This window comes from Pseudomonas syringae CC1557 (assembly GCF_000452705.1).
GTDB lineage: Bacteria > Pseudomonadota > Gammaproteobacteria > Pseudomonadales > Pseudomonadaceae > Aquipseudomonas > Aquipseudomonas syringae_F.
In genome coordinates, this window is record NZ_CP007014.1 from 516,009 (window position 1) to 573,679 (window position 57,671).

General features: G+C 58.5%; 48 protein-coding genes, 1 tRNA gene and 1 pseudogene (1 of these 50 only partly in view). 15 read left to right on the plus strand and 35 right to left on the minus strand.

The genetic code is table 11. The annotated features are described in order from the left end of the window. Positions 1 to 124: 124 nt before the first annotated feature. Entirely contained in the window at positions 125 to 1,903 is a 1,779-nt protein-coding gene (locus N018_RS02390) for an acyl-CoA dehydrogenase C-terminal domain-containing protein (protein ID WP_025388758.1), read from the plus strand. Between the two features lie 413 nt (positions 1,904 to 2,316). Then, entirely contained in the window at positions 2,317 to 2,478 is a 162-nt protein-coding gene (locus tag N018_RS02395; protein WP_002555565.1) for a YqaE/Pmp3 family membrane protein, read from the plus strand. 41 nt (positions 2,479 to 2,519) lie between these two features. Here N018_RS02395 and N018_RS02400 read toward each other — a convergent pair whose 3' ends face one another. The 11 genes from N018_RS02400 to N018_RS02445 all read right to left on the minus strand — a co-directional run bounded on the left by N018_RS02400 (position 2,520) and on the right by N018_RS02445 (position 14,518). Beyond that, complete coding sequence (locus N018_RS02400; protein ID WP_025388759.1) at positions 2,520 to 4,352, minus strand: S9 family peptidase; 1,833 nt, start codon at positions 4,350 to 4,352, stop codon at positions 2,520 to 2,522. Beyond that, positions 4,315 to 5,553 (minus strand): pyrroloquinoline quinone biosynthesis protein PqqE, encoded by a 1,239-nt coding sequence (gene pqqE / locus N018_RS02405; RefSeq protein ID WP_418903462.1) that lies wholly within the window; start codon positions 5,551 to 5,553, stop codon positions 4,315 to 4,317. Before pqqE ends, N018_RS02400 begins: the two co-directional genes overlap by 38 nt. Next, positions 5,477 to 5,761: a pyrroloquinoline quinone biosynthesis peptide chaperone PqqD gene (pqqD, locus tag N018_RS02410; RefSeq protein WP_024644688.1), complete on the minus strand. Its 285-nt coding sequence runs from the start codon at positions 5,759 to 5,761 to the stop codon at positions 5,477 to 5,479. The genes pqqE and pqqD overlap by 77 nt, the downstream gene beginning before the upstream one ends. Further along, entirely contained in the window at positions 5,758 to 6,513 is a 756-nt protein-coding gene (gene pqqC, locus N018_RS02415) for a pyrroloquinoline-quinone synthase PqqC (protein WP_024644689.1), read from the minus strand. The genes pqqD and pqqC overlap by 4 nt, the downstream gene beginning before the upstream one ends. Before the next feature lie 8 nt (positions 6,514 to 6,521). Beyond that, positions 6,522 to 7,433 (minus strand): pyrroloquinoline quinone biosynthesis protein PqqB, encoded by a 912-nt coding sequence (gene pqqB, locus N018_RS02420; protein WP_025388761.1) that lies wholly within the window; start codon positions 7,431 to 7,433, stop codon positions 6,522 to 6,524. Between the two features lie 108 nt (positions 7,434 to 7,541). After that, positions 7,542 to 7,616 carry a pyrroloquinoline quinone precursor peptide PqqA gene (gene pqqA, locus N018_RS25995; RefSeq protein ID WP_003422658.1) on the minus strand — a complete coding sequence of 25 codons (75 nt, stop codon included), beginning with the start codon at positions 7,614 to 7,616 and terminating at the stop codon, positions 7,542 to 7,544. 135 nt (positions 7,617 to 7,751) lie between these two features. Next, positions 7,752 to 10,088 carry a pyrroloquinoline quinone biosynthesis protein PqqF gene (pqqF, locus tag N018_RS02425; protein WP_025388762.1) on the minus strand — a complete coding sequence of 779 codons (2,337 nt, stop codon included), beginning with the start codon at positions 10,086 to 10,088 and terminating at the stop codon, positions 7,752 to 7,754. Positions 10,089 to 10,315: 227 nt separating this feature from the next. Next, a complete protein-coding gene (locus N018_RS02430; RefSeq protein WP_025388763.1) occupies positions 10,316 to 11,122 on the minus strand; it encodes a carbon-nitrogen hydrolase family protein in 807 nt (268 codons plus the stop codon). 15 nt (positions 11,123 to 11,137) lie between these two features. After that, the gene (locus tag N018_RS02435; protein WP_024644693.1) at positions 11,138 to 12,817 is read right to left on the minus strand and encodes a flavin monoamine oxidase family protein; all 1,680 of its coding nucleotides are present in this window, start codon (positions 12,815 to 12,817) and stop codon (positions 11,138 to 11,140) included. Between the two features lie 152 nt (positions 12,818 to 12,969). Beyond that, positions 12,970 to 13,431: an Lrp/AsnC family transcriptional regulator gene (locus N018_RS02440; RefSeq protein WP_024644694.1), complete on the minus strand. Its 462-nt coding sequence runs from the start codon at positions 13,429 to 13,431 to the stop codon at positions 12,970 to 12,972. A 10-nt stretch (positions 13,432 to 13,441) separates the two neighbouring features. Continuing rightward, a complete protein-coding gene (locus tag N018_RS02445) occupies positions 13,442 to 14,518 on the minus strand; it encodes an FUSC family protein (protein ID WP_024644695.1) in 1,077 nt (358 codons plus the stop codon). A gap of 302 nt (positions 14,519 to 14,820) precedes the next feature. Between N018_RS02445 and N018_RS02450 the strand changes: the two genes are divergently transcribed. Next, positions 14,821 to 15,144, plus strand: coding sequence for a helix-turn-helix domain-containing protein (locus N018_RS02450; protein ID WP_024644696.1), 324 nt, complete (start codon positions 14,821 to 14,823; stop codon positions 15,142 to 15,144). After that, entirely contained in the window at positions 15,144 to 16,370 is a 1,227-nt protein-coding gene (locus tag N018_RS02455; protein WP_025388764.1) for a type II toxin-antitoxin system HipA family toxin, read from the plus strand. The genes N018_RS02450 and N018_RS02455 overlap by 1 nt, the downstream gene beginning before the upstream one ends. A gap of 3 nt (positions 16,371 to 16,373) precedes the next feature. On the opposite strand, the gene N018_RS02460 is transcribed toward N018_RS02455, so the two are convergent. Together N018_RS02460 and N018_RS02465 are read right to left on the minus strand one after the other, a co-directional pair. Continuing rightward, a complete protein-coding gene (locus N018_RS02460; protein WP_025388765.1) occupies positions 16,374 to 17,009 on the minus strand; it encodes a nuclease-related domain-containing protein in 636 nt (211 codons plus the stop codon). A gap of 62 nt (positions 17,010 to 17,071) precedes the next feature. Next, positions 17,072 to 18,202, minus strand: a complete 1,131-nt coding sequence (locus N018_RS02465) for a Fic family protein (protein ID WP_025388766.1) — start codon at positions 18,200 to 18,202, stop codon at positions 17,072 to 17,074. A 186-nt stretch (positions 18,203 to 18,388) separates the two neighbouring features. Between N018_RS02465 and N018_RS02470 the strand changes: the two genes are divergently transcribed. The 3 genes and pseudogenes from N018_RS02470 to N018_RS02480 all read left to right on the plus strand — a co-directional run bounded on the left by N018_RS02470 (position 18,389) and on the right by N018_RS02480 (position 23,895). Continuing rightward, positions 18,389 to 18,892: a GNAT family N-acetyltransferase gene (locus N018_RS02470; RefSeq protein WP_025388767.1), complete on the plus strand. Its 504-nt coding sequence runs from the start codon at positions 18,389 to 18,391 to the stop codon at positions 18,890 to 18,892. 334 nt (positions 18,893 to 19,226) lie between these two features. After that, positions 19,227 to 23,267 (plus strand): Pls/PosA family non-ribosomal peptide synthetase, encoded by a 4,041-nt coding sequence (locus N018_RS02475; protein WP_025388768.1) that lies wholly within the window; start codon positions 19,227 to 19,229, stop codon positions 23,265 to 23,267. Beyond that, positions 23,264 to 23,895: pseudogene (locus tag N018_RS02480) on the plus strand (4'-phosphopantetheinyl transferase family protein). The gene N018_RS02475 and the pseudogene N018_RS02480 overlap by 4 nt, the downstream one beginning before the upstream one ends. Before the next feature lie 140 nt (positions 23,896 to 24,035). Here N018_RS02480 and N018_RS02485 read toward each other — a convergent pair. The 9 genes from N018_RS02485 to rpsU all read right to left on the minus strand — a co-directional run bounded on the left by N018_RS02485 (position 24,036) and on the right by rpsU (position 34,634). Beyond that, complete coding sequence (locus N018_RS02485; protein ID WP_025388769.1) at positions 24,036 to 24,851, minus strand: formate/nitrite transporter family protein; 816 nt, start codon at positions 24,849 to 24,851, stop codon at positions 24,036 to 24,038. A gap of 579 nt (positions 24,852 to 25,430) precedes the next feature. Continuing rightward, positions 25,431 to 25,856 (minus strand): DUF1493 family protein, encoded by a 426-nt coding sequence (locus tag N018_RS02490; protein WP_025388770.1) that lies wholly within the window; start codon positions 25,854 to 25,856, stop codon positions 25,431 to 25,433. After that, positions 25,857 to 26,288 carry an STM2901 family protein gene (locus N018_RS02495; protein WP_025388771.1) on the minus strand — a complete coding sequence of 144 codons (432 nt, stop codon included), beginning with the start codon at positions 26,286 to 26,288 and terminating at the stop codon, positions 25,857 to 25,859. A gap of 12 nt (positions 26,289 to 26,300) precedes the next feature. Beyond that, positions 26,301 to 26,804 carry an Hcp family type VI secretion system effector gene (locus N018_RS02500; RefSeq protein ID WP_025388772.1) on the minus strand — a complete coding sequence of 168 codons (504 nt, stop codon included), beginning with the start codon at positions 26,802 to 26,804 and terminating at the stop codon, positions 26,301 to 26,303. 423 nt (positions 26,805 to 27,227) lie between these two features. Further along, positions 27,228 to 27,304, minus strand: a tRNA-Ile gene (locus N018_RS02505). 15 nt (positions 27,305 to 27,319) lie between these two features. Beyond that, positions 27,320 to 29,809 carry a sensor domain-containing protein gene (locus tag N018_RS02510; protein ID WP_080274783.1) on the minus strand — a complete coding sequence of 830 codons (2,490 nt, stop codon included), beginning with the start codon at positions 29,807 to 29,809 and terminating at the stop codon, positions 27,320 to 27,322. Positions 29,810 to 30,065: 256 nt separating this feature from the next. Next, a complete protein-coding gene (gene rpoD / locus N018_RS02515) occupies positions 30,066 to 31,913 on the minus strand; it encodes an RNA polymerase sigma factor RpoD (RefSeq protein WP_024644713.1) in 1,848 nt (615 codons plus the stop codon). A 67-nt stretch (positions 31,914 to 31,980) separates the two neighbouring features. After that, complete coding sequence (gene dnaG / locus N018_RS02520) at positions 31,981 to 33,936, minus strand: DNA primase (RefSeq protein WP_025388774.1); 1,956 nt, start codon at positions 33,934 to 33,936, stop codon at positions 31,981 to 31,983. A 482-nt stretch (positions 33,937 to 34,418) separates the two neighbouring features. Next, a complete protein-coding gene (rpsU, locus tag N018_RS02525) occupies positions 34,419 to 34,634 on the minus strand; it encodes a 30S ribosomal protein S21 (protein ID WP_002551877.1) in 216 nt (71 codons plus the stop codon). A gap of 198 nt (positions 34,635 to 34,832) precedes the next feature. On the opposite strand from rpsU, the gene tsaD reads away from it, so the two are divergent. Then, on the plus strand, positions 34,833 to 35,858 hold the full coding sequence (tsaD, locus tag N018_RS02530) for a tRNA (adenosine(37)-N6)-threonylcarbamoyltransferase complex transferase subunit TsaD (RefSeq protein ID WP_024644715.1): 1,026 nt from the start codon (positions 34,833 to 34,835) through the stop codon (positions 35,856 to 35,858). A 65-nt stretch (positions 35,859 to 35,923) separates the two neighbouring features. Here tsaD and plsY read toward each other — a convergent pair whose 3' ends face one another. Then, on the minus strand, positions 35,924 to 36,493 hold the full coding sequence (gene plsY, locus N018_RS02535; protein WP_025388775.1) for a glycerol-3-phosphate 1-O-acyltransferase PlsY: 570 nt from the start codon (positions 36,491 to 36,493) through the stop codon (positions 35,924 to 35,926). Positions 36,494 to 36,566: 73 nt separating this feature from the next. Here plsY and folB point away from each other — a divergent pair, with 73 nt between their 5' ends. Together folB and folK are read left to right on the plus strand one after the other, a co-directional pair. Next, complete coding sequence (folB, locus tag N018_RS02540; protein WP_025388776.1) at positions 36,567 to 36,920, plus strand: dihydroneopterin aldolase; 354 nt, start codon at positions 36,567 to 36,569, stop codon at positions 36,918 to 36,920. Continuing rightward, positions 36,911 to 37,435 carry a 2-amino-4-hydroxy-6-hydroxymethyldihydropteridine diphosphokinase gene (gene folK / locus N018_RS02545; RefSeq protein WP_025388777.1) on the plus strand — a complete coding sequence of 175 codons (525 nt, stop codon included), beginning with the start codon at positions 36,911 to 36,913 and terminating at the stop codon, positions 37,433 to 37,435. Before folB ends, folK begins: the two co-directional genes overlap by 10 nt. A gap of 184 nt (positions 37,436 to 37,619) precedes the next feature. On the opposite strand, the gene N018_RS02550 is transcribed toward folK, so the two are convergent. From N018_RS02550 to N018_RS02600, 11 genes are all read right to left on the minus strand, one after another. Beyond that, entirely contained in the window at positions 37,620 to 38,849 is a 1,230-nt protein-coding gene (locus tag N018_RS02550; protein WP_025388778.1) for a multifunctional CCA addition/repair protein, read from the minus strand. Positions 38,850 to 38,946: 97 nt separating this feature from the next. Continuing rightward, entirely contained in the window at positions 38,947 to 40,509 is a 1,563-nt protein-coding gene (locus N018_RS02555) for a SpoVR family protein (protein ID WP_025388779.1), read from the minus strand. After that, the gene (locus N018_RS02560) at positions 40,506 to 41,777 is read right to left on the minus strand and encodes a YeaH/YhbH family protein (protein WP_024644721.1); all 1,272 of its coding nucleotides are present in this window, start codon (positions 41,775 to 41,777) and stop codon (positions 40,506 to 40,508) included. Before N018_RS02560 ends, N018_RS02555 begins: the two co-directional genes overlap by 4 nt. 121 nt (positions 41,778 to 41,898) lie before the next feature. Then, on the minus strand, positions 41,899 to 43,821 hold the full coding sequence (locus tag N018_RS02565; protein ID WP_024644722.1) for a PrkA family serine protein kinase: 1,923 nt from the start codon (positions 43,819 to 43,821) through the stop codon (positions 41,899 to 41,901). 287 nt (positions 43,822 to 44,108) lie between these two features. Then, entirely contained in the window at positions 44,109 to 44,429 is a 321-nt protein-coding gene (glpE, locus tag N018_RS02570; RefSeq protein ID WP_025388780.1) for a thiosulfate sulfurtransferase GlpE, read from the minus strand. Next, positions 44,426 to 45,331, minus strand: a complete 906-nt coding sequence (locus N018_RS02575) for a symmetrical bis(5'-nucleosyl)-tetraphosphatase (protein WP_025388781.1) — start codon at positions 45,329 to 45,331, stop codon at positions 44,426 to 44,428. Before N018_RS02575 ends, glpE begins: the two co-directional genes overlap by 4 nt. Continuing rightward, complete coding sequence (gene apaG / locus N018_RS02580) at positions 45,331 to 45,711, minus strand: Co2+/Mg2+ efflux protein ApaG (RefSeq protein WP_024644725.1); 381 nt, start codon at positions 45,709 to 45,711, stop codon at positions 45,331 to 45,333. Before apaG ends, N018_RS02575 begins: the two co-directional genes overlap by 1 nt. Before the next feature lie 112 nt (positions 45,712 to 45,823). After that, a complete protein-coding gene (rsmA, locus tag N018_RS02585; protein ID WP_024644726.1) occupies positions 45,824 to 46,630 on the minus strand; it encodes a 16S rRNA (adenine(1518)-N(6)/adenine(1519)-N(6))-dimethyltransferase RsmA in 807 nt (268 codons plus the stop codon). Beyond that, positions 46,627 to 47,616 (minus strand): 4-hydroxythreonine-4-phosphate dehydrogenase PdxA, encoded by a 990-nt coding sequence (gene pdxA, locus N018_RS02590; RefSeq protein WP_024644727.1) that lies wholly within the window; start codon positions 47,614 to 47,616, stop codon positions 46,627 to 46,629. Before pdxA ends, rsmA begins: the two co-directional genes overlap by 4 nt. After that, entirely contained in the window at positions 47,613 to 48,935 is a 1,323-nt protein-coding gene (locus N018_RS02595) for a peptidylprolyl isomerase (protein ID WP_025388782.1), read from the minus strand. Before N018_RS02595 ends, pdxA begins: the two co-directional genes overlap by 4 nt. Next, positions 48,916 to 51,696: an LPS-assembly protein LptD gene (locus N018_RS02600; protein ID WP_025388783.1), complete on the minus strand. Its 2,781-nt coding sequence runs from the start codon at positions 51,694 to 51,696 to the stop codon at positions 48,916 to 48,918. Before N018_RS02600 ends, N018_RS02595 begins: the two co-directional genes overlap by 20 nt. 129 nt (positions 51,697 to 51,825) lie before the next feature. Between N018_RS02600 and N018_RS02605 the strand changes: the two genes are divergently transcribed. From N018_RS02605 to N018_RS02615, 3 genes are read left to right on the plus strand one after another with little or no spacing between them, the layout of a single operon-like run. Next, the gene (locus N018_RS02605) at positions 51,826 to 52,851 is read left to right on the plus strand and encodes an aminoglycoside phosphotransferase family protein (protein ID WP_025388784.1); all 1,026 of its coding nucleotides are present in this window, start codon (positions 51,826 to 51,828) and stop codon (positions 52,849 to 52,851) included. Between the two features lie 51 nt (positions 52,852 to 52,902). Then, positions 52,903 to 53,574 carry an N-acetylmuramate alpha-1-phosphate uridylyltransferase MurU gene (gene murU / locus N018_RS02610; protein ID WP_024644731.1) on the plus strand — a complete coding sequence of 224 codons (672 nt, stop codon included), beginning with the start codon at positions 52,903 to 52,905 and terminating at the stop codon, positions 53,572 to 53,574. Continuing rightward, entirely contained in the window at positions 53,575 to 54,342 is a 768-nt protein-coding gene (locus N018_RS02615) for a TerB family tellurite resistance protein (protein ID WP_025388785.1), read from the plus strand. A 27-nt stretch (positions 54,343 to 54,369) separates the two neighbouring features. On the opposite strand, the gene N018_RS02620 is transcribed toward N018_RS02615, so the two are convergent. Continuing rightward, the gene (locus N018_RS02620; protein WP_025388786.1) at positions 54,370 to 55,383 is read right to left on the minus strand and encodes an alpha/beta hydrolase family protein; all 1,014 of its coding nucleotides are present in this window, start codon (positions 55,381 to 55,383) and stop codon (positions 54,370 to 54,372) included. A gap of 78 nt (positions 55,384 to 55,461) precedes the next feature. On the opposite strand from N018_RS02620, the gene N018_RS02625 reads away from it, so the two are divergent. Then, positions 55,462 to 57,510: a sensor histidine kinase gene (locus N018_RS02625; protein ID WP_025388787.1), complete on the plus strand. Its 2,049-nt coding sequence runs from the start codon at positions 55,462 to 55,464 to the stop codon at positions 57,508 to 57,510. After that, positions 57,507 to 57,671: the beginning of a response regulator gene (locus N018_RS02630; protein WP_024644735.1), read on the plus strand. 465 nt of this gene lie beyond the right edge of the window; only the first 165 of its 630 coding nucleotides appear in the window; its start codon is at positions 57,507 to 57,509; its stop codon lies off the right edge, out of view. The genes N018_RS02625 and N018_RS02630 overlap by 4 nt, the downstream gene beginning before the upstream one ends.

Sequence of the window (57,671 nt, forward strand, 5' to 3'; positions counted from 1 at the left end):
ATGACACGACCCTATGTGTCTGAAATGTTGTTCGGGTAGACTCGTGAAAACCGACCGCTGATCTTCGCCGCTGCATGCATCGATCAGCCCCCAAGTTTCTTGCTACGTGCTCACGAGGTTTGCCATGGCTGACTACAAAGCGCCGCTGCGCGATATGCGCTTCGTCCTCAATGAAGTGTTCGAGGTTTCCAGACTCTGGGCGCAACTGCCTGAGCTGGCTGAAACAGTCGACGCCGAAACGGTCGACGCCATTCTCGAAGAGGCCGGTAAAGTCACCAGCAAGACCATCGCCCCGCTGAGCCGTAATGGTGATGAGGAAGGCTGCCACTGGAAGGACACTGTGGTGACCACGCCAGCGGGCTTTCCGGAAGCCTATCGGACCTACGCCGAAGGTGGCTGGGTGGGCGTTGGCGGCAATCCGCAATTCGGCGGCATGGGCATGCCCAAAGTGGTCTCGGCTCAAGTCGAAGAGATGATCAACTCCGCCAGCCTCGCCTTTGGTCTGTACGCCATGCTGACGTCCGGTGCCTGCGTGTCGATCAACACCCACGCCACCGAAGCGCTCAAGGCGAAATTCCTGCCCAATATGTACTCGGGTGCCTGGGCCGGTTCGATGTGCCTGACCGAGGCGCATTGCGGTACTGACCTCGGCATGATCCGCACCAGGGCCGAGCCTCAGCCTGACGACACTTATACGATCACCGGCAGCAAGATTTTCATCACTGGCGGTGAACACGACCTGACTGAAAACATCATTCATCTGGTGCTCGCCAAACTGCCTGACGCACCGCCCGGGCCTAAAGGGATTTCGCTGTTTCTGGTGCCCAAATTCATGGTCTCTGACGATGGCAGCCTCGGTGAGCGCAATACCGTCAGCTGTGGCTCCATCGAGCACAAGATGGGTATTCAGGCGTCGGCGACCTGCGTCATGAACTTCGATGACGCTGTCGGCTACCTGATCGGCGAGCCGAACAAGGGCCTGGCAGCGATGTTCACGATGATGAATTACGAGCGCCTGGGTGTCGGCATTCAGGGCTTGGCGTCGGGTGTGCAGTCTTATCAGAACGCGGTGGAATACGCCCTTGATCGTCTGCAGAGTCGTGCCCCGACCGGTGTGCAGAACAAGGACAAGGCCGCTGACCCGATTATCGTCCACCCTGACGTGCGGCGCATGCTGCTGACCATGAAGGCCTTCAACGAAGGCGGTCGGGCGTTCTCCAGCTACGTTGCCCTGCAACTTGATATTGCCAAGTTCAGCGAGGATGACACCGCGCGTAAACATGCCGATGATCTGGTGGCGCTGTTGACGCCGGTCGCCAAGGCGTTCCTCAGCGATATCGGTCTGGAAACCACGGTTCATGGCCAGCAGGTGTTTGGTGGTCACGGCTACATTCGTGAGTGGGGCCAGGAGCAACTGGTGCGTGACGTGCGTATCACGCAGATCTACGAGGGCACCAACGGCATTCAGGCGCTGGATCTGGTCGGCCGCAAGATCGTCGGCTCCAACGGTGCGTTCTATCAGCTGTTCTCCGATGAAGTACGCCAGTTCATCAGCGCTTCCGACAGCTCGCTTGGCGAATTCACCCGGCCGTTGACGGCTGCGCTGAACATGCTGGACGAACTGACCGCGTGGGTGCTGGACCGCTCGCGCAATAACGCCAATGAAATCGGCGCGGCTTCGGTGGAGTATCTGCACCTGTTCGGTTACACCGCCTACGCCTATATGTGGGCAATGATGGCCAAAGCCGCCATGGGCAAGGAGCAGCAGGAAGACTTTTACGCCAGCAAGATGGGCACCGCGCGCTTCTACTTTGCCCGTTTGCTGCCGCGTATCCACTCGCTTGATGCGTCGGTACGCGCCGGCAGCGAGTCGCTTTTCCTGTTGGAGGCGTCACAATTCTGAGTTCGGAAAAGCTGTGTAAGCATTTGCTTACACTGCGTGGTGACATTTGGCCTCTTCCCAAAAAATGGATCCAAAGTTAATCTTGCTCCATGGACGTAGCGCAGGAAGCGCACTAAGACATAACAGGGACACGTAGGGAAGCCTGCCAGGATGGCGGGGTGAAAGGGAAATCAGGGAAACAGTCTGGAAAGCCCCGCTTCGGCGGGGTTTTCTTTGTCTGCGTTTCAGGAAATCAGACTTCATTGCACATGGATTCATGTGCGCAGCGAGTGTCAGGTTGCAGGTAAGGGTGATTTTCCGAGGAAAACATTTCCAGGAAAAGGCAGGCGCCGTGCCAGAGCCGTTGAACCCTCGTGAAGGCTCAGGGTCGATTAGCTGTATGGCCATTAGAGCCAATCACTCAGGAGCATCCCATGGACATCATTCGTATTATCTTCGCCATTCTGCTGCCGCCCGTGGGCGTGTTCATGCAAGTCGGTTTTGCTGGCGCTTTCTGGCTGAATATCCTGCTCACCCTGTTGGGTTACATCCCGGGCATCATCCACGCGATCTACATCATCGTTTCGCGTAAATAACGCCCCGGCGCATGGATTGATCGTTCTTTCAGCTGGAACGATCAATCGGCCGCATCAAGCACCTCCCGGTAAAACCTCCATTCCTTCTCCAGCGCATCTGCCAGGTTGTGTGCCTTGCGGAATCCATGGTGTTCGTCCGCGTAAAAGTGCGCTTCGGTCTTGATGCCCCTGTCCTGCAAGGCCTTGAGCATGGAACGAGTCTGTTCCGGCACTACGACGGCATCCAGTTCGCCCTGGAAAAAGATCACTGGCACATTGATGCTGTCCGCGTGCAGCAGCGGCGTTCTGGCTTCGTAACGCTCTATGTCCTTGAGCGGATCGCCAATCAGCCAGTCCAGATAATCACCCTCGAACTTATGCGTGGCCCTGGCCAGCGCGACCGGATCGCTGACTCCATACAGGCTGGCCCCGGCGCGAAACACGTTCTGGAAGGCCAGTGCGCATAACGTGGTGTAACCCCCCGCGCTGCCGCCGCGTATGAAGGCCTGTCGTTCATCAATCAAGCCACGTTCGGCCAGGTGGGTGACGACCGCGCAGGCATCCTCGACGTCCGCCACGCCCCAGGTCAGGTGCAGGCTCTGTCGATACTCGCGACCGTAGCCGCTGCTGCCGCGATAATTCAGGTCCGCCACGGCGAAGCCGCGATGCGTCCAGTATTGAATGCGCGGGTCGAGCACCGGGTAGCAGGCCGAAGTCGGGCCGCCGTGGATGAACACCACCAGCGGCGGCTTCTGCGCCCCAGTCATGGCCGGATAGAAATAACCGTACGCCTCGGCTCCGCCGCTCGGGTAGCGCAACGCTTGTGCAAGGCTGATCTGTTCGACAGGCAGCGGAGAGCCGCCACCGGCCAACACCTGCACACTGTGATCGACACGTGAAATGGCCAGCACGGCAGACGTGCTGAATGGCGAGGCCGCGATGCAATAGATAAAATCCTCGTCGACGGCGAGGCTGCGGAACCGGTTGTATCCGGCGCTGAAATCTTCGGCGGAGCCGTCGGCCTGACACAGCCCCAATACCCAGGAACCGTCCTGCGCCCAACTGGCCAGATAGCCCTCGTTGATCGGCAGCCAAGTGCAACTGCCCAATTGCCAGGGCGCAGATGCATGGTCAGCGGGCGCGGCCGGAAGCGACACAAACCCGGAAGCCGATTCGCCCCACGGCTGCCAGAAGCCGGCGCGATCAGTCAGGCAGTACAGTTGGCCCTGAGTATCGAAGCGCGGTTGTTGCAAGGATTCTTCAGTGTCATCACCTGCAACACATACAGCAGTGCCCCAGTTACCACTGTCCTGCCTGGTCGCACACATCAGGCGGGTACGGGTCCACGGCTGATGCGGGCGCTGCCATTCGATCCAGGCCAGACGTTTGCCGTCGGCGCTGATAATGGGCGACGCATAGAAGTCCGCACCTTCGGCCAACAGCTCGCGCTGGCCGTCAGCCAGGGCGATGGACACCAGCCGATGGGTGGTGTGGTCTTCTTCAACGGCGAGAATCCGGTCGTTGCTGAAAAACACACCACCGTAGCGTTTGTCACCCTGAGTCAGGGCAACCGGCTCGCTGGCGTCCAGCGCCTGTCGATAAAGCTGCTGATCACGCTCATTGACGAACACCACGGCGTCGTCGGCCAGGCAGAATGAGCCACCGCCGTATTCATAGACCCGGCTGCGCACGCTGAAACCCTGAGGCGTCAGGCAACGCTTGCTGTTCGCGTACCAGTGCCAGATGCGGCTGGCGCCATCTTCGGGCCGGTATTCATTCCAGAACAGGCCTGCGGAATTGACGTCCAGCTCGGCGAAGTCGACGCCCGCGGCAACCGCCTGCGCGGCGCTCAGGGGTTCAGGAAGATTTTGCGATGAGTCGTGAGTTTCGGTCATTGCGAAAGGCCAGCTCTTCAATGGTTTGAGTAGCAGTTTCGGACTCGTCGCGAGCCTGAGTGATGATCCCGTGGTGATAGGATTTACTGCACACCGGGTCAGCATTGGCTGCATCGCCGGTGAGCATGAAGGCCTGGCAGCGGCAGCCGCCGAAGTCTTTTTCTTTCTCGTCACACGAGCGGCAAGGCTCGGGCATCCAGTCGTAACCGCGAAAACGGTTGAAGCCGAACGAGTCGTACCAGATGTGCTGCATGCTGTGATCGCGCACATTCGGAAACTGGATCGGCATCTGTCGCGCGCCGTGACAGGGCAGTGCGGTGCCGTCCGGGGTTACGGTCAGGAAGATATTGCCCCAGCCATTCATGCAGGCCTTGGGACGCTCTTCGTAATAATCGGGGGTGACGAAGATCAGCTTGCACGGGTGATTTTCCGCCTCCAGCCGCTCGCGGTACTCATTGGTGACCGCTTCTGCACGCACCAGTTGATCCCGGGTTGGCAGCAGTCCGACACGATTCAAATGCGCCCAGCCATAGAACTGACAGGTCGCCAGTTCGACGAAATCCGCTTCCAGCGCCAGGCACAGCTCGATGATCTTGTCGATCCGGTCGATGTTGTGCCGGTGTGTGACGAAGTTCAGCACCATCGGATAGCCGTACTTTTTCACTGCACGGGCCATTTCCAGCTTTTGCGCAAAGGCTTTCTTCGAGCCTGCGAGCATGTTGTTGACCTGCTCGTCGCTGGCCTGAAAGCTGATCTGGATGTGGTCCAGCCCGGCTTCCTTGAAGGCGATGATCTTTTCTTCGGTCAGACCGATGCCCGAGGTGATCAGGTTGGTATAAAAGCCCAGTCGCCGAGCTTCGGCGATCAGCTCGGCAAGGTCCTGACGCACCAGTGGCTCGCCGCCGGAAAATCCGATCTGCGCCGCACCCATCTCCCGCGCTTCCTGCATAACCTTGAACCACTGTTCGGTGGTCAGCTCCTGGCCCTGTTTGGCGAAGTCCAATGGGTTGGAGCAGTAAGGGCACTGCAGCGGGCAGCGATAGGTCAGCTCGGCGAGCAGCCACAGCGGCAGGCCGACCTCGGGAGTGGGTGGGATGTAGGGGCTATTGGTCGCGAGCACGGTGTCAGACAAGATCGATCCAGTTTTTCTTTTTGGCGCCTTCCATGAACTCGTCGACGTCCATGCCCAGCTCGGGAACATTAGGGAACTGGCGATGAAGCTCGTCAATGATGGCGGCGATCGTGCGCTGCCCGTCGATCAGCCCGCCAATCAGGGCCGCGCTTTCATTGAGTTTGATCATGCCTTCAGGGTAAAGGACCACATGGGCCTTTTGCGCAGGCTCATACTGAAAGCGGTAGCCCTGATGCCACTTGGGCGTCAATGCCCGGAATGTCGGATCGTGCTTCATAGGGTAATCCCCTTATGCCAGACCTTCTGGTCTGTAACGCTGTGATACGGCGGGCGGTTCAGTTCGTAGGCCATGGACATCGCATCGAGCATGCTCCACAGAATGTCGAGTTTGAACTGCAGGATTTCCAGCATACGCTGCTGGCCTTCATAGGTAGTGTAGTGCTGTAACGTGATCGCGAGACCGTGTTCCACATCGCGCCGGGCCTGACCCAGGCGAGTGCGGAAATACTCATAGCCTGCCGGGTCGATCCACGGGTAATGCTGCGGCCAGCTGTCCAGTCGCGACTGATGGATCTGCGGCGCGAACAATTCGGTCAACGAGCTGCTGGCCGCCTCCTGCCAGTTGGCACGGCGAGCGAAGTTCACATAGGCGTCGACCGCGAAGCGTACGCCAGGCAATACCAGTTCCTGAGAGCGCAACTGATCCGGGTCCAGCCCGACGGCCTGACCGAGGCGCAACCAGGCTTCGATGCCGCCGTCTTCACCGGGCGCGCCGTCGTGGTCGAGCAGGCGCTGAATCCATTCGCGACGAATCTCGCGATCCGGGCAATTGGCCAGAATCGCGGCGTCCTTGAGCGGAATGTTCATCTGATAGTAGAAACGGTTGGCAACCCAGCCCTGAATCTGTTCGCGGGTCGCGCGGCCTTCGTACATCGCTACGTGAAACGGGTGATAGATGTGGTAATACGCGCCCTTGGCACGCAGGGCCTGCTCGAATTCTGCGGGGGACAACGCAGTCGCTTCGCTCATGTCAGCTCCTAAAGCTCAATGCTCATGCCGTCGTAGGCCACTTCGACGTGGCGACGAATCAGTTCGGCGCGCTCCGGGGAGTCTTCGTCGAGAATCGGGTTGGTGTTGTTGATGTGGATAAGCACCTTGCGCTGCTCCGGGAAGCCTTCCAGCACTTCGAGCATGCCGCCGGGGCCGTTCTGGGCGAGGTGGCCCATTTCCCGGCCGGTGCGGGTGCCCACGCCACGGCGCTGCATTTCGTCGTCGTCCCACATTGTGCCGTCGACCAGCAGGCAGTCGGCGTCGCGCATCTTTTCGGCCAGCGCTTCATCGACCTTGCCCAGCCCCGGCGCATAGAACAGCTTGCCGCCGGTGCGGGTGTCTTCGACCAGCAGGCCGATGTTATCGCCTGGGTGCGGGTCGAACCGGTGCGGCGAGTAGGGCGGTGCGGCGCTGCGCAGCGGGAACGGCGTGAAGCGCAGGTTGGGGCAGGCCGGAATCACGAAACTGCCTTGCAGCTCGATACGGTTCCAGCTCAGGCCGCCGTTCCAGTGTTTGAGCATTTCGAACAGCGGGAAGCCGGTGCTCAGGTCTTCATGGACCATGTCGGTACACCAGACCTGATGCGGGCAGCCCTCGCGCAAGCTGAGCAGGCCGGTGGTGTGGTCGATCTGGCTGTCCATCAGCACGATGGCGCTGATCCCGGTATCGCGTAATGCACGGCCCGGCTGCATGGGGGCGAAGCCTTGTAGTTGCGCGCGGATATCCGGAGACGCGTTGCACAGCACCCAGTTCACGCCATCGTCGGACAGTGCAATGGAAGACTGGGTGCGTGCTTGCGCCCGCAGGCTGCCATCGCGAAAACCTGCGCAATTGACGCAGTTGCAGTTCCACTGGGGGAATCCACCGCCAGCAGCGGAACCTAGAATCTGGATGTACATGTCAGCTCCCGGCACACAATCTGGAACAAAAAATAGCTCACAAGAATAAAAAACCATCACAACCATAAAAAAAGCCCCGGCGAACCGAGGCTTCACAGCGCACTGAAATCAACGGCTTGCGAAGTACATGGTGACTTCAAAACCGATACGCAAATCAGTGTAAGCAGGTTTAGTCCACGACATAAAAATCTCCTCGGATAAGTGCAGCGGTGGGTGACTACATCTTAGTGCATCGTTGAAGGCATACGTTCAGATGCTTAGGGAGCTATGTTACTCATTTTAACAATTCAGCAGGGCCAGAATCTGCATGAAAGACCGTTACCGTTCAGGTAAGGATAAGGCGCTGGCCGCAGGGCACGGGCGGTTGGCCACAATCAGCCAGCCGCCAGTGGCGTCGATCAACTGATCGCAGGCGGCCAGCAACGAGTGTGTATCCAGATTTGACAGAGCACTGCGCAGTGTTTGCGCATGATCGCCTTGATGCCCGGCAAGGCAGGCGTGCCACTGCAGGTCGGCGTGCTGCTGATCGGGCATGTTCATCGGGTCGAACTGTGCTGACAGCGCCTGGATCTGCTCGGGCAGATCAGCGCTGCGAACGAGATCCGGCAGTGCGACGAGGAAGGCTTCAATGTGCTGAAACAGTTGCTCGGTGGTACTGGTGGGCGACTGAACGCCAAACAGCAAGCCGGTCCGTCCGGCGATTTGCCTGATGCCGCTGAATACCGCGTAACCCAGCTGCAACTCGACCCGCAGCTTTTGGTAGAACGGTGTCTGTAGCAGGTGCGCCAGCATTCGCCACGCGGCCTGGTCTTCTGCAGATTCGCTGGGAGTGGGACAAAACACCAGCACCGCGTCTTCCGAAGAGGACGACTTCTCAGTCGCCCAGCGTTTACCGGGCTGAATGGCGGGCAGCGTCAACGGAGTTGTTTGTTGCGCTCCGGGTGTTGCGTCCAGTGCCGCGTTGATCAACGCCTGAGTTGCGGCGCAGAAGCCGTGGTTGAAGCTGATCCAGCGCGAGCTTGCCCAGTGGGTGTGCAGATCCTCGACCGTCTGCGTTCTCTCGGTGCTCAAATAGTGATCAGCAAGCCGCTTGAGCAACTGACGTATGGGAATCAACGCTGGCTCGGCCTCGTGCATAAGCGTTGCCGAAGATGGTTGGCGCAGCCGCCGCAAGCTGTAAGTGAGAATATCGGCCATGGGTGCTCGCAGACCGTTCAGTTGCAGTTGCCAGAACGGGCCATACGCGCTGAACGTGACGGTCACACCGGCTTGTCGGGCATCCTCGATCAAGTTTTTCAGGCTGGCATTGAGCGACTGCCAGAGCGCAGGTTGTGGTGATGACAGCTCCCAGCGCACACAAAGCGCTGCTTCAGCGCTGTCATCAGCGGTCGAACTCAAAAACGGATTGGGCGATGGCAGACGCCAGTCCACGTGTGCGTCGTCTGATTTATCTACAGCCGTTGGAGTGATCAGGCCGTCTGACGTGAGTTGTTCAAGCAAAACGCCGAGTGCCGTTGCGCCGTGTACGCTTAATTGTGCCGGCAGCGCATGGCAATGATGATGCGCCAGCGCCAAAGGCCCGCACAGGTGCAGACGCCGCTGTTGCAGACGCTGATATTCTTCGACCAGCGCAGGCCAACGGGGCTTGAAGAACTCAAGCCAGCTGAAGAGCAGGGTGCTTATGAGGCCAGCGTTCGCCAGGGCGCCTTTGCACTCGACATCCAGCAGTAGCTGCCCATCGAACTGATACAGCGACGAGGCCTTCAGCGATTCGGCCAGGCCCCTTTGGATCACTTCGGCGATCAGTCCGCCGGGCTGTGCGTTGTTCATCCAGTGACAGAGGAACGCTACCGCCTCGTCTGCCCGTTCCGGCAAACCTTCGCAGGCGAACAACAGATGTTTCTGGTCACCTGTTTGTCGAGGGCCAGTTGAGGGAGTGCCTGTTGATTGAGTGTGCAGCGGCGGAGGCTGCTGTTGTCTGAGCTTTTCTCCGCTGGTGAACAGCGCGCCGTGTTTCTTTGCCTGCATCTCCAGCTCAGCCAGGGATTGCGGCCCGGTCAGGCACAGGGTCATCTGTCCTGCTTGATAAAAACGGCTATGGAAGTCGTGCAATGCTCGCTGAAATGCCGGGTTGGGCACTGACAGGCTGTAGCGATTGCCTGCATGGAAACCGCGCAGCGGATGCTGTGGATTGATCGGCGCGAGCAAGCGCATGTGGTGCTGTGCTTCAACATCGCCCAGCCACGCGATGAACTCGGCGTGCAGCACTTCGCGTTCGCGCAATTGATCGGCAAGGGTCATGCGCGGCCGGGCGAGCATGTCGCACAGGCGCTCCAGCCCTTGGGCGAAGGCTGCTTGCGGCAGCTCGAAGAAAAAGTCGGTGGTGCGCTCTCGGGTGCTGGCATTCACCTGGCCGCCATGACGCTGCACGAACGTCATCAGGTTTTCTTTGGCCGGAAAACGCTCGGTGCCAAGGAAAAACAGATGCTCCAGAAAATGCGCCAGTCCGGGCCACGCCTGTGGCACGTCATGACTGCCCGCCGCGACCCGCAACGAGGCCGCGCTACGTTTGAGCCGCGAGTCGTGACACACAATCACACTCAGCCCGTTGGCCAGCGTGATGCGTCGGGTGTCAGCGGGTTGCGCGGCAGACATGAGTACGTCCGGAAAGGCTTGGGAATCTGAACGTCATGCTAGCGGATAAGCGGCCAGGTTCGCGAGCATCCCGCTCAAGCGCGCTGAAAAGCGGACGCAGAGCATCCAGAGCGGCAAGCCCACGCGGAGCATGGGCACGATGGGAACCGGTGGATTATCGTGCCGCCGCGCCGGAACGCATCTTGTGGCGCCCTGCGTCACCTCCATGCCGCGCTGTGCGTGCAGCGTCAGTTCTGGCTTTTGCTCAGTGACGCGTACAGCTCTGGCCGACGATCCAAAAAGTAGTCATTGGCGCTTCTGGCTTGCGCCAACAGTGCCTTGTCCAGCGTGCCGATCATCAGTGTCTCATCCTGGCCTGCCAGCGCCGGGCGGCTGCCGTCCGGGGCACAAAGGCTGCTGAGCCCGCAATAGTGAATCTCGCCCTCGCTGCCGCAGTAGTTGGCATACACCACGTAACAGTGATTCTCGAACGCCCGCGCCCGTACGGTGACGTCGCAGACAAAATCGTAGGGCACCATGTTCGCCGTCGGCACCAGAATCAGCTCGGCACCGGCCAAGGCCAGGCGGCGAGTGTTTTCGGGAAACTCGACGTCGTAACAAATCAGCAAGCCGAGTCGCCAGCCGTTCAGCTCGACTACCGGGAAATGATCCTCGCCTGCCGTGAACATTGACTTGTCCAACCCGCTAAACAGATGCGTCTTGCGGTAGTTGCACAGGCGTGTGCCCTGGCTGTCGATCAGTTGCACGGCGTTGTAGATCTGCTGATCGGCCCCGCGCTCCGGATAGCCGTACAGGACGGCAATGCCGTTGGCCTGGGCAATGGCGGCTATGCGAGTCGCCGCCGGGCCATCGTGCGCTTGTGCCAGTTCGCGGACTGCCTGCGCGCCGATGTTGTAGCCGGTCAGCAACATCTCCGGACAGATCAGCACCTGCACGCCTTGTGCGGCGGCTGCTATAGCCTGCTGTTCCAGTCGGGTCAGGTTGCCGCTTATATCCAGCGGCAAGGGTGGGCATTGATACAGCGCAACGCGCATCGGTTCTTCCTTCTGTCAGTCCGCCAGCGCAATCGGGCCGATTTCATGAAACACGTCGCCAGGGCCAGGGTTGTCAGCGTGGGTCTTGCCGCCGAAGTGATTCATGATGCCCCACACCGCGTTCAGTGAGGTCTGCACCGCACCTTCAACCCATGCCGGCGTCCACGATACATCGTCACCGGCAATGAACAGGCCGCGCTGTTCGCTGGGCATGTCCTGCTGCATGAAGTGCGCGTACATGCGCTGGTTATAACGGTAATGACCCGGCAATGCACCCTTGAATGCGCCGAGGAAGTGCGGGTCGGCTTCCCACGATACGGTAATCGGATCGCCGATGATGCGCGCTGCGATGTCCACTTTCGGGTAGATCTTCTTCAACGCATCCAGCGCCAGCTTCACGCGCTTTTCGACAGGCTGCGGCAGCATTTTCAGCGCGTCGCTCATCCACGAGTAGGACAGGCAAATCACCCCCGGCTTGTCGTCGCCGTTATCGAACAGATACGTGCCACGCGTCAGGCGGTCGGTGAGGGTCATGCTCATCAGATCGCGACCGGTTTCCGGGTCTTTGTCTTTCCAGAACGGACGGTCGACCATCACAAAGGTTTTTGATGACTGCATGTAACGTGTGCGGTCCAGCGCCATCCACATCTTCTGCGAGAACAGCGATTCCTCGCATTCGATCTGGGTGGTCAGCAGCCAGCTCTGACAAGTGGTCAGCACCGCCGCGTATTGCCGCGTGTCGCCCCAGTTATCGGTGACGCTGAAGTTGCCGTCCTCGGCCCGCGCAATACGCTTGACGCCGGTACGCGGTGCGCCGCGATGCAACGATGACAGGCTGGTGCCCTTGGGCCAGTGTGCGCAACGTTCCGGCACATGGTTCCACAGCCCAACCGGTACTTGCTGCACGCCGCCGACGATCAGATGTTGGTGTTCGTCGCAGTTGGTCATGACCACGCGGAAAATTTCCAGCATCGAATTGGGGAAGTCCGAATCCCAGCCACCCGTGCCGAAACCGACCTGGCCGAACACTTCGCGGTGGTAGAACGATAGCTTGGCGAAGGCGTCGGAGGTGGCGACGAAGTCATAGAACGTGCGGTCGTCCCACAGCGGCACCAGCCTGTTCCAAAGCTCCTTGAGGCGCGGCACATCGCGATCGCGGATCGCTTGCTGGATGTCGGCGAATTGCGAACCGCTCTCCAGTGCATCGGCCCAGGCGTCAGCGACTTCCTGAAACAGCGCAGGCAGGTCCGAGAGCATCTGGGCGTAATACGTGGTGCCTTCCAGATCGATAACAGTGCTACCGGACGCCGCCGTCAGCGGGTTGGGAAACGGCCTGGATTCCAGGCCCAGCTTGTCGACGTAATGGAAGAATGCGGTCGAGGACACGGGAAAACGCATACCGCCCAGTTCGGCGACGATGCCCTTGGCGCCTTCGAATTCTTGCGAGCGCAGACGGCCGCCCATTTTCGAGGCTTCGTATACGACCGGCTTGAGGCCCATCTTCATCAGTTCGTAAGCGGCCACCAGCCCGGCGATACCGGCGCCGACGATCGCTACTTCCGCGCCATGATGCTCCGCCGGAATACTGCCCAGACCTTTCGGATGCTCGATCCAGTCATCAAAGGCAAAGGGGAAATCCGGGCCGAACAGGGTGATCGGCTTTTTGCCGTTGGCGGGGTGACGGTTGGTTTTCATGACTGACCTTGAGGGGCAACGGCGAAAAACAACAGTCTAGAGAATGGCGCGCGTGTTAATAAGACGCAAAGTGTCGTCACTATGATGATTATTTGTGCGAAGTGACGATGCGGCGCTGCTATTTGTAGGGTTCGGCATTATTGCGTAGGCAGTCAGACCGGCTGCCCGCGATCAATCTTGCTGCTCAGGATAATCGACGTGGTGGTTTTCTCGACGCCATCCACGCTACCAATCAGGTCGAGCAGCTCATCCAGTTGTTCCGGGGATTCAGTACGCAGCCAGGCCACGTAATCGAACTCGCCACTGACCGCACACAATTGCTGAACCTGGGCCAGCGCACTCAGCCGGCGCAGCACTTCCTTGCCCGAACGGGGCTGCACGGTAATGCCGACATACGCTTGTAATCCGCCATCGACCACCCGCTGGCCAAGGCGCACGCCGTAGCCGGTAATCACCTTGCTGCTTTCCAACCGTGCCAGCCGCGAGGTGACGGTGGTGCGCGCGATGCCCAGTTGGCGAGCCAGCATGGCAACGCTTTCGCGTGCATTGATTTGCAAGGCGGCGATCAGTTTGCGATCAATTTCATCCAGTGCGGGTGGACGTGTGTCAGGCACAGGCATTCCCTTAAAACTTCCAGCGTTTGGCTGTCTTGGCAAGACGCGCCTGCAACCCGTCCAGGTTGTGCGCCAACTGTTGGGTCATCAAGTGGTAGCCCATCAACTCGGCAGGGATGACCGGTTGCACCGCCGGCGTTTCGGTAGCTTCCGTGGTGCGTGCCAGACGCTCGGTCGCACCGGTTTGCAGGGCACGGGCCATGCCGATCAGTTGGCGGCGAATCTGTCGGTAATCACCGTCCAGCGATGCCTGCAACGACTCGTCGGCTATCTGATTCAGGTTCGCGGGGCGAATGTTGGCGAGAATTTCCAGGGTGCTGAGGCACATTCGGAAATGCCCCTGAATGGCGTCCAGCTCGACCATGGACATCTTCACTTCCTTGGACACTGATGGCAGCAACGAGCGCAATTGCAGCATGGTCGCGTTGAGCCTTGCGGTGAGCTTCAAATGCTCATCGGCCGTAACCGGCTGGCCTTGCACGATGCGCCCATAAACCTTGGCGCAGTCACGCAGGCCGCTGGCCAGGTTGTAGCGCCAGGAAAACACAGCGTACAGCGGCAACGCGAACGAGAACGCCAGCGCCAACGCGATACCGATCAGGATGTCCACGGTGCGCCACAGCCCGTCGCTGATCGGGTTGTAACCGTGCCCGGCCACGATAAACAGGGTGATTGCCGACAGCAGCGCGGTATACCCGCCCTTGCCAATGGCGTGATAAGCGAAGAAGCCGCATAGGACCGACATCATCGCGTAGGTCAGCAGCGGCATTTCCAGATAGCCCTGCTGCACCACCACAATCAGGCCCAGCCCGGCCCCGATCAGCGTGCCGTAGGCCCGCTCGACCGATTTCTTGCCAATGTTGCCGTGGTGCTGCAAGCCGCCGATCACGATCAGCATGGTGACCGACGCCCACTCGCCATGCGGCAGGTTGAGGCCCGTGGTCAACAGGATGGTCACCAGCAGCCCGATTGCAATCCGCGCCGCATGGATCAGCCGCGCATGCCGGTAACGGCGATACGGGTCCAGCAAAGGACGCAGAACAGGGCGAAGCCAGGAGGGTATTAAAGCAGAGCGCGAATTCGTCATGCGTAAAGAGACCGCGAGGGTAGGGAAGAAATCCCTGATTGGATGATGGTATTTGTCAGTAAGCCACATCTGACAGGAGATGAGTGGAGATTGTTGCCGATCAGCACGAGTACTGTCGCCTGACTTATCGGGCAGCAATGGCACTCCTCCGATGGCTAAGGGGAGTTTAATAGCTGTTTAAGGTGCCTTTATATGATTTCTTATGCGATATAAGGTTTAATATCGTGACCTATTATCTCCACGTTTCTGATTGCGAATGTGCTACTTTGTGGGTCCACGCGTTTGCTCGCCGGTGGCTGCTGATGAAGGCTTTTTTCCCCGTTCAATGCACTGACACGCTTTTGCGGATTGCCCTGCTGGTGAAGCAAGCCAGGTTGCAACAAGGCCTCCGCCAGATTGACCTCGCTGAGCGGCTGGGTATTTCGCTGCGCACGTTTCGCCGTATCGAAGCCGGCAGCGCAGACGGCGTATCGCTACGCGACTTTATGTTGGTGGTCTGGGCCCTGGGTGTGTCGGAGCGTCTGTTTCAAGGGCTCAGGGAAGATGCATCGTTCAGTGTCGAACAGCTTGAGGCCGCTGAGCGTAAGCGGGTTCGTCTGCCCAGGAACAAGCCGGAGGACTTCTGATGGCTCAGGCTTACATCTACATGGAATGCCCTGTCAGTGGACAGACGCTTACGCTGGGCAAACTGACAATTCTGGCCGGGGTCGGAACGTTTCAGTATTCGCCTGACGCCGTACAGGAAAATATCTGGGTGCCGGATCCGTTCAGGTATCCATTGTCCACGCGTTCTTATTCTGTAACCAAAAATGGCGGCGTGCCCGGCTTCATTGATGACGCCATGCCCGATGGCTGGGGAGAGCGGTTGTTGCACCGCGTCGAAAGGGGCCCATTGGATTCCATTCAACTGCTGCTCAAATCCCCCAACGGCGACAGAGCGGGCAATATCATGGCTGGCGTCGCGCGCGAGCCGCAGCCCGGACTGGGTCAGACGCCTCCTAAAGCGTTGCACGCCAAAGGTCTTGATCAGTTCATCGACGCCTGCGAAGCAATCTATGACAGCCAGCTCAGTGTTGATCAACTGGACGCCCTGAAGGTCAGGGATCAACGATCTTCAGCGGGTGGCGCTCGTCCAAAGCGTACCTATCTGGGGGACAAAAAACTGATTCTGGCCAAGCCCAGGGATACATTCGATCACTATGATCTGCCCTCTGTGGAACATGCCTGCATGACGTTCGCAGGGCTTAAAGGGCTCCAGGCAGCCAACACCTCCCTGTACCATGGCGAAAGAATCAATACGCTTCTGGTCGAGCGCTTCGACCGGACGTTTGATGAGCAGACCGGCCGCTTCAGACGGCTGCCGATGCTCAGTGGGCTGACTCTTCTGGATGCCGAGTGGAAAGCGCGTAGCCATCCTGATTGGCAATACGCAGCGCTCGCTGATGAGCTCTATCGTCGTGGTGCCCCGGATCAGGACCGGCGAGAGTTGTATCGGCGCATGGCTTACAACGTGCTGGTCGGCAACGCCGATGACCATCCCCGCAACCACGCGGTTATCTGGAAAGACGGCACCTGGCGGCTTTCGCCCATGTACGACGTATTGCCGATACTGGACGAAGGGCCTGCTCAGGCACTCGCCATGTCCGTTGGCATCGAAGGGCCACGTCTCAATCGAGGCAACCTGTTGAGCCAATACAGTCACTTTGGGCTGAGCAGGTCAGAGGCCGAAGTCGCGCTGGATGAGATAGCGGGTTGGGAAACGGAATTGCATGACTACTACAGCCAATTCCTTGCTGGAGCAGAACTGGATGCTGCGGTCACTGCGACCAGCGGGACATGCTTGAAGCGTTAGTACTCATCCTCGACGCTTGAGGTTCCGCACATGCTCACGTTGGGTGGCTCGGTTGGGTGGTCGTCGACTGGCTTGCAGTTCGTTCACAAGGGCATCTACCTGCGCTTCATTGAAAACCGGCTGCTGGAATGAGCGGATATAGCGAATGAAGCCTGCTCCATGCGTCACGTTCACGGGCATTGGCGTCTTGAACGTGCTGTCTCCCATAAAACTTATCACCGAGTGCAGGCAGGCCATGTCTGCGCCGAGTGTGGCTTCCAGTGCCTTGAGGTGTTTGTAGTTCTGCCGTAACGGGTTCTGGAACCTGAATGTCTGTCGGTAGATTTTTTGCGTCCATTGCGCCTGCTGCTCGCTACCAAAAATCCAGCCACGCATGTTCTTGGTTTCCAGTACAAAGATGCCGAAGGGGGAGATGAACACATGGTCGATCTGCGTTGTGCCGTCTGCCGTGTCCAGGGTGACATTGTGCAGGCGGCGATAGACGGCCTTATCCAGTTTCCAGTGAGCAAGCAGGCGCACCCACAGCTCGCCGATATGACCTTTGGCCCATGATGATTTGAGTAGCGAGAGCACCAGCAAGGTGGGAAACAACCACATCATGATATTGATGGCCGGGGCGAAGATGGCGCTGTAGTTCATGGGATTCCTTTCCATGGCTTTCGAGTAGGTCTGACAGGTTTTCGGCGTCGTGCCGGAATTCGTTACAACGCAGGCCAAATGATTTGATAGCGCGTGCTGCGCCCGCCGCCCGGAAGGCGCGCCAGGCAGTTTTTGGCAAGCAGGTCACTGAGATGGCGGGTAGCTGTTGCTTTTGAAACCTTTGCCACGGCCTGATACTGCGCGGCACTTATTCCTTCTTCAAAACCGCGCTCGCCACCGTCAAGCAGGCGATTGAGCGCTTTGACCTGTTCGGCTGACAGGTCGTCGCCGCTGTGCAGCTGCCAGAAACGTGTCTTGGCCAGTACTCGTTCGATACGAGCCAGGGCATGCTCAATGCTGCGCAGCACTGTGCGCAGGAACCACTCCAGCCACTCGGTGACATCGGGCGTGCTTTTTTGGCTGGCTTCCAGGACCCGATAGTATCCGGCCCGATCTTCAAGGATGCTGGCTGACATCGCATACAGCTGAATGGCCTGCTGATCGCCTTGAGCCAATGCGAGGTCAGTCAGTGCTCGAGTCAGGCGACCATTACCGTCGTCGAACGGATGCAGCGTCACGAACCAGAAATGTGCAATGCCAGCGCGTATGAACGGGTCAAGGCGCTCATCATTCTGGCTGTTGGCGAACCAATCGAGAAAGTCATTCAACTGTCGCACAAGTACAGCGCGCGGTGGCGCTTCGAAATGCACCGTGGGTCGATCAAGTCTGCCCGAGACCACCTGCATAGGCTCCTCGCCACGCAATTGCCCCACCTGAATGCGGGCGGATACGAAACCTTCCTCCACCGGGAACAGCCAGCGATGCCAGTCATACAAGCGCTGCAGGTCGAGCGGCTGAGCATGCCTGCGCGTGGCATCCAGCATCAGTTCGGCCAGTCCTTCACTGCGAGGGCCGGTTTTGCCGTTATCTACAAGGCCCAGACGACGGGCCAACGAAGACCTGACAGAACCTATATTCAATTGCTCGCCTTCAATCGCGGACGACGTGACAATGTTTTGCAACAGGGTGTCCAGCGCTTCCCGCGCCTCGGCGTCTCCGCCCACTGTGCTGCTCATGCCCAGCAGACGTCCTTGCGCCTTGGTACATTCTCGCAACAGCGCTGCGAGACGTTCGCCATCCCAGCTGAAATGGGGCCAGTCTGGTTGTTGCCAGATCCAGAGATGTTCGGGCATTGGAGGTACCTGTGCGGTGAGCCGAATAAGAGGGCTAATCGGCTCATTAGATGAGCCGATTGTGCGAGCTATTCGGCTCATCGTCCAGCTGTGGCTGTGCGCTTCACGTCGCAGGCTGTTCAAAGGCATCGACTTCGGGCTTCGTACATTATTCACGCTAGCCGCAATGATCAGGAGAAAACGGTGATCGCATATGACCTGCGCCTGTCGAAAGACAGCGATCTACAAGAGTTGATGCGTATCTCGGCGCAGGCCCGGGATCGCTACAAGACAATTCCCTCACTGGCTCACGTTGCCGACCTTCCTCCGTTGAGCGCAGACCGATTCCAGGCCTGTCGGGTGGTTGTCGCTGTCGACCGGAACAGTCATGAAATCATCGGCTTCGCAGCTACGCGACTTCTCGATGGTTTGTTGTACCTGGATACCGTCTGCGTTGATCCCCGCGCTTCGGGCAATGGCATCGGGAAGGCTCTGCTGTCATACGTTGTAGCGTATGCGCGTGACATTCCAGTTCAGGCAGTGAGCCTGACGACTTTTCGTGAACCGCTGTGGAACGGGCCGTGGTTCAGGAAGCAGGGCTTCGGTCCCATGTCGGACGCTCGAATTGGCGAAGGGCTGAGGAGGGTCATGGACCGTCAATCGCTGACATTCATCCCTGCAACGCGTGAGACATTGTGGCGCCTGCTTTGACGCGCGCGTAATCGCCTCAGCCCTCTCTCGAATTCGACCGCCGTTGCTCTGCACCCTCGCCTGCCGGGACGGTGAGCGTATGCCTTGCTGGCAATCCGCTATCTTCGATTCGTTGTTCAACCTGTGTACAGCCAGCCTTTGCCATATTCGATTTGCCAGCCTGTTCTTTTGCCTCGGTGAGAGCTGCAGCGCTCCAGCCAAAATGTATCAAAACAGACACATTACGGACACGTAACCACTATAAAAAAGCATGCGACTCGCTGATGGACCGGCTCTGAACGCATAACCGGAAACTCTCAGGCCTCTCCTTTCAGACGAGCTAATACCTGCTGCCATGAATAACCTGAACCTGTCCCAGCCTCGCCAGAACGAATCACTGCCGGATGTTATTTACGGTCCGATTCAACCCGAACTGCTACGCGAAGAAGTGCTGGCCGATCTGCTGGAGGCCAGCGCACGACGTGATCCTCAACAGGTGGCATTGATCTTCGGCGAGCACCAGGTCAGTTATGGGGAGTTGGACCGACAGGCCGACAAGGTGGCGTCTGTGCTGATCAACGCGGGCGTGCGGCCCGGGCAGATAGTCGGCCTGTGGCTGCCGCGTGGCATCGACCTGCTGGTCATGCAGGCTGCTATCGCCAAGACCGGCGCGGCCTGGCTGCCGGTGGATCAGGACACACCGGTAGAGCGTCTGCAAATCTGCCTGGAGGATGCCAGCGCGGTAGGCGTGGTGTGCTGTGACGCGCTAAGGCCGATGCTGGCAGATACCGGCCTGACGGTGTGGACGGCCGAGGTGCTGCAAAGCCAGACCGAGGCAGTTGCGGTTCGCCGCAGCAGCGTGTCGCCGGATCATCCCGCTTACGTGATCTACACCTCGGGTTCGACCGGCAAGCCCAAGGGCATTGTGATTTCCCAGCGCAGCATCTGTCACTTTCTGCGCAGTGAAAACGCCGTACTGGGGATACGAGCCAGTGACCGGGTTTACCAGGGGTTCTCGGTATCGTTCGACATGTCGTTCGAAGAAATCTGGATTGCCTATCTGGTCGGCGCAACGTTGTGGATCGGTCCGAAAGAAACCAGCGGCGACCCGGAAACTCTGCCACGCCTGCTGAATGAGCAGCGCATCAGCGTGTTGCACGCCGTGCCAACCTTGCTGGCGCTGTTCAGCGAAGACGTGCCAAGCCTGCGCCTGATCAATCTGGGCGGTGAAATGTGCCCCGATTCTCTGGTCGAACGCTGGGCCACGCCAAACAGGCAGATGTTCAACACCTACGGGCCTACCGAAGCCACCGTATCGGCAAGCCTGGCGCGTCTGTCGCGTGGTCGCCCGGTGTCGATTGGTACACCGTTACCCAATTACGGGCTGTTGGTCATCGCCAATGACCCTGCGGTCGGAAGCACCCTGGCGCCCAGCCTGCTGCCGCGTGGCGAAGTCGGCGAGCTGTGCATCATCGGCCCCGGCCTGGCTGAGGGGTATCTTGGCCGGCCGGACCTGACCCAGGAAAAATTCCTGCCGAATCCATGGTCCACCGGTTATCACGATGCGCGCCTGTATCGAACCGGCGACCTTGCCCGGATCGACGATGAAGGCCAGGTGCAGTGCCTCGGGCGTGCCGACGATCAGGTAAAAATTCGTGGTTTTCGCGTCGAGCTGGGCGAGATTGAATCGCTGTTGGCGCAACAGCCTGGCGTGGGCACTGTTGCCGTCCTGTTGCGCAACGAGGGGGGCGTTGATCAACTGATTGCTTACCTTGTGAGCGACACATCAACGCCTTCCGCATTCACGAGCCAGTTGCGCAAAACCCTTCAGGCACAGTTGCCGCCGTACATGGTGCCGGGACACTTCGAACTGCTCGAGAGCATGCCGCGCCTCACGTCCGGCAAAATCGACCGTAAAACGCTCAAGGCTCGTCCGTTGACGGTTGATGCCAAGGCCGCCAGCGCAGAGTCCGATGTGGCGCAAACCGAAGGTGAGATCGCACTGTTTGCCGCGCTGAGCACTCTGTTCCCCGGCATGCCGATTCGCCGCGATGCGGACTTTTTCACCGATCTGGGTGGGCATTCCTTTTTTGCTGCGCGTCTGGCCTCGGCGCTGCGTGCCAACCCGCGCTTCGCTCAAGTCACGGTGCGCGACATTTACCAGCATCGGCGTATCGGTGCGATTGCCGAAGTGCTGGATCAGGCGCCGCAAGAGATGGACGCTCCAGTGGACTGGACGCCTCCTTCAGCCTGGCGTCGCTGGCGCTGCGGCGTTGCCCAGGCGCTGGCATTGCCGGTCATGATCAGCCTGCGCATGACCCAATGGCTCGCACCGTTCTTTACCTATCACTTGCTCACCGGCTCGCCCGGCGACTCTGTCGTGTTGGCGACGCTGGCGTCGATCCTGGTATTCCTGATTACAACTGTTCTGCAGTTTTTCATTGCACTGGCGGCCAAGTGGCTGATCGTCGGCCGCCTGAAGCCTGGGATCTATCCGCTGTGGGGCGTTACCTACTTTCGCTGGTGGGCCGCTGACCGCATGGTCGAGTCGGCGCCGACTTACCTGCTGAGCGGTTCTTCACTCTATCCCCTGTGGCTGCGCGCACTGGGCGCTAAGATCGGGCAGGACGTAATTATCGGCGGGGCTGCAGTACGGGCTCATGACCTGCTGGAAATCGGCGACGGGGTCAGCGTAGGCAACGGCGTCAGTTTCGAAAACGCTCGCGTCGAACGCGGCCAGTTGCATTTGGGGCGTATCGCCTTGCAGGACAATGCCTGTGTCGGCTCTTACGTGATCATGGAAGGCAATACTGCCGTAGGCCCGTGGGGACATCTGGAAGCCCAGTCGGCCATGGCCGACGGTCGGGAGGTTCCGGCTGGGCGCATCTGGCAGGGCTCGCCAGCGCGAGATGCCGGCGCGTTCGATACGCTCAGTCAACCTGCACGGCCCGTGACCAGCCCTGCGCGTTTGCGAGCAGAAAAGCTGTTCTTCGTCTTCGGCGTTCTGCTGGTCGCGACGCTGTTCTTCATCCCGGTCTTCCCGACCTTTTTCCTGATCGACTGGTTCGACACGCAGCATGTCTTGCCATGGTTCGAGGGCAGCGGGCCACTGGGACAACTGGCGCGCTATTTCCTGCTCGCGTTTCCGGCCAGTGCGGTGCTGATTGTTGCGACTGTCCTCGCGTCTGCGGCATTGCGCTGGATCGTCTTCCCACGGCTCAAACCGGGACGTTATGAGGTACACAGCAATACCTACTGCGCCAAGTGGCTGATCAGCCAGATCCAGGAAGCGAGCCTCAACGTGCTGTCCGGCATCTACGCCACGGTGTATTCGCCCTTCTGGTATCGGCTGCTGGGCGCAAAAGTAGGGCGCGACGCCGAGATTTCCAGCGCACAGGGCGTCATCCCGGACATGCTGACCCTGGGCGATGAAACCTTTATCGCCGACGCCGTCATGCTGGGCGACGAGCGTATAGATGGCGGCTGGATGACCATGCAGCCGACCGTTATCGCCCATCGCAGTTTTGTCGGTAATGGCAGTTACATCCCGGACGGCACCGTGCTGCCGGAAAACGTCCTGATCGGCGTTCATTCCTGCACACCCCACAACGACAAACTGGCCGATGGCGATACCTGGCTGGGCTCACCACCGATCCACCTGCCTGCCCGCGAGCAGGCGAGTGGCGCTCCCGAATCGCTGACGTTCAAGCCTTCCCGGCTGCGCCGCCTGGCTCGAGGCCTTGTCGAAGGCGTGCGCATCGTCACCCCGCACGCGGTGGTAATCGCCGTTGGCTACACGGTGATGCTTGACCTGATGCCTCTCGCCGACGACGAGCGCTGGGGTGCCGTGATGGCCTACCTCGCCGTCATCGGCATGGCGTACAGCGTGGGTAACTTTCTGCTGATCGCGGCCCTGAAATGGCTGGTGATGGGACGCTATCGCAAACGCGCTGACCCGATGTGGACGCCCTTCGTATGGTTTTCGGAGGGCATCACCAGCCTCTATGAAGGCATGGCCGCGCCGAACTTCATGCGCTACCTGCGCGGCACGCCGTGGTTGCCACTCGCGTTCAATGTGCTCGGTTGCAGGATTGGTCGCGGGGTTTACATGGACACGACCGACATCACTGAATTCGACTGCGTCAGCATCGGCGCAGACAGCGAACTGAATGCCGGCGCCTGCCCGCAGACCCATCTGTTCGAAGACCGAGTCATGAAAATCGACCACGTCAGCATCGGCGAACGCGTGTACATGGGGCCACGCAGCGCCGTGCTCTATAGCGCCGTCGTCGGCAACGATGCGCACCTTGGCGCACTGACCCTGGTGATGAAGGGCGAGCACATCCCTGCCGGCAGCCGCTGGGCCGGCTGCCCCGCGTCACCTGACAGGGCATGAAGCGCGGGGCGAACTGGGCATTCGATGAAGATGGCCGGCTTGCCCCGCCAAAGCCTTTCCCTCGTCAGGGTGTATTGCTGGTCAGCTGCGTCATCAGGCCGGGCTGCGCAAGAGAGGAAGCCAGAAAGCTCATTCGGACTTGCGTGCGTACCGCCGTAGAGCAGTGGCTCGAATTGCCATCGGGCGCGATCACGTTCATCAGCGTCCCAGGTGTCGCACCGCGACTGCTTATAGATGGGCTGCCGGAGCCTGGGTTTTCCATCAGCCACGAGGCTGGATTCTCTTTGGCTGCCGTCAATCTTCAAGGCGCAGTGGGCGTGGACTTGATGCAGGTTCAGGCTGTGCCGGACTGGCATGCTGTCGCGCTGGATTATCTGGGGGCTGATGTTGCAAGTTTGCTGTCATGCATGCCCGAGTTGATTCGCCCGACTGCGTTCGCCAAGGCATGGTGCAGGCGCGAAGCGTTTTTGAAGTTGCATGGATCGGCGCTTGAGGAATGGACGACAGTGGGAGGGTTGCAGGGTGTGGGGGTTGAGGTTGAATTGAGGGAGGGGGTGGTAGGTGTGGTGGCGTTGAGTCAGTTTTGATGGAACACATGAATCAGGCTGAGCGGCGTACGGCACCTTGATTGATTTCGTCGCTCAGGCGGTGCTCTCGGCTAGTAGGGTTTGCGGCCTGTTGAGTCGCATCGACGTTGACCCCGCAGAGCTTTTCACTCTGCGATCATCACCCATTATCACTGCAACGTTTGCATGGCGTTGGACCGAATTATTCCGGTGTTTGCGCGCCGCTGGTCCTGGACAGCTCAGTAGGCCGGGTTGCCGCATTGGAGAATGCCAAATGATAGGCCAGGCCGACGAATACCGCGCCGCCCACTGCGTTGCCCAAAAATACCGGAATGAAATTGTCGCCGAACTGCGCCCAGCTCAAGGCACCAGCAAAGATTGCTGCAGGTATGACGAACATATTGGCGACGATGTGCTGAAAGCCGATTGCGACGAATGCCATCACCGGAAACCACATGCCGACCACTTTACCGATTACGTCCTTGCTCGCGTAGCTGAGCCACACCGCCAGGCAAACCAGCCAATTGCAGCCAATGCCCGAGATGAATGCCTGTTCGAAGCTGGCCCCCACCTTGGCATTGGCGATGGCTACGGTCTTGGCCATGAAGGGGCCTTCAGTCAGGCCCACCAGATGGCCGAAACAATAGGCGACGAACAGCGCGCCGATCAGATTGGCCAGCGTCACCAGCAACCAGTTACGCACCAACTGACCCAGGCCGATACGCCCGGCGAACAGTGCCATTGGCAGGCTCATCATGTTGCCAGTCAGCAACTCTCCGCCAGCGAGCACCACCAGAATCAACCCGACCGGGAACACCACAGCGCCAAGCAGATTGCCCAGCGACGCCCACTCGTGGGGGATCATGGTGCTGACATGAATGTCGAGAAGAAACCCGAGAGCAATGAAAGCCCCTGCCAGAAAGCCCAGAATCATCAACGAGGACAGGCTCAAATGAGCCTTCTTGATGCCGCTTTCGACGGCGATTTCAGCGATTTGCTGCGGGGTGTTCAGAGACATGATGGGCTCGTGCGTGGTCGTGGGCTGAGCATGCGGACTAAAAGCTCAAGCGGTACGCGCATCTGTCGCACCGGGAAACGACGTTACGGAATGTTTCGGAAGATGGCTAATCGGATGTTTTGATCGGTTGATTGATAGGGTCAATGACTCAGGATGCTTCTGTCCGGGCTGTACTCATGATGGGGTTGGTGAGCAGGTTGTTGAGGCTCACGAGTCCGGTGGGCCTGGCGCTGGGGTAGGGGTGTTGAGCTCTGGCAGATTCTGTTTCGTGTGCTGCGACGGATTGCCTTTGGGGGAGGTGTTTACGAGTTTCTTTTGGTAGCTGCCAGATGAGTTGCAATTGAAGCGCCCAAAAAAACAAAAGCCTCGTAATGCGCGGCTTTCAAAGGTGGTGGGCCCACATGGACTCGAACCGTGGACCAAAGGATTATGAGTTGCTGGGCGACGTGCTATGCCTAGAGAAATCGTTCGTAGGTGAACGTAGGTTGGCATAGCTGGAGGCCCTGTCGTAACTGGTATTGAGCGTCAACCTGAGCAATTAATTAAGCCTGAAGTAAATAGTATCTTTGAAAGCAGATCCTATCTGCTATGTATCTCATAGCCTGGCAACGGAATTTCAGCAGTACTTGTGTACAGAGGCATGGAACTATAGTCGATCTGCTCCAATATCGCCGGATCCCAAGTCTTTGTTTTAGCGGCCCAATACAACATACCTAACTTGATCGGTATTTTCCCCTGCCGTTCCTTACCTCGCCGGAAAGAAAATAGGTCGTAACCTTCGGGTACGAAGTATCTGTATGGGTCATAGTTTTCGATGTTAACCGAAAATCGCTCGAAGAATTCAGGCATCAGCTCGTTTGCATCATCCCCTTCAATGCCGAGGTCACGATTGATATCTGTGGCTAGGCTTAAGTCTTCAAAAGCATTTGCACTGAACTCAAATGTTTCTTGAATGCACGCTACTATTTTCCCGAGTAGTTCGTAATCAACGTCGTCATTGTTCATTCAAAATACCTGATCTTCGGGGCGCACAATAGCGTTGTAGGTGACTACAGTCTTGTAGCCAATCAGGCCTAGCTCGGCGGCGGTATAAGCCCATCCGAATACCGGTATCGCACGCCCTACGAATGCGGCGATGTATGGGGTTCTTCTCAACTTTGGGGGCCGCATTCCGACTAGTGTTGGAGCTCGATATCCCCCGGGGAATTTTATTTTTCTAAGCATGCGCCGTGAAAGTATCGAGGCTACAGAGGTGTTTGGGATTGCGCCGCCAGGCTTTCCTCTAGTTGGAATTACATTAGCCCCGCTTACAATAGCCAAGGCAGACACTATATCGTCTATGCCAAATTCTTCCATCGTAGTCTCGGCTGCAATCACCCAGAGCAAATGATCCGCAGTGAGCCCACAGTCTCCGTCATAACAGTAAATGTTCGGCACTTATACCCTTCCTTATGCGTAAGTGTTGTTGCGGATCTGGTCCCAGCCAGCAGAGATTTTGCCCATAATCAGCCCCGTGGTGCGGCTTTGCTGGGAGTAAACAATGTTGACTTTAGCGTAATCAAACCACACGACGTCTTCTGGAAATGACGAGGCTGCAGGGTCGAATATGTTTCCGCTGTGGATGCCACTTATAATCACTTCTTCAAATACAACTTCCAGATACTTTTGTTTTTCTCCGCCAGCCCTATGCACGCTCATTATTATCTTTTTGAAGTGCTGCCCCGAACAACAGGCCTCAAGTATTTTAGGTGTTGCAATATCTACACGCTTCACAATGCTGAAGTGACTTAAGTAGACGCGGCCTACGGTGGCACCACCAGCCGAGCTGGCCGTTCTGGAGACCGCTTGAGTAGCAGCAAGGTTGTAGGCAGTTATCTCTATCCAGTTTTTATGCTCGGAGTCCGAGGAATCGCCATCAAGACCGTCTATCCATAAAAAAGTATCAAATGCCATTCCTGCTCCTTGGAACTGATTGTCCCTATTCTGATTGAGGTCAGGGTCCAAGCTTAACGTCGCCAGGAAATCTCGCCAACCCTCGCCGCAGCGCGGGGCGTTAACCCCCCCTTTCCCTCAACGTCACAGTCAGCTCGTCAGCACCGCATATTTGCCGAGGGCCGACCACTTGTCTGCTAATCCCGGCTCAGCGTTCTGTTGGCGCCCCGTTCGGCTCCAAGAAAAACCAGCTATTGCACTCAATCGGATGAGGCTTCCTGACTTTTCAGGAGAAGGGATAACCGAGGGTTAGGGCACACCGTGACCGAACTGCCAGGTAATCGCTGACTGTCCTAAAAAAGTATCTGGATGGAAGGGGGCTGCGAAATCATGTTCCGAAAAACAAACGGCCTACGGTTTTAAGACGTAAGCCATCGTTTTGTATGGTGGGCCCACACGGACTCGAACCGTGGACCAAAGGATTATGAGTCCTCTGCTCTAACCAACTGAGCTATGGGCCCTCAGTAGGTCGCGGATTATAACGGCGGTTTCGCGGCTGTGCTATCCGAAACGTCCGAAAGATTCATAAGAAGAAACCTCGCGCTGAATTCTTCGGGGAGGACGGGCAGGCTGCTGATGAAGCCTTGCATCTGTTCGCAGCCTTCGGAGGCGAGGAATTGCTGCTGTTCGCGGGTCTCGACGCCTTCGGCAATTACGGTCAATTGCAGGCTTCGGCCCAGTGCGATAATGGCGCGGACGATGGCGGCGTCGTGGGTGTCGTCGGGAAGGCCGCGGACGAAGGACTGGTCGATCTTGAGGATGTCCAGTGGCAGGCGTTTGAGGTAGCTCAGCGATGAGTAGCCGGTGCCGAAGTCGTCGATGGCCAATTGCACGCCGAGTTTCTTCAGTTTGTGCAGCACCTCCAGTGCTTCCTGCGTCTGGCTCATGATGAAGTTTTCGGTGATTTCCAGTTGCAGACAATCGGGCGACAGCCCGTTGTCTGCCAGCAGCTCTTCGATGTGTTCGACCAGGTTTGGCTGACGCAGCTGGGCGCCTGCCAGGTTGACCGATAGCGGGCCGAATGGCTGAAAGGCTTTGCGCCACTTGCCCATTTGACGGCAGGCTTGCTCCAGCACCCAGTCACCGATTTGCAGGATCATGCCGTTCTCTTCGGCCAGCGGGATGAAGCTTTCAGGGGGCACGTCGCCTAAGGTCGGGTGGCTCCAGCGAATCAGCGCTTCAGCACCCACCAGCGTCTCGGTCAGCAGGCTGATCTTGGGCTGGTAGGACAGGCTCAACTGGTTACGGTCGAGTGCGCGCCTCAACTCCTGCTCCAGCGCGATGCGTTCGCTGGCCTGAACCGTCAGATCACGGGTGTAGCTTTCGACGCGGTTGCGGCCTTTGGCCTTGGATTGGTACATGGCGGCGTCGGCATTTTTGACCAGCGTCGCGACGTCGCTGCCGTCTGTGGGGAATATGCAACTGCCGATGCTGGGGCTGATGAAGAGCTCGTGTTCACCCGCCTGGAAAGGCGCGCTAAAGCAGGCCAGCAGTTTATGGGCGATGGTCAGTGCGTCACCGGGTTGCAGCAGGCCGGGTAGCAGGACGATGAACTCGTCACCACCGAGCCGTGCAACGGTGTCGATGTCTCGCAGGCTCTCCTTGAGGCGATGAGCAATGCCCTTGAGGAGCAGATCGCCGACCGGATGGCCCAGGCTGTCGTTGATATGCTTGAAGCGGTCCAGATCCAGGAACAACACAGCACCAAGACCGCCTGACTCCTCGCTGTGCAGCAGCGCTGACTGCAGGCGGCTCTCGAATAGGGTTCGATTGGGCAGGCCGGTAAGGGGATCGTGATGTGCCTGATAGTCCAGTCTTGCCTGGGCGTGTTTAAGGCTGGAGATGTCGGCGAATACTGCGACGAAATGCGTCAAGAGGCCGCCTTTGTTGCACACGGCGCTGATGGTCAGCCAGCTTGGGTAAAGCTCGCCATTCTTGCGACGGTTGCTGATCTCGCCCTGCCAGTGACCTTCGGCGCTCAGTTGGTGCCACATCGCTGCGTAGAATGCGCTGTCATGCTGGCCTGAGGCGAGCAGGCGAGGTGTCTGGCCGAGCGCTTCGCTCTCGCTGTATCCGGTAATCGCACTGAATGCCCGGTTGACAGCTGTGATGCGCTGATCGGTGTCGGTGATCAGTACGCCCTCGGCAGTGCTTTCGAAGACCGTTGCCGCAAGATGCAGTTTTTCCTGCATTTGCTGGTTTTGGGTGATGTCCCGCGAGATCGTCAGCAGGCAGTCTTCACCTGCGATCACGAGCGGCTGCGATGACAACTCACAGATCCGGATGTTGCCACTGGCGTCGCGCAGGCGGACTCTCAGGTCACGCACGGAACCGTGGCTTTTAAGTCGTTCAATCATGGTGTGGCGATCATTCAGGTCAGCCCAGATGCCAAGATCGAACGTCGAGTGCGCAACGCATTGCTGTTCGCTGTACCCGGTAATGCGGCAAAACCCTTCATTGACCTCCAATACCATCCCGTCCTCCTGGCGGGTTAGCGCCAGTCCGTCAGGAGAGTCGTGGAAGGCGTTGGCGAACTTCTCTTCGGAGAATTGCAATTGCTGCTGGGCTTGTTTGAGCTGGGTAATGTCGCGGACGACTACCAGCACGGCTGGCGTTGAGCAGAAATCGAGAGGCTGGGCTGACATGAGGCCCGAAAAGGTCTGGCCGTTCTTGCACCGAAAAGGGACTTCCAGATTGTGGATAACGCCTTTTTGCAATTGCTCCAGAATGTTTGGACCCATGCCTGGAACTGCCCACAGATTCAGCTCGGTGGGGGTTCTGCCAATCGCCTCGTCAATCGCAATCCCCGTCTGCCTCGCGAACGCCGCGTTGGCATCCATGATGTGTCCATTGACAAGGCTGGCGATGATCATCGTATCTGGGCATTGAGCGAAAACAGAGGCGAACTTGCATTCCGACAAGCGCAACGCTTCCAGGACGCTGTTATCGATTATTACTCCACGCATAGGGGGCTCACGTCCGTCTCGGACTATCGCTGATGTGACATGACCCTTGCGGACAACGTTGAGCCAAGGATTACCCGAAGCAGTGTGTCTGTTGTATTACCTAGTTGTAGGTCAATTCGTCAGTGCCTGCAATTAGATTGAAGTCTGACAGTGCCAGGGTTTATCAGATGTGTGCTTGCCCGCACGTTTTGATGTCGAGGGGGCGAAAACGCAAAACCCCCGGCATGCCGGGGGTTTTGTTGACTCGCTGGTGCGATTACTCGTCGAGGAACGAGCGCAGGTGCTCGCTTCTGGTCGGGTGACGCAGTTTGCGCAGTGCTTTGGCCTCTATCTGACGAATCCGCTCGCGGGTTACGTCAAACTGCTTACCGACCTCTTCAAGCGTGTGGTCGGTATTCATGTCGATGCCGAAACGCATGCGCAGAACCTTGGCTTCACGGGCGGTGAGGCCCGACAGCACTTCGCGTGTCGCTTCTTTCAGGCTTTCAACGGTAGCGACATCGATTGGCGACTGCATGGTCGAGTCTTCGATGAAGTCACCCAAGTGCGAATCTTCGTCGTCGCCGATCGGTGTTTCCATGGAGATCGGCTCTTTGGCGATCTTCAATACCTTGCGGATCTTGTCCTCAGGCATTTCCATGCGCTCACCCAGCTCTTCCGGGGTCGGTTCGCGACCCATTTCCTGCAGCATCTGCCGGGAAATGCGGTTGAGCTTGTTGATCGTCTCGATCATGTGCACCGGAATACGGATGGTGCGTGCCTGGTCGGCAATCGAGCGAGTGATCGCCTGACGGATCCACCATGTGGCATAAGTCGAGAACTTGTAGCCGCGACGGTATTCGAACTTGTCCACAGCCTTCATCAAGCCGATGTTGCCTTCCTGGATCAGATCGAGGAATTGCAAGCCACGGTTGGTGTACTTCTTGGCAATGGAGATCACCAGACGCAAGTTCGCTTCAACCATCTCTTTCTTCGCGCGACGGGCCTTGGCCTCGCCGATCGACATTCGACGGTTAATGTCCTTGATCTCGGCGATTTTCAGGCCGGTCTCTTCTTCCAGTGCCGACAGCTTCTGCTGGCAACGCTGGATATCAGGCTGCAGACGCGCAATGGCTTCAGCGTATTTGCTTTTGCCTTTGGCCAGCGCATCGGTCCAGCTTTCGTCAACTTCGTTGCCCGGGAACTGGCGCAGGAAATCGGCGCGCGGCATACGTGCATCACGTACACACAGCTGCATGATGGCGCGTTCCTGAGCACGAAGACGCTCGAGGGCACCGCGCACACGCTCTACCAGACCTTCAAACTGCTTTGGAACCAGTTTGATCGGCATGAACAGCTCGGCGAGAGCAACCAGTTCAGCAATAGCGTGCTTGTCGCTGCGACCGAATTTCTTCAACGCCTTGCGGGTGATTTCCATTTGATCGGAAACGGCACCAAAGCGCTGCTGGGCAATGACCGGATCAGGGCCGCTTTCGACCTCTTCCTCGTCATCGGTGGCATCGGCCGTTTCTTCTTCCTCGTCATCGCCTTCAGCCTTGGCGGCTTTAGGGTCGACAGGCGGAGGAACTTCGGCAGGCGGCGCAATGCCGTCGTCCGGGTCGATGTAACCGCTCAGAACGTCGGAAAGACGACCGCCTTCGCTCGTGACACGTGTGTATTCGGAGAGGATATGGTCAACCGTGCCAGGGAAGTGCGCGATTGCGCCCATCACTTCACGGATGCCTTCTTCGATACGTTTGGCGATTTCGATCTCGCCTTCACGGGTCAGGAGTTCAACGGTGCCCATTTCCCGCATGTACATGCGAACGGGATCGGTGGTACGACCGATGTCGGTCTCGACCGCTGCCAACGCTGCAGCCGCTTCTTCTGCGGCCGCCTCGTCGGTATCGGCGTCGGCCAGCATCAAGGCGTCCGCATCCGGAGCACTCTCGTGTACCGGGATCCCCATGTCGTTGATCATGCGGATGATGTCTTCCACCTGCTCAGGATCTGAAATATCCTCGGGCAGGTGGTCGTTGACCTCTGCGTAAGTCAGATACTTCTGCTCACGACCCAGGGTGATCAACTCTTTGATACGAGACTGCTGTTGCGCTTTTCCGGACATAACACCCTATCCACTGAAGGTCTTGGCGGGCAAAAAACAAGCCGAGGATTATACCCGAGCTATGACCTCACGCGCCAGTTGAGGTCGGGGTTTGTGCGGGAACATTGCGATTTAGCAGTTCCCGAAGCTGAATTTTCTCTTCTGGGCTCAGCTCGGTTTGCCGAGCCTTGCTGATCAGATGTTCCAGACTGCGCTCGCGTTGGCGAGCGGATAGACTAGTTATAGTGTCGAAAAACTGTTGTTCAAGGTTATCGGCCTCAATCAGCCATTCCTTTTCGGCCAGGGCGCGTAATAAACGACCCTGTTCCGTTCCGTGCCACCGTGCTATCAACTGTAACGACCGAAGGTTGGGATTCTTTTGCCTGGCTTCAATCAGCGCGACCAGTAATTGTGCGTTTGACTGGTCTTCTGCCGCGAAGTGGCTGGCATTTTCGACCTTTTCGGCCAGTTCCGGGTGATGCAGCAGGGTTCTCAGCGCGGCCTGCATCGGCGGTTCGACGGCGGTCGGTACGCGCGGCGTGCGCGGTTCGAAGTCCTGCCGCTTGCCGTTTTTGCCCCAGGACTTGTTGTCCCACTTTTTCTGATTCGGACCGCCGGTTTTCTTTGGTGTCCATTCCTGCTGCGCTTCGTAACCGCCTTGTGGCTGGTAGTCGGCGAAGTCAGGCATCGCATCGTAGTCGACATACGGATTATAGCTGGGTGGTGCATCCGCCGGTGCGCTCTGCACCAGTTGATTGACCGCCTCGCCGCTAAGCCCGGTAATTTCACTCAGGCGCTGACGCATTAGCGTGCGCAGGTTTGCGCCGGGTACTTTATCGATCAGTGGCGCCGCGAGGGTGGCCATGTGTGCCTTGCCTTCCAGCGAGCGCGGGTCGGACTCTTTGGTCAATTGCTCGAAAAAGTAATCGGCCAGCGGCTGCGCATGCTGATTGATGCGCGCCTTGAACGCGTCGGTGCCCTCGGAGCGCACCAGCGTATCCGGGTCTTCGCCTTCCGGGAGAAACAGAAAGCGCGCCCTTCGGCCATCCTGCAGGCTTGACAGTGCAGCTTCGAGCGCTCGCCATGCGGCGTTGCGTCCGGCCTGATCGCCGTCAAAGCAGAACAGCACGTTGGGCACGACCCGAAACAGCCGTTTCAAATGTTCTTCACTGGTCGCTGTACCCAGTGTTGCCACGGCATTGCGCAGACCTTGCTGGGCCAGGGCGATGACGTCCATGTAGCCTTCGACGACAATGATCTCGTCGAGGTTGCGATTGAATTTGCGCGCCTCGAACAGCCCGTACAGTTCCTGACCCTTGTGGAACACCGGGGTTTCCGGGGAGTTCAGGTACTTGGGCTTGTCATCGCCGAGTACGCGGCCGCCAAAGGCAATGATGCGCCCGCGCGAATCGCGAATCGGAAACATCACCCGGTCGCGGAAGCGGTCGTAGCGTTTGCCGGTTTCTGCGTTTTCGATCAGCAGGCCTGCGTCGATCATGACTTTCTGCTGTAGCGCGTCGCTGCTCAGGTGTTTGTACAGGTTGTCCCAGCCGGGTGGCGCGAAGCCCAGGCCGAAGTCCCGTGCGATCTCGCCCGACAGCCCGCGCCCTTTGAGGTAATCCACTGCTGCCTTGCGCGCCGGATGGCTTTTCAGGGCCTGACGATAGAACTCGGCAGCGGCGTTCAGCAGCGGGTAGAGCGGGGAGTCTGTTGGCTGGCGTGGTTTCTGGCCTTTAACGCCTTGTTCGCGTGGCACTTCCATGCCGGCAGCTTTGGCCAGGTCCTCGACCGCCTGGGGGAAGTCCAGGTTGTCGTGATCCATGATGAAACCGAGCGCGTTACCGCCCGCGCCGCAGCCAAAGCAGTAATAGAACTGTTTGTCCGGGCTGACACTGAATGAGGGGGTTTTCTCTTTGTGGAACGGGCAGCACGCGCTGTAATTCTTCCCGGATTTCTTGAGCTGCACGCGCGAACTGACAACATCGACGATGTCGGTGCGGTTCAGAAGGTCGTCGATAAAGCTCTGGGGAATCAGCCCGGCCATGGCGTTCTCGTCATTCAAGCGTGTCACAAAAATATCGGATGACTCTACGAGTCTTCCGTCAGCCTGTCAGCCGTCTTTTGTGCGACGACAGCAATACGCGGGCACGTCTTTGTGTCCGAAGGTCGGCGCTGAAATCAGTAGGAGTTGAGTGCGTGATCGTCGAGTTGATCATCGGGCCGTAGCCTTTGATGTTCATCTGATATCAAACGAGACGCTGCCTTGGCTGAGCTTCTTGCGAAGTCATCAAGGCATACTCGTCTTGTTCACTGGCCGTCTTGTTGCCCGTGTGGGCATGACCAGTGTTGCCTGCAAGCAGGCCGGACGTGCTTGACTGAATATCCGGGTCGCGTGTGCGGCCTGTAAAGTCGGTCAATTAGCTAGCGCGAAGCTCTCGCAGCTATACAGCTTTAACAGTGCTGCAACTGCCGACAGCCCAGCTGATTGGCTGGGCAAGGCAGAAGCTTGCGACGCAAGTCTGTAAATTAATACAGACGAACGGCGCGGCGCTGTTCGCGCTGGACTTTCTTGGCGTGGCGTTTGACAGCAGCTGCTGCCTTGCGCTTACGCTCCGAAGTCGGCTTCTCGTAAAATTCGCGGCTACGAACTTCAGCCAGAACACCGGCTTTTTCGCAGGAGCGCTTGAAACGACGCAGAGCTACGTCGAAGGGTTCGTTCTCTTTAACTTTGACGGCTGGCATCCAGAGCTACCTTCATTCATTACCGGGGTCAACGCTTCGTGCAAACACTGCACAAAAGTACGTCGGTTTTTAAGGGTTGCGGATGTTAACTCCTCATTGAGAGGAATGCAAAGCCTCTGATCGAAAACCGCTGGTCGGCACCTCGGGCGGCGACTATTATGCGCGCCTTCAAATCTGCCCCCTACAAGGCGCAAACCCATGCTAGTACTGGGATTAGAAACCTCCTGCGACGAAACCGGCGTCGCGTTATACGACAGTGAACGCGGTTTACTGGCGGATGCTTTATTCAGTCAGATCGACCTGCACCGCGCCTATGGCGGCGTGGTGCCGGAGCTGGCATCGCGCGATCACGTCAAGCGCATGCTGCCCCTGATTCGTCAGACGCTGGCCGAAGCGGACTGCGTGGCCACTGATATCGATGCCATTGCCTACACCGCAGGGCCCGGTCTGGTCGGTGCGCTGCTGGTCGGTGCGTCATGCGCCCAGGCGCTGGCGTTTGCCTGGGATATTCCGGCGCTGGGCGTTCACCACATGGAAGGCCACTTGCTGGCCCCGATGCTGGAAGAAAACCCGCCGCAGTTTCCGTTCGTCGCTTTGTTGGTGTCCGGTGGTCATACGCAGTTGGTGCGCGTCGACGGAATCGGTCAGTACGAGTTGCTGGGCGAGACGCTGGATGATGCTGCGGGCGAGGCGTTCGACAAGACGGCCAAGATGATGGGCATGCAGTACCCGGGTGGTCCGGAGATCTCAAAAGCGGCCATGCAGGGGGTACCGGGGCGGTTTGTCTTTCCCCGACCGATGACGGATCGCCCGGGCCTGGCGTTCAGCTTCAGCGGCTTGAAAACCTCGGCGCTCAATACCTGGCAGCAGTGCCAAAGTGCCGGAGACGACAGTGAGCAAACCCGCTGCGACATCGCGCTGGCGTTCCAGCAGGCGGTGGTGGAGACTTTGACCATCAAGTGCAAACGCGCGCTCAAGCAGACCGGGCTCAAGAGCCTGGTCATCGCTGGCGGCGTCAGCGCCAACAAGGCATTGCGGGTGTCACTGGAAAGCATGCTGAGCGATCTGCGTGGGCATGTTTACTACGCCCGCCCGGAGTTTTGCACCGACAACGGCGCGATGATCGCCTTTGCCGGCTGTCAGCGCTTGCAGGCAGGACAGAAGGAAGACCTGAGTATCAGCGTGCAGGCGCGCTGGCCCATGGAGCAGTTGTCGCGGCTTTAGTTGTTGGGGCTGTAGTTGTAGGGGTTGCGAAGGCAGGCAAGGGTGAGCGGGATTCACGTCACCCCTTAGAAATGCCGTTCGCGCCCGGCGAGCAGGTCGCGTAGATTGCCGCGGTGGCGCCAGACGATGAGCAGGGTCAGCACGCTCATCGGCAGCAACGCATGGGGTTCCTGCCAGGCCAGTAGTGGCAGCGTCAGGGGTGTGGCGATCAGCGCCGCGAGTGAGCTGGTACGGGTCAGGTAGAGCGTCAGCAGCCAGGCCGCTATTGCCAGGGCTGCCGCTGGTGGGTAAAGGCCCAGCAGTACCCCAGCGGCGGTTGCTACGCCTTTGCCGCCGCGGAATCGAAAGTACAGCGGGAAGAGATGTCCCAGCACTGCGCAGACCCCGATCCAGCCCTGGTGTGATGGGTCAAGGCCCCAGGTGCCGGCGAGTAATACCGGGATCAGGCCTTTGCAGAGGTCGCCAAGCAAGGTCAGGATGGCCAGCTTTTTCCCGGCCAGACGCAGCATGTTGGTCGCACCGGCATTGCCGGAGCCACTGGCGCGCGGGTCCGGGCTGCCGCTGAGGCGACTGAGCAGGATGGCGAAGGACAGCGAGCCGAGCAGGTAGGCGAAGGTCGCCAGTAACCAAAACATGCTAACCATTCCGGGCGAGGATGCCCTGATTCTAACGGCGCATCGCGCCCTTGTCGTGCAGTGGAGAACAGGCTTGGACAGAGTTTTCATCGAGGGTCTTGAGGTCGATACGGTCATCGGCGCTTATGACTGGGAACGTGGCATTCGCCAGTGCCTGCGTCTGGACCTCAGTTTTGCCTGGGACAACCGGCCCGCTGCTGCGGGTGACGACCTGAGCAAGGCTCTCGACTACGCCAGTGTTTCAGCGCGCATTCAGGCCTTCGCCGAGCAGGCGCAGTTTCAACTGGTCGAGACCTTCGCCGAGCGTCTGGCTGAAGTCTTGATGAGCGAATTCAATATCCCCTGGTTGCGTTTGAAGCTGACCAAGCCCGGTGCTGTTGCTGCGGCAGCCGGTGTCGGTGTGGAGATCGAGCGCGGATGTCGCTGACGCGGATTTTCCTCGGTCTGGGGAGCAATATCGAGCGCGAGCGGCATCTGCATGCCGGGCTGGAGGCGCTGGATGGCTTTCTGACTGACATGCATTGTTCGCCGGTTTTCGAGAGCCACGCGGTGGGCATCAAGAGCGGGCCATTCTTCAATCTAGTGGTTTCGGCGCTGACCGACCTGCCGCTGGCGGAGCTGGATCGCCGCCTGAAAGTCATCGAGGCCGATAACGGTCGCTATGCCCCGAATCGAGTCGGTCTGCCGCTGGACATCGACGTGCTGCTGTATGGCGAACAGGTCGGTAACTTCGACGGGCTGATTTTGCCGAGGGCAGAGATTCTGAAGAATGCCTTCGTATTGCGCCCATTGGCGCTCATCGCCCCCGAACGTCTCCATCCGGGTGTGGGTGTGGCGTTCAGCAAACTCTGGGTTGACGCGCAGATTGACCAGCAGCTTTGGCCTGTAGCTTTTGAGTGGCGCGGTGTGTCGCTGACGCCGGAGGATTTGCTGCGTAACTGAGGTCGCTATCACGTTCCGGCAAATCCCTCTCGTGCCAATGCTCAGCGGCACAACATTACCACGCGGAGCGTGTCAACGAGATTTGAAATTTACCGCCTGAAATACCGTCTTCGCGAGCCAGCTCGCTCCCACAATATTTGTGTATAACGCCGAGCGTTGGAGCGATAGCTTGTGCGCGAAGCAGTCAGGCAACATGCTCCGCTTTGTAGACTTTCAGCGCTTTCAAGCGCTCGTTCTTCAGCGCATCGCCCAACTCTTTGCCCTTCAAGCCTTGTTCCAGCAGCGGTTGTACCGACACTGTTCTGGCCGCCTGTGCTGCGCCGCGTAGGTAGTCGGCCTGTGGATAACTGCGCTGTTCAAAGCCATGCCGTCCTCGTGCGTCCATCTCGCAGGCGGCAATGAACTCTTCGAACCGCTGTGGGCGGCGGTAGACGTCGAAGCTATGCAATAGCTCCAGCAAGGTCGAGGGTTTCAGTTCCAGCGCCCGGTGCCCATGGGTGTGGTACTGGCCGACCAGCAACGCCAGTTCCTGGCATTCTCTCGGCACGCGAAAGCGCTCGTTGACCGCTTTGATCAGCCGCAAGCCCGTGTGCTCGTGGGCGATGTGTCGGGGCCATTCGGACTCAGGCGTCAGCCCTTTGCCCAGATCGTGCAGCAGGCATGCCCAGCGCACGCTCAGCGGGTGTTGGTGAATGGCTGACTGCTCAAGCACGCCGAGCACATGTACGCCGGTATCGATTTCCGGGTGATGCGCAGCCGGTTGCGGCACGCCGAACAACGCTTCGACCTCGGGCATCAACTCGTTGAGCGCGCCGCAGTCATGCAGCACCTGGATGAACACCTGAGGCTGCTTTTCCATCAGTGCGCGGGAGATTTCTTTCCAGCTCCGCTCGGCGGTCAGCGCCTTGAGTTCGCCTGACTCACTGAGCTGGCGCATCAGCTCCAGAGTCTCGGGAGCGATCGTGAAACCGTAGTCGGCATAGCGTGCGGCAAACCGTGCGACGCGCAAGACCCTGAGCGGATCTTCGGCGAATGCAGGCGAAACATGTCGTAAAATTCGCGCTTCAAGATCCTGCTGGCCGTTGTACGGATCGGTCAGATTGCCGTCCTTGTCTTCGGCCATGGCATTGATGGTCAGGTCACGGCGGATCAGGTCCTGCTCAAGCGTCACCTCGGGGCTGGCGTGAAACACAAACCCGCCGTAGCCGACTCCGCTTTTACGCTCGGTGCGCGCCAGCGCGTATTCCTCGTTGGTCAGTGGATGCAAGAACACCGGAAAGTCCGTACCGACCGGGCGATAGCCCTTGATCAGCATTTCTTCAGTGCTTGCGCCCACCACTACCCAGTCGATATCAGTGACAGGTTGTCCGAGCAGGCGGTCGCGCACAGCGCCGCCAACTTTATAAATCTGCATAAAAAACCTCCGTAAGCGCGACAGGATAAACCTTGCGTTGCGCTCACGGAGGCTAAAACTGCATGAATAATGGCCTGGTCAACCTTGGGTCCAGCAACTACAGGTGTACGATCGCCATATCACGCCGGGAAAACTCACTGTCGGCATGCTCGCCTTTCGGGGGGACGTGGTGGACTTTGACCACCTCATCGCCCTGAAGGGTTTCCAGGTGGATATCAAAACCCCATAGCCGGTGCAGATGCTTGAGCACCTCGTCGGTCGAGTCACCCAAAGGTTTGCGGTTGTGCTGCTGGTGACGCAGGGTCAGCGAGCGGTCGCCGCGCCGGTCGATACTGTAAATCTGGACGTTGGGCTCACGATTGCCGAGGTTGTACTGTGCAGCAAGGATTTCGCGGATAGTCCGGTAACCGTTTTCATCGTGAATGGCCGGTACCAAAAGGTCATCTTTCTGGTCGTCGTCCATGATGCTGAACAGCTTGAGATCGCGGATAACCTTGGGCGACAGATATTGCAGGATGAAACTCTCGTCCTTGAAGCTGCTCATGGCAAACTTGATTGCCGTTAGCCAGTCAGTGCCGGCAATTTCCGGAAACCATTGCCTGTCTTCGTCGGTCGGGTGTTCGCACATTCGCCGGATGTCCTGATACATGGCAAACCCGAGCGTGTAGGGGTTTATGCCGCTGTAATAAGGACTGTCAAATCCCGGCTGATAGATAACACTGGTGTGCGACGTCAGGAACTCCATCATGAAACCGTCGGTGACCAGGCCTTCGTCATACAGGTCGTTCATCAGCGTGTAATGCCAGAACGTCGCCCAGCCTTCGTTCATCACCTGAGTCTGGCGTTGCGGGTAGAAGTATTGTGCAATCTTGCGCACGATACGCACCACTTCGCGCTGCCAGGGCTCCAGCAGCGGCGCGTGTTTCTCGATGAAATAAAGAATGTTTTCCTGCGGTTCGGCGGGGAAGCGCGCGTTGTCTTCCTTGCCGGCCTTGTCGGCGTTTTTCGGAATGGTTCGCCACAGATCGTTGATCTGCCGTTGCAGGTGCTCCTCGCGGTCCTTCTGGCGACGGCGTTCTTCTTCGGCAGAAATCGGGTAGGGACGTTTGTAACGGTCCACGCCGTAGTTCATCAGGGCGTGGCAGGAGTCGAGCAAGTCCTCTACAGCGTCTATGCCATAGCGTTCCTCGCACTGCATGATGTACTGCTTGGCGAACACCAGGTAATCGATGATGGAGCTGGCGTCAGTCCAGGTGCGGAACAGGTAATTGCCTTTGAAGAAGCTATTGTGCCCGTAGCAGGCGTGGGCAACGACCAGTGCCTGCATGCAGATGGTGTTTTCTTCCATCAGATAAGCGATGCACGGATCGGAGTTGATGACGATCTCGTAGGCCAGACCCATCTGGCCTCGCGAGTAGGATTTTTCAGTGCTGAGGAAGTGTTTACCGTAGGACCAGTGATGGTAGCCCAGTGGCATGCCCACCGAGGCATAAGCGTCCATCATTTGCTCGGCAGTGATCACTTCGATCTGGTTGGGGTAGGTGTCCAGGGCATAACGCTCGGCAATCCTGCCGATTTCCCGGTCATAGGCCCGTATCAGTTCAAACGTCCACTCTGACCCGGTGGAAAGGGGTTGGCGTTTCTGCTCTCTGGCGGTCATGACACTAACCTTCGCTGGAAGAGTTCGCGGAATACCGGATAGATATCACCGGCAGAGACCAGCTGCTGCTGGGCAAACGTATCGGCATATTCTTCACCGATGCGTTCGTATTCGTACCACAGGGCCTGATGTTCACGCGGAGTGATTTCCACGTACGTGTAGTACTGCACAAAGGGCATGATCTGTTTGGTCAGGATTTCCCGGCAGATAGGTGAGTCGTCGTTCCAGTTGTCGCCGTCCGACGCCTGGGCTGCATAGATATTCCAGTCGCTGCTCGGGTAGCGCGCAGCCATGATTTCCTGCATCAGTTTCAAGGCACTGGAAACAATGGTGCCGCCGGTTTCCCGTGAATAGAAAAACTCTTCTTCGTCCACTTCGCGGGCGCTGGTGTGGTGGCGAATGAACACAACATCGATCTTGTCGTAGTTACGCTTGAGGAACAGGTACAGCAGGATGAAAAAACGCTTGGCGATGTCTTTGGTGGCCTGGGTCATGGAGCCGGAGACGTCCATCAGGCAGAACATGACCGCTTTGGAGCTGGGGTTGGGCTGTTTGACCAGCAGGTTGTACTTGAGATCGAAGGTGTCGAGATAAGGCACGCGCCGAATGCGTGCCTTCAGGCGTTCGATTTCTCCTTCCAACTCCTGAATATCACCGAAGTTGTCGGGCTCTTCGCGCTTCATGCGCTCAAGTTCGCTGGTCGTTTCCCTGAGTTTGGCGCGGCTGCTGCCAGACAGTGCGATACGCCGTGCGTGAGCCGAGCGCAGGGTGCGGATGATGTTGATGCGAGACGGGTTGCCTTCGTTGCTGATCCCTGCGCGCACAGTCTTGAAAGTGTCGGTTCCGGTCAGGTTGCGTTTGACCAGATTGGGCAGTTCCAGGTCCTCGAACATGAATTCAAGAAACTCTTCCTGGGTGATCTGGAACGAGAACTCGTCCATGCCTTCGCCAGAGTTACCCGCCTTGCCAGGCCCTTTGCCGCCAGCGCCGCCTTGCGGGCGAGCGATATGCTCACCTGTGGTGAATTCCTTGTTGCCGGGGTGAACCACGGTCTGTTTGCCGCCACGCCCGTGATGCAACACCGGCTCGTCAATGTCGCGCCCGGGAATGCTGATCTGTTCGCCATGTTCCATGTCGGTAATGGAGCGTCGACTGACGGCTTCCTCCACTGCCTTCTTGATATGGTCACGGTAACGGCGCAGAAACCGCTGCCGGTTTACTGTGCTCTTGTTCTTGCCGTTGAGACGTCGGTCGATCACATAACTCATAGGCCCCTCCGGGGAGCTTCAAGTTGAAAGCTTCAAGCTGCAAGCGAATGCGGCGTCAGCCCTCGATTCAGGGCTTGACCGCAGTCTGCTTGCAGCCGATAGCTTGAAGCTTGCACCTGCCTTATTGCGACTTGCGCACGCGCAGATACCATTCGGATAGCAGCCGTACCTGCTTGTCCGTGTAGCCCCTCTCGACCATTCGTGTGACGAAGTCGTTGTGTTTCTGCTGATCCTCTTTGCTGGCTTTGGCATTGAAACTGATAACCGGCAGAAGGTCCTCGGTGTTGGAGAACATTTTCTTCTCGATCACCACACGCAGTTTCTCGTAACTGAGCCAGGTCGGGTTCTTGCCGTTGTTATTGGCGCGGGCACGCAGCACGAAGTTGACGATTTCGTTGCGGAAATCTTTCGGGTTACTAATGCCTGCCGGTTTCTCGATTTTCTCCAGTTCCTCGTTCAACGCCACGCGATTGAGAATTTCGCCGGTTTCCGGGTCGCGGTATTCCTGATCCTGAATCCAGAAATCCGCGTACAGCACATAGCGGTCAAAGATGTTCTGGCCGTACTCGCTGTAGGACTCCAGGTATGCGGTCTGGATTTCCTTGCCGATGAATTCAATGTAACGCGGCGCCAGATATTCCTTGATGAAACGCAGGTAGCGTTCGCGGGTCTCTGCGGGGAATTGCTCCTGTTCAATTTGCTGTTCCAGCACATAGAGCAGGTGGACCGGGTTGGCAGCGATTTCGTGAGGATCGAAGTTGAAGACCTTGGACAGGATCTTGAACGCGAAGCGCGTGGACAGGCCGTTCATGCCTTCATCCACGCCTGCGCTGTCGCGATACTCCTGAATCGACTTGGCCTTTGGATCGGTATCCTTCAGGTTCTCGCCGTCATACACGCGCATCTTCGAGTAGATGTTGGAGTTGTCCGGTTCCTTGAGGCGCGACAGGGTGGTGAATTGCGCGAGCATTTTCAGGGTGTCTGGCGCGCAATGCGCCTTGGCCAGCGAGCTGTTGAACAGCAGCTTGTCGTAAATCTTGATCTCGTCGCTGACGCGCAGGCAATACGGCACCTTCACGATGTAGATACGGTCGATGAAGGCTTCGTTGTTCTTGTTGTTGCGAAAGCTGTGCCATTCCGATTCGTTGGAGTGCGCCAGCAGAATACCGGTGAACGGAATCGCCCCCAGCCCCTCGGTACTGTTGTAGTTGCCTTCCTGAGTGGCCGTCAGCAATGGATGGAGGACCTTGATCGGCGCCTTGAACATCTCGACGAATTCCATCAGGCCCTGGTTGGCCCGGCACAGTGCGCCCGAGTAGCTGTACGCGTCGGCGTCGTTTTGCGGGAATTCTTCCAGTTTGCGGATATCGACCTTGCCGACCAGCGCGGAGATATCCTGGTTGTTCTCGTCGCCTGGCTCGGTTTTCGCGACAGCGATCTGATTGAGAACAGAAGGGTACAGCTTGACCACCTTGAACTGACTGATGTCGCCCCCGAACTCAGCCAGACGTTTGGTCGCCCAGGGCGACATGATGGTGCTCAGGTAGCGTCGCGGAATCCCGAAGTCTTCTTCAAGAATCGCACCGTCCTCACTGGCATTGAACAGGCCCAGGGGTGATTCGAAAACCGGCGAGCCCTTGATGGCGTAGAACGGGACTTTTTCGATCAGTTGCTTGAGTTTTTCAGCCAGGGACGATTTACCACCGCCCACCGGGCCGAGCAGATAGAGGATTTGTTTCTTCTCTTCCAGGCCTTGGGCGGCATGGCGGAAATACGAGACGATCTGGTCGATGCATTCTTCCATCCCGTGGAAGTCGGCAAAGGCCGGATAGCGGCGTATGACCTTGTTGGAGAAGATTCGCGACAACCGGGAATTGACGGATGTGTCCACCAGTTCAGGTTCGCCAATGGCCAGCAGCAGACGTTCTGCGGCAGAGGCATAGGCGCTGCGATCCTGTTTGCAGAGCTCAAGATACTCCTGTAACGAGAGCTCTTCCTGTCGTGTGCTTTCAAAGCGGTCTTTGAAGTGGCTGAATATACTCATGACGTCACCTCGCTCGATACGTAGAGCCGGCGGCGGATCATCAGTCGATGCTGGCAGCGTCTGAACATCCAGATGCTGTTTACCCCCCAGAACACCATAAAAGTAACTACCGATGACCCACGCGCCGGTGTACCGGCTCTCCCCTGAATACGGATGGCCTGAGGCTTAGGATAGTTCGGATTCGGAAAGATAAAGAAGGGATGCGCGAGAAGAGGGGCTGACCGTTCGTCAGATGCAGCGCGAGCCCGCGTAGAACGCGGGATCAGCTGTCATAAAAATATTTTGTATCAGCCTTGTGCGGTTTCGGCCGGGTAAGTGGTGCGCCAGAGTTCGAAACCACCGTCGACGCTGTACACGTCAGAGAAACCCTGACCCACCAGATAGGCCGCGGCTTGCTGGCTGGAGTTACCGTGGTAGCAGACCACTACCAGCGGCTTGTCCAGGTCGGCCTTGGCGATGAAGTCAGCGATCGAGTGATTATCCAGATGCCGGGAATCAGGAATGTGATTGCTTTGAAAAGCCTGCGCATCACGAACATCGACCAGTACGGCACCCTGTTCGCGTAGTGCCTGAGCCTGTTCAGGCGGGATACGTTTGAATTCGGTCATTGCTTGGGCTCCTGAGCCTGAGGTTGCTGACTGTCGGCGATACCGGGCTGCATACCGATGATGACTGGCCCGGGCGCGGCATTGCCTACAGCATCGCAATTGCACTGATGACGTTCAAGCGTATCAACGTTGAGCAGGGTCATGGCGCCGCCCCAGACACATCCGCTGTCGAGCGCAAAGACTCCGGGTTCGTCGCAACGACCTTCCAGTGCCGCCCAGTGGCCGAAAATGATCTTTACGTCTCGGGTCTTGCGGGTCGTGTGGCTGAACCAGGGCACGTAACCAGGCATCGCGGAGCCGACGCCTTCCTTGCTCTTCAGATCGAGCTTGCCGTCGCTGGTGCAGAAGCGCATGCGCGTGAAGTAGTTGGTGATGACTCGCAAGCGCGTCACGCCGGTCAGGTTACTGTCCCACTTGGCGGGTTCATTGCCGTACATGCCATCCAGAAACGCGCCATACAGCTGCTCGTCCTGAAGCGCCTGCTCAACTTCGGCGGCGCACTTGAGGGCTTTTTTCAGTGACCATTGCGGAGGGATGCCGGCATGCACCATGGCGATGTTGCGGTTTTCATCGTGGTGCATGAGTTTCTGTCGGCGCAGCCAGCCCAGCAACTCATCGCGATCCGGTGCGTCGATAATTTCGCGCAGCGTATCGCCTTTCTTCAGGCGTTCGACGTTGCGAGCGGCCGCGAGCAGGTGCAGATCATGGTTACCCAGCACGCAGACCAGCGATTCCCGGATGGTGTACAGGTAACGCAGGGTTTCCAGCGACTGGGGCCCGCGGTTGACCAGATCGCCCACCAGCCACAGTCGATCCCGGGAAGGATCGAAACTGACGTGGTCGAGCAGGCATTTCAGGGGATCAAGACAACCTTGCAGGTCGCCAACCGCGTAAACCGCCATCAGTGCAGCGAACCCGGAACCGCAAGGCGGAACGGCACGATCACGGCGTCGAAGCGTTTGCCGTCTTCGGCCAGCATCTGATAAGTGCCCTGCATGGTGCCAACCCGCGTGGTCATGACCGTGCCGCTGCTATAGGTATGGCTCTGCCCGACCTTGATCAGCGGCTGCTGACCCACTACACCTTCGCCACGGACTTCCTCGACATGGCCGTCACCATCAGTGATGACCCAGTGCCGCGACAGCAGCTTGGCAGGCAGTGTGCCGTTGTTGAGTACCGTGATGGTGTAGGCGAAAGCAAAGCGGTTCTGCTCGGGCTGCGATTGTTCTGCGAGAAAACGCGTGACGACGCTGACGTCGACCTGATAACGAGAATCGGACATGCAGTAGGCCTTGAAATCCATTGCGAAAAAACGCGCGTGTGCGGCAGATAGGACAGTCTAGGACAAGTAGACGAAAAGGTACGCCTGAATAACCGTTTACCTGTCCCGGAGCTTACTCGGTTACAACCTTTTCACTGAGCGTGTCGGCCAGGCGCACGAATGCTGCCAGGTCCAGTTGTTCAGGACGCAGGCTGCCGTCCACTCCGGAAGCGGTGATCTCATCGCTGCTGAGCAGCAATTTGAGCGTGTTGCGCAAGGTCTTGCGACGCTGGTTGAACGCCTCACGCACCACTCGCTCCAGAACACGGTGGTCCTTGGCCGGATGGGGCAGTGTTTCGTGCGGGACCAGACGAACAATGGCCGAGTCCACTTTAGGCGGCGGGTTGAACGCCCCCGGCCCGACGTTGAACAGGTGTTCGACGCGGCAATGGTACTGAACCATGATCGACAAACGGCCCCAGTCACCCCCACCAGGCCCTGCAGCCATGCGCTCGACCACTTCCTTCTGCAGCATGAAGTGCATGTCGCGAATCAGGCTGGCGTTCTGCAGCAGGTGAAAGATCAGTGGCGTGGAAATGTTGTACGGCAGATTGCCGACCACGCGCAGACTGTGTGGCTCTGCACCCAGGCTGTTGAAATCGAATTTCAGCGCATCGCCTTGATGCAGGCTGAAGTTCGGCTTGCTGGCGAACTGGCTGTTCAGGATCGGGATCAGGTCCTTATCCAACTCGACCACGTCCAGTTGGGCGCCGCTGTTGAGCAGGCCTTCAGTCAGCGCGCCCTGGCCGGGGCCGATTTCCAGCAGCCGCTCTTCGGATTTGGCCCGAATGGCACGCAGGATCTTGTCGATAACGCCTGCGTCGTGCAGGAAGTTCTGCCCGAAGCGCTTGCGCGCCCGGTGTTGGTATTGCTCGGTCATGAATGGGTCTCGGCCATCTGGTAAGCGGTTTGCAGCGCGACGCGCAGGCTGCCGGTGTCGATGTTCGCGCTACCGGCCAGATCCAGCGCTGTGCCGTGATCGACAGAGGTGCGGATAATCGGCAAGCCGAGCGTCACATTGACGGCTGCGCCGAAACCTTTGTATTTCAGCACGGGCAGGCCCTGGTCGTGGTACATCGCCAGCACCGCATCGCAGTGCTCCAGATATTTGGGGGTAAACAGAGTGTCGGCGGGCAGCGGGCCGCGTAAATCCAGGCCTTCGCTGCGCAGACGCTCCAGAGTCGGTTCAATGATGTCGATTTCTTCTCGGCCCAGATGCCCGCTTTCGCCAGCATGAGGGTTAAGGCCGCAGACCAGAATACGCGGCTGGGCGATACCGAACTTGCTGACCAGATCGGCGTGCAGAATGCGTGTCACGCGCTCCAGCCGGTCAGGCGTAATGGCATCGGCCACGTCACGCAAGGGCAGGTGAGTGGTCACCAGTGCCACACGCAGGTCGCCGGTTGCCAGCATCATCACCACCTGTTCGGTGTGGGTCAGTTCGGCAAGAAACTCGGTGTGTCCGGAAAAGGCGATGCCGCCGTCGTTGATCACACCCTTGTGTACCGGAGCGGTAATCATGCCGCTGAACAGCCCGTCGAGGCAGCCTTGCCCGGCGCGAGTCAGGGTCTGTAGCACGAAGGCGGCGTTAGCCTTGTTCAGCACGCCGGTTACGACCGGGGCTGCCAGAGGCGTATCCCAAACGTAAAGACTGCCGGCAGGCGCTGGCAGATCCGGGAAAGCGTCGGGGGTGACATCCAGCAGATCGACGGCAACGCCCAGTTGCGCAGCCCGCTCAAGAAGCAGGCTACGGCTGGTGATGGCAATCAGGGGGTAGGGCTGAGGCTGCGTGGCGAGCAGCAGGCAAAGGTCAGGGCCTATGCCGGCCGGCTCGCCGGGTGTCAGTGCGAAACGCTTGGGTTTCACTGTGCAGCCTGGGTCGCGCCAGGGAGTTTGATTTCAACGTAGGCTTCGTCACGGATCTGACGCAACCAGGTTTGCAGCTCTTCGTCGTACTTGCGGTTACGCAATACGCTCAGTGCTTGCTGCTCACGAGCCTGACCTGTTGCATCTTTGGCACGACGGCCAAGAACTTCCAGGACGTGCCAGCCGTAGGCGGTCTTGAACGGTTTGGACACTACGTCTTGCGGCGTATCGTTCATGACGGCACGGAACTCGGGAACCAGAGAGTTGGGGTCTACCCAGTTCAGGTCGCCGCCGTTAAGCGCCGAGCCCGGATCTTCCGAGAAGCTTTTGGCCAGCGTAGCGAAGTCTTCGCCATTCTGGATGCGCTCGTAGATTTTCTCTGCCAGAAGCTTGGTCGCTTCCTCGCTACGGATTTCGCTTGGCTTGATCAGGATATGACGCACATGCACTTCATCACGCATCTGTGCCTGACCCTGACCGCCGCGCTTTTCGAGCAGTTTGAGGATAATGATTCCGCCTGGCGTCCGCGCTGGAGGCGTCACGCCGCCAACAGGCATCGAGCTGAACATGTCACCGAAAGGCGGTGGCAGTTGAGCTGCCTTGCGCCAGCCCATGTCGCCACCTTCCAGTGCATTTTCGCTGGAGGAGTCGGTGGTTGCCAGTTTGGCGAAGTCCGCGCCCTGCTTCAGCTGTTCATAAATGCTCTTGGCCTTTTTTTCAGCGGCCTTGATGGCGTCCGAGGAGGCGCTGTCCGGTACTGCGATCAGGATGTTGGCCAGGTGAAACTCTTCAGACAGCTGAGCCTTGCCCTGATCGGAGGCGAGGAAGTTCTTCACTTCCTGTTCGGAGACCTGGATGCGCTCAGCCACCCGGCGCTGACGCACCCGGCTGATGATCATTTCCCGGCGAACCTGCTCGCGTGCATCCTCGTAAGACAGACCGTCGTGCGCCAACGCGGCGCGGAACTGGTCCACGCTCATGTTGTTACGCTGGGCAATGGTGCCAATCGCCTGGTTCAGTTCTTCATCGCTGACCCGAATGCCGGCCCGCTCGCCCATCTGCAATTGCAGGTTTTCCAGAATCAGACGATCCAGAACCTGCTTTTGCAGATCTTCGGCTGGCGGTACGGCAGAGCCGCGCTTGGCAATGGTTTGCTGAACTTCACGAACACGCTGGTCCATCTGGCTTTTCATGATCACGTCGTTATCGACGATGGCCACAACACTGTCCAGAGGTTGAACCGCTGCATGCACAGCACCGCTCAGCAGTAACGCGCCCAGCATCAGCGGGCGCAGACAATCAGAAAGCTTGGTCTTCACGTTCACGATAACCTTGGATGCCTTTGTCGAGGAAGCTGTCTACCTTGGCGCCAGTCACACCGCCGAGCCCCTTCAACACGATTTGTAGGAATATGCCGCGGTCGCCTTTCTCGTTCTGAGGAGCTGCCTGGCTGAACTCGTCGTAGTCGACCCAGTAGCGATTGACCAGACGCATTTTCCAGCAGCAATTGTCGTATTCGAACCCGCCGAAAGCTTCGAGGGTGCGTTGACGGTTGTAGTCATACTGCCAGCGGCTGATCACGCTCCACTGCGGCACGATCGGCCAGATAACCGAGAAGTCGTGCTGCTGGATCTTGTAGTAATCCTTCACGTAGTTCGGTGAACCCGGAGTCCCGTAGTCACCACCACCGACGATCCAGCGGCCAGTACTTTCGTCGTAACGAATCTGGTCGTTGCGATAGCGATAGCCAAGGTTGACGACCTTGTTGGGTTCGGCTTCAGGCTGGTAATGGAACATCGCGCTGCCCGAACGGGTGCTCTTGCTGTCCGGATCCCAGTTGAAGTCGGAGTTGAAGCGCCAGTCGCGGTTGAAACGGTACTCGTATTCCAGCGCGTAAGGCGAAACACGTGCCTGTGCGTCGTCGCGATCTGCGAATGAAACCCCAGGCAGTTGCACCTTGCGGTCTTCGAAATACAGCGCCTGACCGATGCTGAAGCGCTGACGTTCAAAGCCGTTGTCTTCGATCCAGCGGTTGGTGATACCCAGCGACAACTTGTTCTCGTCGCCGATGCGATCGGAACCGGTGAAGCGGTTATCACGGAACAGCGAGGCATAGTTGAACGTGCTTTCGCTGGTGTCGAACACCGGAATGTCGGTCTGGTCTTTCTCGGGAACATAGAGATAGAACAGGCGCGGTTCCAGGGTCTGGCGGTAATCCTTGCCGAACCAGTTGGTGTTGCGGTCAAAATACAGGCCGCTGTCGACGCTGAAGATCGGCACGCTGCGGCTCTGGCTGCTGTTGTACTCTTCGCCAGCCAGAAGCGAGTTCTTGCCTTGGCTGTCGAGATCCAGCGCGTACTGCGTGTAGACGTACTTGAGCTTCGGCGTCAGGAAGCCGTAGGACCAGTTCATCGGCAGGCTAACAGCTGGCGCCAGGTTCAGGCGGTCGCCATTGGCTCGGGCCAGACCTGCGATGTTGTTGTCCAGGCGGGTTTCCGAATTACCATTTTCGTCGATGAATGCGCCACTGCGCAGATCACGTTCAAAACGAACAGCCTCGGTCTGATAATCGAACTTCAGGCCGCCCGGGCTATAAGGCAGTGTGCCGTTGACCGTTAGCTGAGGCAGGCGGTTGTACGGCGTGACGTTGGCAACCGTCGCCAGCTTGTAGGCCTGAGCGTTGAGTACGGCCGAGTAGCTGTCTCCACGGTAGGTCAGGGAGCCCTGCTGATTGATGTAGTCGGTTCTCTTGACGCCGATCTGGTCGGTTTCAAGGTCCTGGAAATAGTACGGATCGCTGATGTCGGTGTAATCAACCTGTGTCAGCCAGCGCGAATCAAGCCCGCCCTTGTGCTGCCAGTTGATCATCCAGCGGGTCTTGTCGTAGTCCGACTGGAGCCTGCGATCGTCGTTTTCGTCGTTCAGGTACGCGCCACCGAACTGACCTTCGCTGCTCTTGGTCAGGTAACGGAACTCGCCTTCCATCAACAGACCGCGGTCTGCCATGTAGCGCGGGTACAACGTGGCGTCGTAATTCGGTGCCAGGTTGAAGTAGTAAGGCGTTACCAGCGTGAAGCCGTTATCACCGCCTGCCGAAATGGTCGGCGGCAGAAAGCCGGATTGACGACGGTCGTCGATCGGGAAGTAGATATACGGCGTGTAGAGTACCGGTATGTCCTTGACCCGCAGGGTAACGTTGGTCGCTGTACCAAAGCCGGTGGCCGGGTTCAGCGTGATGTTGTTGCCCTTGAGTGTCCAGGCGTTGCTGTTCGGTTCGCACGTGGTGTACGTGCCGTCCTTGAGACGGATGATCGCGTTCTCTGCACGCTTGGCGTACAGGGCGTTACCGCGAACATTCGACTTGTGCAGGACGTACTCGGCGTTGTCGACACGGGCTTCGCCGGTATCGAGCTGCAACTCTGCCTTGTCACCGACGATCAGCGCACCGTTGTCGCGCAAACGGACATTGCCGTTCAGCTCGCCACGGTTCTCGGCCTGATGCAGAGCGGCCTCCTGGGCCTCTACCTGCATGCTGCCCTGACGCATGACGACGTCACCAGCGAGTGTCGCGACCTGCGCTTCCTGTTCGTATCGTGAAGCCTTGGCTCCCACGAACATCGGCGCTTCGCTCATCTTGGTCTTGTCGTCCATGCCCGGGCGAACAGGCTCGACGTAAGCACCCGAGCAATACGGGCCGGTTTCGGCCAGTTGTGCTGCGGTAAGCTTTTCGCGAGGAACCCAATCGAGGTGGCTGTAGTCAGCACTACGCGACTTCAGACCTTTGCCCTTGGCTTCGGTGACCAGTTGCGTGCCCGCAGCCTGCCCACTCGAAGAGGTACTCTCCGATGAGACCGTACCGTTGGAACTGACCGACGCCGTGTCATGCACGGGGCGCGGAGGCAGGTCTACAGCAGCGGTATTGGATTTCGGCGCACAGTTCCAGGCACCCGAAGCAGAGACTGAGCAGTCATACTGTTCCGCGGCGACCACGAACTGAGTGGCCAGAGGTTGCATCGCCAGCAGACTGCCGGTTACGAGCAACGGAAATTTTTTACGAAACGCGGGGGATTTCAATGCCATCTTATTAGTCCGGGCTTCCTGCGCGCCATCTGCCCGCGGGGGGGCCGCACGCCTCTCGATGGGCTGAAAAAGATTCCGGATAATAAAGCATGACCCGCTTGACGGCTAGCGCCGTCGGAGACCCTTGTAATGTCAGATCAAGATATACGCCTTCAATCCTTGAAAGTTTGGCTCGATAAGCAGCTGCCAGCGTTGTTTGCAGCGCAGAATTGGGGCGCCGTGCCCCCGGCCACGTTGACTGCGGCCAGCAGTGATGCAAGTTTCCGTCGTTATTTTCGCTGGGAGGGCGCCGGTCGAACTTTTATTGTCATGGACGCCCCTCCACCGCAGGAAAACTGCAAACCGTTCGTGGATATCGCTCATTTACTGGAAAAGTCGGGCGTTAATGTTCCGAAAATTTATGCCGAAGATCTGACACAAGGCTTTTTGCTGCTCAATGACCTGGGCTGCCAGACCTATCTGGATGTGATCGACGCCGATAACGCCGATGCACTGTTCACCGACGCGATCCAGGCGCTGCTGGCCTATCAGCAATTGCCGATGGACGCGCCGCTGCCCAGCTACGACACGGCTTTGCTGCGTCGCGAGCTGGAGTTGTTCCCCGAGTGGTACGTGAAGCACCATCTGGGTATCGAAATGGACGAAGCGCAACAGGCCGACTGGCAGCAGGTTAGCGAGCTGCTGATCAACAGCGCTCTTGCTCAGCCCAAAGTACTGGTGCATCGCGACTATATGCCCCGCAACCTGATGATCAGCGAGCCGAATCCGGGTGTGCTGGACTTCCAGGATGCGGTGTACGGCCCGGTCACCTACGACGTAACCTGTCTGTTCAAGGACGCTTTCCTGAGCTGGCCGCAAGAGCGGGTCAGCGGCTGGCTCAAGACATACTGGGTTCAGGCGCGTGCCATCGGCATTCCTGTGCAGGACGATTTTGCAGCGTTTGAACGCGGCAGTGAGCTGATGGGTGTACAGCGACATCTGAAGGTCATCGGGATTTTCGCGCGTATCTGCCACCGCGATGGCAAACCGCGTTATCTGGACGATGTGCCGCGCTTCTTCGCTTATATAGAAGCGGTCTTGTCGCGACGTCCCGAGCTGGCTCAGTTGGGGCAATTGCTCACCAGCCTGCAGCACTCCGCAGAGCTCCCTGCCTGAGCGCGCAGATGGCCACTCAGGAACAATATTGACTGTGTTGAAGAGGATTGCATGAAAGCGATGATTCTCGCCGCCGGAAAAGGCGAACGAATGCGCCCGCTGACCCTGCATACGCCCAAGCCGCTGGTGCGTGTTGGCGATGTGCCGTTGATCGAGTACCACCTGAACGCGTTGCGTGCTGCCGGGTTTCACCAGTTGGTGATCAATCACGCCTGGCTGGGGCAACAGATAGAAGATCATCTGGGGGACGGCCAGCGTTTCGATCTGAGCATCCGCTACTCCCCTGAAGGCCAGCCGCTGGAGACCGGCGGTGGTATTCAACGGGCGTTGCCGCTGCTGGGGCTCGAGCCTTTTCTGGTGATCAACGGCGATATCTGGACGGACTACGATTTCAGTGCCCTGCGCGTGCCGCTCTCCGGGCTGGCGCATCTGGTGTTGGTCGACAACCCGGCACACCATCCGACTGGCGATTTCTCGTTGATCGACGGTCAGGTGCGTGACGACGATTCGGCAGGACCTCGCCTGACCTACAGCGGTATCGCCATCCTGCATCCGCGCCTGTTTGCGGAGTGCGAGCCGGGTGCGTTCAAGCTGGCGCCGTTACTGCGCGAAGCAATGCAGCAGGGACTGGTGACGGGCGAGCATTATCAAGGGCGCTGGGTGGATGTCGGCACTCATGAGCGTCTTGCAGAAGTCGAGCAATTGCTTGCGGAGACACGCTGAATGCTGTGGCCCGGCACACTGATCGGCGCAGGTATTGGTTATGCCATCGCCAGCATTCCGGGCACCATGCTCGGTGCATTGTTGGGGCAGGCAGTGGACCGGCGATTGAAACTGCAAAGCTGGGCGCAGGTGCGCGAGCGCCTTGGAGGACGTGCGGCGATTGCTCAGGACGGGCTGCTGTTTGTGCTGTTGGGGCGACTTGCCAAGAGTGAAGGGCGGGTTGTGGCCAGTCACATTCATCAGGCCCGGACCGAAATGCGCCGCCTGAACCTCAACGAAGCCGAACAGCTGCGCGCAATCAATGCATTCAAACGCGGCCGGGACGGGACTGACGGGCTGCGTAGTTACCTGCGCGGTTTGCAGCGTCAGCCGGACATGGGCGAAGACCTGTTGCGTGCCTGCTGGCGCATGGCCTGGGCCGATGGCAAGGCCTCACGTGTCGAGCGCGAGCTGATCGGTGTCTGGGGCATGTGGCTGGGCTGGTCCCAGCAGCAGGTCGAGGCGCTGGCCGCCGAATACGATCCGATGAAGCGTTCCCCGATCAGCGTTGGCGACGATTACAGGGGCGCGATGAGCCTGCTCGGTGTCAAGCCGGACACTGATCCTCTGAGCGTCAAGCGGGCTTATCGGCGCCTGCTCAGTCGTCATCACCCGGACAAGATTGCCGGTTCGGGCGCCAACGCGCAGCAGGTGCGGATAGCAACCGAGAAAACCAGCGAGTTGCATAACGCCTATCGAGTGATCAAGGCCCGGCGCGGGTTTACCTGACGCTGCACGGGGCTTGGTGCCGGGTGCCTACTTGTCTTCCTTGGGTTCTATCCAGCCGCGAATCCGCCGAAACAGCTGCTCTTGCTCAGTGTCTTCGTTGCCGACGATATTGATCAGGGCGATCTGGGTAAAGCCCGGGCCTTTGGTGCGCTTGCTGGCCTGCAACCGTGCTTTTGCGGCCAGGTCCGCCGGGTTCTTGTAAATGAAATCAGCGGTCTTGATTTTCAGCGTCGGTATCATGTCAAGCAATGACGGGGTGGCGTTGACCGGTTCGCGTGCCGCCACCATCACCAGCTTTTGCACGGTTGGGGACGGGCGTTCGCTGAGGAACCGTGTTGCCCAGTAGGCTCCGCTGCTGTGCCCGAGCAGTATCACGCTGCGTGCCTTGTTCTGCTGGGCGAAGCTGATCGCGGCTTCGATTCTCGCGAAGATGCGTTCGGCACGAGCCTTGTTACGCTCTTCGTCGGCAGCCGCTTTTGCCGTTGCAGCGCTGGCCAGCGCTTCTGCTTCCGCCGCTGGGTCCGACGTCTTTGCCGTGGCGTCTTTCGGCGCATCTTTTGCTGGGCTGGCAGGTTTTTCAGCTGCTTTGTCTTTGCCGACACTGCCTTCTGTAGCGGCATCGGGCTCGCGTGCGGCCAGCGTGTCGTCCTCGGAGTCCGGCAGGGTTATGCTCAGGCTTGACCAGCCCACATCCGGGAATTTTCGGCGCAATGGCCCGACCGTATCCGGCCAGTCCGGCGACTCTGCGTCGCCCGGCAAAATGATGACTGCGCCCTGTGGCGCGTCACTGTTCGCTGGCTTCCAGAGCGCCAGAAAGCTTTCGTCTCCGGCTTGCAGTTGCTGCTGGTCCTGAGGCGGTAACTGGCGCTCCAGAGCGATCGAGTCCTCTTGCGAACGGCTGAGCAACGGCGCGCGTTCCACCGGCGCCTCCGCAGCCGCGTCCTTGCCAGGGGCCGGGTCAGCGGCCATCGCAGGCAGTGCGCAAGGCAGCATCAATGACAAAAACAATGCAGGAAACATTGCACGAACGGTGTAGGACATCGGATATTCCAAGCCAGAAACTATCCCGGCAGCCTAATGGGTTGATCGGCTTTTGTCAGTCCTGAGCGTTAGCGGCACATGACCGTCATACGCACACATGAGAACGACACGTTGATCATTCGTCTTCTGCGCACCGGTTTTATCGGCTGCCTGGCTTTGCTCTTGATGGTCCAGATGGCGAATACACAGGCCGACGAGTCTGGAGCGCTTGCGACTGCGCAACTGAACGCGGCGCAGCTCGACTGGCTCAAGACGCATGGCCCGTTGCGGATCGGCCTGGTACTGCGTGCGCCCTACGCCCAGTTTGATCAGCGCCTGCAGCAATTGTCCGGGGCGAATGTCGACCTGATGAACGCCTTGGCGCGGACGCTGCCCGTTGAATTGTTGTGGCGAAACTTTGCTGATCAGGCCGCGCTGGAACGGGCGTTGCTCAACGGCGAAATAGACGTTGCGCCGGGTTTGATGCAAACCCCGGCAGGCCTGCGCCTGTGGCTGTTTTCCGATCCGTACCTGCGGGTGTCGCAACTGTTGATCGGCGAACGTGACGGCAGCACGGTGGTGGATCTGGAAAAACTCGACAGCCTGTCCAGAGTCGCGGTGCGTATGCCTGGCCCGACCGCCGATTATCTGCGCAGCAATTTTCCGCACCTGAACCTGCAAGGCGTGCCGCTGGAGCGCCAGGCGCTGCAATTGCTGCTCAGTCAGCAAGCGCGCTATGCCGTGGTCGATGAAGCGCAATTGAGTCGCCTGCTGCGTGAGCCTGAGTTCGCCGGGCTTGCAGTGGTTGGCGACATCGGTTTTCCGCAACTGCTGCGGGTAGCGTCACGCCGCGATGTGCCGGAACTGGCCGCAATTGTCAGTGAAGCTTTAAAAGCGGTTCCGGCGAGGGAGCTGGAACAGTTGCACGCCCGCTGGATGCCGTTGAACCCTGCGCATTTCAGCGAATCCACCAGCCTCTGGAAGAACCTGTGCATTCTGTTGCTGGTCATGCTGCTGGCCTGCTTTGCGATTGTGGTCTGGCAGCGTCGTCAGCAACAGGCGCTGGAAAAAGAGTTACTGACCGCGCGCGATAACCTTGCCCGTCGGGTCGAGAGTGAAGAGGCGTTGCGGCTGGCGCAGTTTTCCATCGATCAAAGTACCGTCGGCATTCTGTGGGTCAATTGGGAGAGTCGCGTGCGTTACGCCAATCGCGCGGCGGAGACGATGCTGGGCTATGCGCCGGGACAGGTAGTCGAGCGCCCGCTGATCGATTTCGAACCCGGTCTGCACATGGATCGCTGGCTCAGCCTGTGGAAAAACGCCCGTTCCAGCGAAGACAGCCCGCAAGTGTTCGAGACTCACTGCCTGCGCGCCGACGGCAGTTTTCTGCCCACCGATGTGTCCTTGAGTTTCCTGCGTTTTCACGAAGCGGAGTATCTGGTGGTGTTCCTCAGTGATGTCAGCGAACGGCGACGCGCCCATGATCAGTTGCGTGAATTGTCGGCGCACCTGGAAAGCGTGCGTGAAGAAGAAAAGGCGCGTATTGCTCGGGAAGTGCATGACGAGCTGGGTCAGATGCTGACCGTATTGAAGCTGGAAACGTCGATGTGCGAGCTGGCCTATGCCGATCTTGATCCAGGTTTGAGCGAGCGTCTGCACAGCATGAAGCGTCTCATCGCGCAGTTGTTCCAGCTGGTACGCGATGTCGCGACTGCCTTGCGGCCGCCGATTCTCGATGCAGGCATTGCTTCGGCCATCGAATGGCAGGCCCGCCGGTTCGAGGCGCGCACGCAGATTCCCTGTCTGGTGCAAGTGCCGGACAACCTGCCGACGCTCAGTGATGCCAAGGCAACCGGCATGTTCCGGATTCTGCAGGAGGCACTGACCAACGTCATGCGTCATGCTCAGGCGCATACCGTGGAGATCGGCCTGACGCTGGAAGACGACATCTTATGCATGACCATCGCCGATGACGGGCAAGGCTTTGTCTTCGAGTCGGGCAGGGCAGTATCGTTCGGCCTGGTGGGCATGCGCGAGCGGGTGCTGATGCTTGGCGGCAGACTTGAACTGGACAGCGAGGTCGGTGAGGGCACAACCTTGCGCGCCTACATCCCGATGGACCCCATCGCACAGGAGCGACACCCGTGATTCGTGTTTTGGTAGCCGAAGACCACGCCATCGTGCGTGAGGGGATCAAGCAGCTGATTGGGCTGGCCAGGGATCTGCAGGTCGTCGGCGAAGCCAGCAATGGCGAACAGCTGCTGGAGACCTTGCGCAATGTTGCGTGTGAAGTGGTATTGCTGGATATC

Excerpts from the sequence above, each read along its gene's own strand:
- N018_RS02455 (WP_025388764.1), top strand. The coding sequence starts at position 15,144 with ATGGCTCAGGCTTACATCTACATGGAATGCCCTGTCAGTGGACAGACG.
- pqqE (WP_418903462.1), bottom strand. The coding sequence starts at position 5,553 with ATGTTCCCGAGCTGGGCATGGACGTCGACGAGTTCATGGAAGGCGCCA.
- N018_RS02435 (WP_024644693.1), bottom strand. The coding sequence starts at position 12,817 with ATGAAAACCAACCGTCACCCCGCCAACGGCAAAAAGCCGATCACCCTG.
- N018_RS02565 (WP_024644722.1), bottom strand. The coding sequence starts at position 43,821 with ATGAGTATATTCAGCCACTTCAAAGACCGCTTTGAAAGCACACGACAG.
- N018_RS02500 (WP_025388772.1), bottom strand. The coding sequence starts at position 26,804 with ATGGCATTTGATACTTTTTTATGGATAGACGGTCTTGATGGCGATTCC.
- N018_RS02490 (WP_025388770.1), bottom strand. The coding sequence starts at position 25,856 with ATGAACAATGACGACGTTGATTACGAACTACTCGGGAAAATAGTAGCG.
- N018_RS02450 (WP_024644696.1), top strand. The coding sequence starts at position 14,821 with ATGAAGGCTTTTTTCCCCGTTCAATGCACTGACACGCTTTTGCGGATT.
- murU (WP_024644731.1), top strand. The coding sequence starts at position 52,903 with ATGAAAGCGATGATTCTCGCCGCCGGAAAAGGCGAACGAATGCGCCCG.
- N018_RS02560 (WP_024644721.1), bottom strand. The coding sequence starts at position 41,777 with ATGAGTTATGTGATCGACCGACGTCTCAACGGCAAGAACAAGAGCACA.
- N018_RS02485 (WP_025388769.1), bottom strand. The coding sequence starts at position 24,851 with ATGTCTCTGAACACCCCGCAGCAAATCGCTGAAATCGCCGTCGAAAGC.
- N018_RS02430 (WP_025388763.1), bottom strand. The coding sequence starts at position 11,122 with ATGCGCGTTGCGCTGTATCAATGCCCACCCTTGCCGCTGGATATAAGC.
- N018_RS02615 (WP_025388785.1), top strand. The coding sequence starts at position 53,575 with ATGCTGTGGCCCGGCACACTGATCGGCGCAGGTATTGGTTATGCCATC.
- tsaD (WP_024644715.1), top strand. The coding sequence starts at position 34,833 with ATGCTAGTACTGGGATTAGAAACCTCCTGCGACGAAACCGGCGTCGCG.
- N018_RS02625 (WP_025388787.1), top strand. The coding sequence starts at position 55,462 with ATGACCGTCATACGCACACATGAGAACGACACGTTGATCATTCGTCTT.
- N018_RS02445 (WP_024644695.1), bottom strand. The coding sequence starts at position 14,518 with ATGACGAATTCGCGCTCTGCTTTAATACCCTCCTGGCTTCGCCCTGTT.
- rpoD (WP_024644713.1), bottom strand. The coding sequence starts at position 31,913 with ATGTCCGGAAAAGCGCAACAGCAGTCTCGTATCAAAGAGTTGATCACC.
- N018_RS02600 (WP_025388783.1), bottom strand. The coding sequence starts at position 51,696 with ATGGCATTGAAATCCCCCGCGTTTCGTAAAAAATTTCCGTTGCTCGTA.
- N018_RS02475 (WP_025388768.1), top strand. The coding sequence starts at position 19,227 with ATGAATAACCTGAACCTGTCCCAGCCTCGCCAGAACGAATCACTGCCG.
- rpsU (WP_002551877.1), bottom strand. The coding sequence starts at position 34,634 with ATGCCAGCCGTCAAAGTTAAAGAGAACGAACCCTTCGACGTAGCTCTG.
- N018_RS02620 (WP_025388786.1), bottom strand. The coding sequence starts at position 55,383 with ATGTCCTACACCGTTCGTGCAATGTTTCCTGCATTGTTTTTGTCATTG.
- plsY (WP_025388775.1), bottom strand. The coding sequence starts at position 36,493 with ATGTTTTGGTTACTGGCGACCTTCGCCTACCTGCTCGGCTCGCTGTCC.
- N018_RS02465 (WP_025388766.1), bottom strand. The coding sequence starts at position 18,202 with ATGCCCGAACATCTCTGGATCTGGCAACAACCAGACTGGCCCCATTTC.
- N018_RS02390 (WP_025388758.1), top strand. The coding sequence starts at position 125 with ATGGCTGACTACAAAGCGCCGCTGCGCGATATGCGCTTCGTCCTCAAT.
- folK (WP_025388777.1), top strand. The coding sequence starts at position 36,911 with ATGTCGCTGACGCGGATTTTCCTCGGTCTGGGGAGCAATATCGAGCGC.
- N018_RS02400 (WP_025388759.1), bottom strand. The coding sequence starts at position 4,352 with ATGACCGAAACTCACGACTCATCGCAAAATCTTCCTGAACCCCTGAGC.
- N018_RS02395 (WP_002555565.1), top strand. The coding sequence starts at position 2,317 with ATGGACATCATTCGTATTATCTTCGCCATTCTGCTGCCGCCCGTGGGC.
- N018_RS02550 (WP_025388778.1), bottom strand. The coding sequence starts at position 38,849 with ATGCAGATTTATAAAGTTGGCGGCGCTGTGCGCGACCGCCTGCTCGGA.
- rsmA (WP_024644726.1), bottom strand. The coding sequence starts at position 46,630 with ATGACCGAGCAATACCAACACCGGGCGCGCAAGCGCTTCGGGCAGAAC.
- pqqB (WP_025388761.1), bottom strand. The coding sequence starts at position 7,433 with ATGTACATCCAGATTCTAGGTTCCGCTGCTGGCGGTGGATTCCCCCAG.
- pqqF (WP_025388762.1), bottom strand. The coding sequence starts at position 10,088 with ATGTCTGCCGCGCAACCCGCTGACACCCGACGCATCACGCTGGCCAAC.
- dnaG (WP_025388774.1), bottom strand. The coding sequence starts at position 33,936 with ATGGCCGGGCTGATTCCCCAGAGCTTTATCGACGACCTTCTGAACCGC.
- N018_RS02555 (WP_025388779.1), bottom strand. The coding sequence starts at position 40,509 with ATGACCGCCAGAGAGCAGAAACGCCAACCCCTTTCCACCGGGTCAGAG.
- pqqD (WP_024644688.1), bottom strand. The coding sequence starts at position 5,761 with ATGAAGCACGATCCGACATTCCGGGCATTGACGCCCAAGTGGCATCAG.
- N018_RS02460 (WP_025388765.1), bottom strand. The coding sequence starts at position 17,009 with ATGAACTACAGCGCCATCTTCGCCCCGGCCATCAATATCATGATGTGG.
- glpE (WP_025388780.1), bottom strand. The coding sequence starts at position 44,429 with ATGACCGAATTCAAACGTATCCCGCCTGAACAGGCTCAGGCACTACGC.
- apaG (WP_024644725.1), bottom strand. The coding sequence starts at position 45,711 with ATGTCCGATTCTCGTTATCAGGTCGACGTCAGCGTCGTCACGCGTTTT.
- N018_RS02510 (WP_080274783.1), bottom strand. The coding sequence starts at position 29,809 with ATGCGTGGAGTAATAATCGATAACAGCGTCCTGGAAGCGTTGCGCTTG.
- pqqC (WP_024644689.1), bottom strand. The coding sequence starts at position 6,513 with ATGAGCGAAGCGACTGCGTTGTCCCCCGCAGAATTCGAGCAGGCCCTG.
- N018_RS02575 (WP_025388781.1), bottom strand. The coding sequence starts at position 45,331 with ATGGCGGTTTACGCGGTTGGCGACCTGCAAGGTTGTCTTGATCCCCTG.
- N018_RS02605 (WP_025388784.1), top strand. The coding sequence starts at position 51,826 with ATGTCAGATCAAGATATACGCCTTCAATCCTTGAAAGTTTGGCTCGAT.